Below are 55422 nucleotides of genomic sequence, written 5' to 3' on the forward strand. Positions count from 1 at the left end.
CGGCTGGGCCGGGGCGGGCGGGACCGGGTGGGGGACGGTGACGTCGCCCTGCGGCGTGGCCGGACGCTGGCCCGGGGCGGTGTTGTGCCCCTGGGCGGCGGCCCGCACCCGGGTCTCGTCCGCGGGGCGGGGCGGGGGCGGGGCGACGGAGCGGGCGAGGCCCTGGGCCACCGCCTCGTTGATGGTCGCCGCGAGGTCCTGGGCCTGGGGCAGGCCCTGGTCGGTGAGCATTTCGGCGAGGCCGCCCGCGTAGCCCTGGCCGACGGCGCGCACCTTCCAGGCGTCCTGCCTGCGGTACAGCTCCAGGGCGACGACGGCCGATTCGGCGGAGAGGTCCGTGAGGGTGTAGCTGGCGATCTCGGTGCCGTCGAGGCCGGTGACGGCGACGAACGGCGCGGCGACGGACCCGAAGCTGGCCGGGCCCGCGACGCCGACGGGGAGCGCGAGCAGGACGTTGACCTGGTGGGCGTCGTCCGGCAGCGCGTCGAGGTCGACGGCGAGGCGGTGGTCGGCGGCGGCCTGCCGGGACACTTCCAGCCCCGGCAGGGTGGGCGCTCCGGGGTGGGCCACCCAGGAGGTGCCGCGCACCTTGCGCCGGTCGTCGCTGAGCGTGGCGCCGGCGACGACCGGTTGGGCGGCCGACACCCGGACTTCCAGACGGGTGCCGGGAAGCGGATGGTTCTGCCCCCTGACCAGCTCGGCCGTCATCGCGTTCGTTCCCCCTTGTCGGCCCCCTCGCCGGGCCTTTCGTCACAGCGGACTGCCGTCCGGGGACGGCCGAGTCGTGCTCTACAGGTGCGGCAGGATCGCCGGCATCAGGTCCTGGAAGGTGCGGCCGTTGGCAGGGTTGCCGATGGCCGTCATCTGCCAGCCGGTGCCCGCGCGGTGGACCTTGGCCATGATCTGGGCGGTGTACTGGCCGCCGCCGTCCAGGGTGTAGCGGGCGAGCTCCTGGCCGTTGGTCTCGTCGACCAGGCGGCAGAAGGCGTTCTGCACCTCCTGGAAGGTCTGGCCCGTGAAGGAGTTCACCGTGAAGATGATCTGGTCGATGTGGACCGGGACGCGCTGGAGGTCGACGAGGATGGCCTCGTCGTCGCCGCCCTGGCCGACGCCGCCGACCAGATTGTCCCCGGTGTGCCGCACGGAGCCGTCGTCGCTGACGAGGTGGCGGAAGAACACCACGTCCACGGGCTGCTTGTCGGCGAACAGGACGGCCGACGCGTCCAGGTCGACCTCGCGCGTCCGGGTGCCGAACAGGCCGCGCCGCGGGGCCGCCTGCCAGCCGAGGCCCATGCGCACCGCGGTCAGGGCGCCCCCGTCGTTCTTCTGCAGGCTGATGGCCTGGCCCTTGGTCATGTTGACCGTCACGCGCTGTCCCCTTCTCGAACTCCCCAGGGCGGCCGCCGCCTTCCGGCGACCGCCCCATCACCCTATGCAGCGGTGTCCAGCGCGCCGCAGCTCGGTCCGGACATTGTGTCGGTGTTGCAACACACCGCGACGTCCGGACCGTTCTCCGCTACGCCAGGCCCGCCTCCTTCATCTGTCGCAGTTCCTTCTTCATCTCCGACACCTCGTCGCGCAGCCGCGCGGCGATCTCGAACTGGAGGTCCGCGGCGGCGGCGCGCATCCGCTCGGTCATCTCCTCGATCTGCGCGGCCAGCTCGGTGGCGGGCTTGTCCGTGGGCGTCTGCTTGTCCTTGGCGGACTTCTTCGCCGCCTTGGCGGGAGCCCCGGCGGCCACCTTGCCGAGGGAGGGCACGGGGGCCTTGGCGCTCTTGCCGTCCTTCGCCTTGCGGTAGTTCGTACCGAGGAGCTGCTCGGTGTCGACCTCCTCGCGCGCGATCGACGACACGATGTCGTTGATCTTCTTGCGGAGGGGCTGCGGGTCGATGCCCCGCTCCTTGTTGTACGCGATCTGCTTCTCCCGGCGGCGGTTGGTCTCGTCGATGGCCTTCTCCATCGCCGGGGTGATCTTGTCGGCGTACATGTGGACCTGACCGGAGACGTTGCGCGCGGCGCGGCCGATGGTCTGGATCAGTGAGGTGCCCGAGCGCAGGAAGCCTTCCTTGTCGGCGTCGAGGATCGCCACCAGGGAGACCTCGGGCAGGTCGAGGCCCTCCCGCAGGAGGTTGATGCCGACCAGGACATCGAACTCGCCGGCCCGCAGCTCGCGCAGGAGCTCGACGCGGCGCAGGGTGTCGACGTCGCTGTGCAGATAGCGGACCTGGATGCCCAGTTCCAGGAAGTAGTCGGTGAGGTCCTCGGCCATCTTCTTGGTGAGCGTGGTGACGAGGACGCGCTCGTCCTTCTCGGTGCGCTTGCGGATCTCGTGCACCAGGTCGTCGATCTGGCCCTCGGTGGACTTGACGACGACCTCCGGGTCGACGAGTCCGGTGGGGCGGATGATCTGCTCCACGTGCCCGTCCGAGCGGGACAGCTCGTACGCGCCCGGGGTCGCCGACAGATAGACGGTCTGCCCGATGCGCTTCTGGAACTCCTCCCACTTCAGGGGGCGGTTGTCCAGTGCGGAGGGGAGCCGGAAGCCATGGTCGACGAGGGTGCGCTTGCGGGAGGCGTCGCCCTCGTACATGGCGCCGATCTGCGGGACGGTGACGTGCGACTCGTCGAGGACGAGCAGGAAGTCGTCCGGGAAGTAGTCGAGCAGGGTGTGCGGCGGGGTGCCGGGGCCGCGGTCGTCGAAGTGCATCGAGTAGTTCTCGACGCCGGAGCAGGAACCGATCTGGCGGAGCATCTCCAGGTCGTACGTGGTGCGCATGCGCAGGCGCTGGGCCTCCAGCATCTTGCCCTGCTTCTCCAGCTCGGCGAGGCGCTCGGCGAGCTCCTTCTCGATGCCGTTGATCGCCTTCTCCATGCGCTCGGGGCCCGCCACGTAGTGGGTCGCCGGGAAGACGTACAGGTGGTCGTCGTCGCTGATGACCTCGCCGGTGAGCGGGTGGAGCGTGGAGAGCGCCTCGATCTCGTCGCCGAACATCTCGATGCGCACGGCCAGTTCCTCGTAGACCGGGAAGATCTCGATGGTGTCGCCGCGGACGCGGAAGGTGCCCCGGGTGAAGGCGAGGTCGTTGCGCGTGTACTGGATGTCGACGAAGCGGCGCAGGAGCTGGTCGCGGTCGATCTCCTCGCCGACCTTGAGCGGCACCATGCGGTCCACGTACTCCTGCGGGGTGCCGAGGCCGTAGATGCAGGAGACGGAGGCGACCACGATGACGTCGCGGCGGGTGAGCAGCGAGTTGGTCGCGGAGTGGCGCAGGCGCTCCACCTCCTCGTTGATCGAGGAGTCCTTCTCGATGTACGTGTCCGACTGCGGGACGTACGCCTCGGGCTGGTAGTAGTCGTAGTACGAGACGAAGTACTCCACCGCGTTGTTCGGCAGGAGCTCTCGGAACTCGTTCGCCAGCTGGGCGGCCAGGGTTTTGTTCGGCGCCATGACGAGTGTCGGGCGCTGGAGCTTCTCGATCATCCACGCGGTGGTGGCCGACTTGCCGGTGCCGGTCGCGCCGAGCAGGACCACGTCCTTCTCACCTGCGCGGATGCGCTTCTCCAGCTCGGCGATGGCGGCCGGCTGGTCGCCACTGGGCTGAAACGGGCTGACGACCTCGAAAGGTGCCACCGTGCGTTCGATCTTCGATACGGGCCGCATGGGATCCACCGTACGACTCCGCACTGACAACGCCGCTCCGCGACCGCGCTCTCACCACTTCTGCGGGGCGCGCGCACCTGGCCTGCGGCGGCTCCTGCGGCCCGGCCTCGCCGGTGCCCTGCGGCCGACGTGCCCGTACTGGCGGTCGCCGGAGCGCGGCACGGGGTACGAGGGGGTGCGCGGCCGCGCGGCGGCCTTCAGGTCGGCCTTGCCGAGCAGCATCAGCGGATCGACCATCACGATCACGCCCGAGAGCAGCAGGAAGGCCAGCGGGCCGATCATGAGGGGCGCGAGCAGCTCGGCCGACGAGCCCCCGGCCGACGGGCTCGGGGTGCTGTGCAGGTGGACGCTGACGGCGGCCATGCCGGTGTAGTGCATGCCGCTGACGGCGAGGCCCATGACCAGGCTGGCGCCGAGGCTCCACAGGAAGCCCCTGACCTGCCCGGCCGCCCACAGCGCGGCGATGGCGGCGACGACGGCGATCACGACGGAGGCGGCGACGGTGAGGGTGTTGTACTGGAGCCTGCCGCCCAGGCGCATACCGGCCATCCCCAGGTAGTGCATCGACGCGATGCCCAGGCCTGTGATGGTGCCGCCGGTGAACAGGGCCGTCCCGCTGGCGCCCCGGTAGCCGACGATGAAGATCCCGACACCCACCATCACGATGGCGACGGCGAGGCTCGCGAAGGTCGTCAGGCGGTCGTAGGTGATGGGGGTCTCCTGGACGGTGAAGCCCATCATGGCGATGAAGTGCATGGTCCAGATGCCGGAGCCGATCGCGGCGGAGCCGAGGGCGAGCCAGCCCGGCCGCCAGGAGTGTGCGACGAGCAGCGACCTCGTGGTGCAGCGCAGGCCGAGCGCCCCGCCGAGACAGGCCATGAGGTACGCGACCACGGGTGTGACGAGCCCGTAGCTGAAGCCGTCGACCGTGCCCTCCATGAGCGCTAGCCCTTCCGCCTGTCGTACCCGAATGTCCCGGAACACCCCGTCCGCCCCCGGTCGACCGCCGGGTGACGGAGCGTCGGCTGAGGCGAGGGTAGGGCTCATCCAGGAACGTACGAACGATTTTCCGGCAAAGAAACACGGCTTCCGCGCGCGGGGTCCCCACATGGGTGGCTGGTGTTCAGCCTGTGGCCATCCTGCACCTGTCTGTAGTTGGCGGTGCACTGTCACGCTCACGGCGTCCCCCCGAGCTCCGACGCGAGGAGAAGCCGTGCCCGCACGCGCAGCCGCCGCCACGACCGCCGCCCTCCTGGGGGCGGGTGCTCTGGTGCTCCCCTCCACCGCCGCCGCCCAGACGCCCGCCCAGGAGAGCCGCGCCCACGCGGCCGCCGCGCACCACAGACCGCTGGTCGTCGCCCACCGCGGTGCCTCCGCCTACGCCCCCGAGAACACCCTCGCCGCCATCGACAAGGCCGACCGGCTCGGCTTCCGCTGGGTCGAGAACGACGTCCAGCGCACCAAGGACGGCGTGCTCGTCATCGTGCACGACGACAACCTGAAGCGGACGACGAACGTCGAGGAGGTCTTCCCCGACCGCGCTCCCTGGAAGGTCAAGGACTTCACCGCCAAGGAGATCGCGAAGCTCGACGCGGGCAGCTGGTTCGGCGCCAAGTACAAGGGCGCGCGCGTGCCGACGCTCACGCAGTACATGAACCGGGTCGCGCGCAACGGCCAGCGGCTCGTCCTGGAGATCAAGAAGCCGGAGCTGTACCCCGGCATCGAGCGCGACACCCTGCGCGTGCTGCGCGAGACGGGCTGGCTGGAGCGCCACCGCGTGAAGCACGACCTGGTCGTGCAGAGCTTCAGCGCGGACAGCGTGCGGCAGGTGCGCAGGCTGCGGCCGGACATCAAGACCGGCTTCCTGGGGACGCCCGCCGTCGCCGAGCTGCCGAAGTACGCGCAGTTCGCCGACCAGATCAACTCCACGCACACGTCCGTCTCCAAGGGCTACGTCGCCGCGATCCAGGACCTCAAGGGCCCGCACGGCAAGCCGCTGGAGATCTTCACCTGGACCGTCGACGAGGCCGCGGCGGCGCGGCGGGTCGCGGACTTCGGGGTGAACGGCATCATCACCAACAAGCCCGACGTGGTGCGCGCGGCGCTGCGCGACTGACGGGCGGGCCGAAGCCGGGGCCGGGGCCGCCTGACCGGACCCCGGCCCGGCCGCGTTGTCAGTGCCCGGCCGTACGGTGGTGTCCATGAACGCCACGGGGCACACCCAGCAGGAGCAGCAGCGGGCCGGGCGGCCGGGCCCGGTCTGGGCCGTCGTCGCCAGCGACATCGGCCCGCTGCTGCTGGCCGCGACCGGGACCGGCCTGGTCAACGTCGTCTTCCACGCCACCGACGACGTGCGGGACAAGGCCGTCGAGCGCCTCGACCGGCTCGGCGCCGAGCCGGTCGAGGCGCCCGCCTCCCCGCTGCTCGCGGAGCCCATACGCCAGCTGACGGCCTACTTCGCCGGTCGGCGGCGCGACTTCGAGCTGCCGCTCGACTGGTCGCTGATCTCCGGCTTCAACCGCCAGGTGCTGCGCGAGCTGGCGACGGGCGTCCCGTACGGGGCGGTCGTGGGCTATGGAGACCTCGCCCGCCGCGTCGGCCAGCCCGGAGCGGCCCAGGCCGTGGGCGTGGCGATGGGCTCCAATCCGCTGCCGGTCGTGGTGCCCTGCCACCGCGTGGTCGAGAGCGACGGCGGCATCGGCGGCTTCGGCGGGGGCCTGGAGACCAAGCGGAAGCTGCTGGCCCTGGAGGGGGTCCTGCCCGAGCCGCTGTTCTGAGCCCGCGGGGCGCGCGGCTTCCCTGCCCGCGGGCCTCCCCTGCGTGTGGTCTCCCGTGCTCGCGGCCCTTTCCTGCGGGCCTCGTCGCGGGACGAGCCGTGTCGGTGTGTCCGTGCCTGCTGGCACACTGCGCGCGTGACCGCATCCTCCATATCCCCGTGTCCTCCGCCCCTCCGGAGATGTGTGCCGCACCCGGCACAGCCGCCGCGCGCAGGCGTCCCGTGGGCGTCGGCTCGTACGGGCGTCCCGTCGGCGTGGGCCCGTACGGGCGTCCCGTCCGCCATGGCCTCGGTGGGCGGGCGATGACCGCGACCGAGCGGGCGGCCGTTGGGCCCGTGGACGTGGCGGACCTGCCCGCCCTGCGTCGCCGCGTCTCCGCGGTCCTCGTCATCAGCCAGATCCTCGGCGGGCTCGGCGTCGCCACCGGCATCGCGCTCGCGGCCGTGCTCGCGAAGGAGGTCAGCGGCACCGAGTCGCTGTCCGGGCTCGCGCCCACCGCGACCGTCGCGGGGACAGCCCTCCTGTCGGTACCGCTGGCCGCCCTGATGACGGCACGGGGCCGCCGCCCCGGTCTCGTACTCGCGTATCTGATCGGTGCGTTGGGTGCGGCGGTCGTCGTCGTGGCCGCGGCCGTCGAGAGCTTTCCGCTGCTCCTCGTGGGCATGGCCGGGTTCGGGGCCGCCTCCGCCGCCAACCTCCAGGCGCGGTTCGCGGCCGCCGACCTGGCCGAGCCGGGCGTCAGGGCCCGGGCCATCTCGAACGTCGTGTGGGCCACGACGATCGGCGCGGTGCTCGGCCCGAACATCGCGGCGCCCGCGGGCCGCAGCGTCTCCCCGCTCGGCATCCCCGAGGCGTCGGGGGCGTTCGTGTGGGCGGCCGGGGTGTTCCTGATCTCGGCGGTCGTCGTGGCGGTGCTGCTGCGCCCCGACCCGCTCCTGACCGCCCGCGCCCTGGAGCCCGAGGCGGACGCCTCGGCGGCGAGCGGGTCGCTGCGGGCCGGGATCGCCGCGGTGGCCGCGTCGGGGATGGCCAAGCTGGCCCTGGTGACGGTCACGATCGCGCACACCGCGATGGTCTCGATCATGTCGATGACCCCGGTCGACCTCGGTCACCACGGGGCGAGCATCGACCTGATCGGCCTGGTGATCAGCGGGCACATCGCGGGCATGTACGCGTTCTCACCGGTGATGGGGCGGCTCGCGGATCGGCTCGGACGGCTCAGCGTCATCGGCCTGTGCGTGGGGCTGCTCGCCGTCTCCGCGCTGCTCGCGGGCACCGCGGGCGGCAACCACGCGCAGACGGCGGTGGGCCTCTTCGTCCTCGGCCTCGGCTGGTCGGCGGGCCTGGTGTCCGGCTCCGCGCTGCTCACCGAGTCCGTGCCGCCGGCCGCGCGCGCCGCCGCGCAGGGCCTGTCGGACCTGACGATGAACGCGGCGGCGGGCGTCGGCGGCGCGATCGCGGGGCTCGTGGTCGCGCGGGCGAGCTACGGCTGGCTCAACCTCGCGGCGGCGCTCCTGCTCCTGCCGCTGGCGGCCCTCGCCCTGTTCACGAGGGGGTCACGGGCCGCCGAGCCCACGGCATGAGGCCGACCGCCCGGCGGCGCCTCGCCGACCCACCGGACAGGCCCTGGTCGCCCGGCTAGTCGCTCAGCGTGATGTGGTACGCCTTGCGCAGCGTCTCGTGGACCGTCCACGTCGTGCGGTCGCCCTCGCGCAGGACGGCCGCGTCGCCGGGGCCGACCTCGATGACGTCGCCGCCCTCCACCTCGATGGTGGCGCGCCCACTGACGACCACGAACAGCTCGTTGGCCTCGGTGTCGGTCACCACGCCCGGCGTGATCTGCCAGATGCCGCGCAGCTGCTTGCCGTCGGCGGACTCCCACAGGACCTTGCCGGTGACGACCGGGCTGCCGGAGACGATCTGCTCCGGATCCAACGGCTCCACTTCGAGGTCGACATCCGGGATGTGCACGGCAAATGAGGCAACACTCTGATCATTCGTGGTCATGGCCGGTCACCCTAATGGGTTTGCCGCGGCACGCCGCCCGCCAGGGATGAACCCAGGAGCGCAGGCGACCCGACTGGCAGGAGGCAGACCCGTGTTGGTGGTGTCCGACGAGGTACAGACGGCTCTCGCGCGGCGGCGGCCGGTCGTGGCCCTGGAGTCCACGATCATCGCGCACGGGCTGCCGCGCCCGCGCAATCTGCGCGTGGCGCTCGAACTGGAGGAGGCCGTACGCGAGGAGGGCGCCGTCCCGGCGACGATCGCCGTTCTGGACGGCCGCCCCCACGTCGGCCTGGACAAGGAGCAGCTGGAGCGGGTCGCCGGGGAGGACGGCATCCGGAAGCTGGGCCACCGCGATCTGCCCCTGGCTGTCGCCACGGGCGCCAGTGGGGCCACCACGGTGTCGGCGACCGCGCTGCTCGCCGCCCGAGCGGGCCTGCGGGTGTTCGCCACGGGCGGGCTCGGCGGGGTGCACCGGGAGTGGACGGCGACGCAGGACGAGTCCGCCGACCTCGGCCTGCTCGCGCGCACGCGGATCACGGTGGTGTGCGCGGGGGTGAAGTCGATCCTGGACGTGGCGGCCACGCTGCAGCGCCTGGAGACGCTGGGCGTCGCGGTCGCCGGGTACCGGACGGAGCGCTTCCCCGGCTTCTACCTCGCCGACTCCGGGCACTCCGTGGACTGGACGCTGCGTACGCCGGACGAGGTGGCGGCGGTGATGCGGGCGCAGGACTCCCTCGCCGGACCGGAGTCGGCGCTCGTCGTGGCGAATCCCGTGCCCCAGGAGCAGCAGCTCGATCCCGCACTCCACGCGCGCGTACTCGACGAGGCGCTACGGGAGTGCGCCGCGCGGGGGGTGACGGGGCAGGCGGTGACGCCGTTCCTCCTCGACCACCTGGTACGCCACACCGAAGGGGCGTCCCTGGAGGCGAATCTCGCGGCGGTACGGGGCAACGTACGCCTGGCGGCACGGATCGCGGCCGCGTGGGCGGCGGGATGACGGGCGGGGGCCGCCCTCCGGGCTTGCTGGTCGTCGGTGACGTCGTCACGGACATCGTCGCCCGGCACCGCACCCCCTTGGTGCCCGGCACCGACACGGAGGCCTCGATCCGCACGGTGCCGGGCGGGGCGGGCGCCAACGTCGCCTGCTGGGCGGCCTGCTGGGGGCATCGGGACGTGCGCTTCCTGGGGCGCGTGGGCGCCGACGCGGCGGCCTGGCACAAGGAGAACCTGGTCCGGGCGGCCGTGCTCCCGCACCTCGTCGTCGACCCCGAAGCCCCCACCGGCACCGTGATCAGCCTGGTTGACACGGGCAGCGGCACGGCGGAGCGGACCTTCCTCACGGACAGCGGCGCGGCGCTGCGCCTCGCCCCCGCCGACTGGACGCCGTCGCTGCTCGACGGCGTGGGCTGGCTGCACCTGTCCGGCTACTTGTTCTTCGCCGAGTCCAGCCGGGCGGCCGCGCGGGCGGCCCTCGGCGCGGCACGGGCACGAGGCGCGACGGTGAGCGTGGACCCGGCGTCGGCGGGCTTCCTCGCGCGACACGGCCCGGACCGCTTCCTGGACTGGTGCGACGGGGCGGACGTACTGCTGCCGAGCCGGGACGAGGCGGAGTTGCTCACGGGCCTGCCGCGGGCGGCGGACGCGGCACGGTCGCTGAGCCGTCGCTTCCCCACGGTGGTGGTCAAGTTGGGCGGCGAGGGCGCCCTGGCCGCGCGGGAGGGCGAGGTGCGGGTGCGCATGCCCGCGGAACGGGTGGACGCACGGGACTCCACGGGCGCGGGCGACGCGTTCACCGGCGCGTTCGTCGCCTCGCGGCTCGCGGGCGCGAAGCTGTGCGACGCGGTGGCCGAGGGCTGCGGCGCGGGGGCGCGGGCGGTGTCGCGGGTGGGGGCGCGCCCCGCGCTGACGGTTCCGCGGGACGGCGGCGGGCAGACGTAGCGACGACGGTTCCACGGCACCGCGGCGGGCAGGCGCGACGGCGTCCCGGACCGGAATCCTCCGATCCCCCAGGCTCAAACGCGCTGGGGACCGGACTGGCAGACTTGTCCCTCAAGTCCAGCGCGAGGAGCCGCACATGTCGATGGGGAGCAACTTGCGGAAGGTGAGCAGCCTCCGCAAGGTCGGGAACCTGAGGAGCGTTCGCGGCCTGCAGAAGGTGGCGCGCCTGACCCGGCGCAGCCCGCGCGTCGATCTGAGCCACCCCGCCCGCTCCCCCCTGGGCTCCTCGGTGGTGAAGTGCGTGACCTATCGCAAGGGGGTGCGGCAGACCACGGCGTGCGACGGCGACCTCGTCGAGGCCGTGGCCCAGGTCCGCAAGGACGACGACGGCTTCGTCTGGCTCGGCCTGCACGAGCCCACGGAGCCGGAGTTCGCCGGCATCGCCGAGCTGTTCGGCCTGCATCCGCTGGCGGTCGAGGACGCGGTCCACGCCCACCAGCGGCCGAAGGTCGAGCGCTATGACCAGATGCTGTTCGCCGTGTTCAAGACCGTCTGCTACGTCGAGCACGCCGAGCTGACCGCGACCAGCGAGGTGGTGGACACCGGCGAGATCATGGTCTTCGTCGGCCGCGAGTTCGTGATCACCGTGCGGCACGGCAGGCACGGCTCCCTCGGCCCGCTGCGCGAGCAGCTCGAGTCGACGCCCGAGCAGCTCGCGCAGGGCCCGGCCGCGGTGCTGCACGCGATCGCGGACCAGGTCGTCGACGACTACCTCGACGTGGCGGAGGCGGTCCAGGCCGACATCGACGAGGTCGAGTCCGAGGTGTTCTCCCCCACCGGGGCGCGCACGGCCGACCCCGGCCGCATCTACCAGCTCAAGCGTGAGCTGCTGGAGCTGAAGCGCGCGGTGGTGCCCCTGGCCAGGCCGCTCCAGGTGCTCGCCACCCAGCCGATACGCGTCATCGCCCCGGAGATACAGGCGTACTTCCGCGACGTGGACGACCACCTCAAGCGGGTCGTCGAGCAGATAGCCGCCTTCGACGAACTGCTGAACTCGATCCTCCAGGCCCACCTCGCCCAGGTGACGGTCGCGCAGAACGACGCCACCCGGAAGATCACGGCCTGGGCCGCCATCGTGGCCGTCCCGACGATGGTGTGCGGCATCTACGGCATGAACTTCGACCACATGCCCGAGCTGCACTGGCGGTTCGGCTACGCACTCGTCATGGGGGTGATCGCCACGGGATGCGTCGTGCTGTACCGCGGCTTCCGGCGCAACGGCTGGCTGTGACCGCGAGCCGCAGCGGCACCGGGAGGCGTCAGCCCTTGGCGTAGACGCTCTCGCACCAGGCCGCGAGCTGCTCCTCCGTCAGGTGCTTGGCGAGGTCGGCCTCGCTGATCATCCCGACGAGGCGCTTGTCCTCGATCACGGGCAGCCTGCGGATCTGGTGGCCCTGCATCTCCTCCAGGACGGCGTCGACACCGGCGTCCGAGGCGATCCAGCGCGGGGTGCCCTGGGCGAGTTCGCCCGCGGTGACCTTGGCCGGGTCGTGCCCCATGGCCACGCAGCGGACGACGATGTCGCGGTCGGTGAGGATGCCGCACAGCCGCTCGTTCTTGTCGCTGATGGGCAGGGCGCCCACGTCCAGCTGGCGCATCAGCTGCGCCGCGCGGTCCAGGGTCTCGTGGGCGGGGATCCACTGGGCCCCGCGGTGCATGATGTCTCCGGCGGTGGTCATGACGTACCTCCCGATGCCGGACGGCCGGCGCGGCGCGGGGGCACCGCTAGTCCCGACGACCTCATTCAGTCCCGACGACCTCATTGTCACCGCCCCACCGGACGCATGCACCCGCACCTGGTCAGCAGTCGGCGGGGGACGGCCGCACCACGGCAGGTCAGCGCTGCCACAGGCCTGCGCGCGGGCAGGCCGGCACCGCGCGGCTCAGCCGTGCCACGCCGGATGCCGCGGGTCGTCGGCCCGTACGACCACGTCGGCGGCGGCCGTGGGGTCCCGCTCGGCCTCGTAGCGCTCGAAGGCCGGGAGCGTCCACTGGTCCTCGGGCGGCGTGCGCCTGCGCAGGGCCCCGGGAGACAGCCGTACGTGCACCGTCAGATCGAAGGGGAACCAATGACCGAGCAGCAGGGGGCCGTGCAGCAACAGCAGGCCTCCCGGTGGGAGCTGGGCGTAGGAGCTGCGGGTTGCGCGGTCGGCCGCCGGGTCCCACAGGTCGGGCAGGATCCGTCCGGTGCCGCCGGGGTCCAGCGGTCCGAAGACCTCACGCCAGAGGGCGCCCGTGTCGAACCAGCCGCTGTAGTAGGCCTCGACGTCCTCGTGGCCGTACTCGAACCGCAGCGAGGCGGGCCGCAGGAACCCCTGGGTGCCGACGACGAGCGCGGACCGCCCGCGCACGCGCAGCGCCTCGCCGACCCGTTCCGCGAGGTCGCCGGGCCGGGCCGCGGGCGCGCCGTCGAAGGCGACGCGCGGCCAGTCGCCGCCGTCCGCGGGCGGCAGCTCCAGGAGCCGGTCGGCGAGGGTGTCGGTGAGCCGTTCCCAGGTGATCGCTTCGAGTCGCACGGGGCCATGATGCCCACACGCCCAAGGGGCGGCGCGGGTGGGCAGGGGTGCGCGGGCCGCGTGCGGTGCGCCGCCGGGCGGGAAGATACCTCCCATGGCACTGCCCCGCTCCGCAACTCCCGCCGCCGGTACCGGCCTTGTCGCCTTCCAGCCCCTCAAGCGCAAGCGCTGCGCGGAGTGCGGGGCGGGGCCGTTGGCGCTGCTCACCCTGGAGGAGGGCGGGCCGCGCTGTCTGGACTGCGCGGACCTCGGGCACCTCGTGTACCTCCCGCGCGGCGACACGGCGCTCACCAGGCGGTCGCGGGAAGGCAGCGCGCTGTCGGCGGTGGTGGTCCGCTTCAACCGGCGCAAGAGCCGGTACGAGCGCCAAGGCGTCCTGGTCGAGGAGGCGGCGCTCGCGCGGGCCGAGGAGCGGTGCCTGGCGGACGCGGAGGCACGGGCGCGGCGGCGCGCGCGGGACGCCGTGCGCCGTGCGGCCGGGGACGAGCGCTTCGCGGCGGCGTTCGCCGAGGAGATCCTGCGCCTCTTCCCCCGGTGCCCGCCGGAGCGGGCCCGGCGGATCGCCGCGCACGCCTCGGTGCGCGGCAGCGGCCGGGTGGGGCGCAGCGCGGCCGGGCAGGCCCTCACCCCGCGCGCGGTGACGGCTGCGGTGATCGCGGCGGTGCGCCACACGGAGACGGAGTACGACGCCCTGCTGATGCGCGGGATCCCCCGGGGCGAGGCCAGGCGCCGCATCGCCCGGGGCGTGGAGGAGACCCTGCGCGCCTGGGGGCGGCGGCCGAGCTGACCAGCGCCCTCGGCAGAGTGACCAGCATCCTCGGCAGCGTGGCCAGCACCCTCGGCAGGGTGGGAAAGGGGCAGCGCACGCCGGTGGCGAGACGGTGGCGCATGGAGCTGCGGGAACGGCGTATGGCCGGGGGCGCGTCGTGGCATTTGACTTGTCGTAGACACACCACACCGTGCAGGATCTTGCGCGGCGCGCCGACCGCCCCCAGGCCCGGTCCCCCGTAGGAAGCCCTCGCGGGAGCCGATCGTCCAGAGGCCGGACCCACTCAGGGAGTTGCCATGATCGAGGGACCCTACTTCGTGCTCACCGTCCTCGGTGCGATCTCCTGCGGCCTGGTCGCGGGGGTGTTCATCGGCTTCTCCACGTTCGTGATGAAGGGCCTCGCGGCGCTGCCCCCGGCCCAGGGCATCGCCGCGATGAACGCGATCAACGTCACGGCGGTCACTCCGGCGTTCATGGCGGTCTTCATGGGGGCGACGGGCGTGTGCGCGGTGCTCGCCGTGGTCACGTTCGTGCTGTGGCCGGACGAGGGCACGGTGGAGCTGCTGCTCGGCTGCGCGCTGTATCTGGTGGGCTGCTTCGGCGTCACCGTGGCGGCGAACGTGCCGCGCAACGACGCGCTGGCGAAGGTCGACGCGGGGTCGGAGCGCGGGGCCGCGTACTGGCGGACGTACGTGGCGGAGTGGACGATGTGGAACCACGTCCGCACCGTGGCGGCCACCGGCGCCTCGGTGGCCTTCGTCCTCGGCCTGACCTGACCGGCCCGGTCCGGACTGCTCGCCCCGGACCGCCCGACGAGCCCGACCCGACCCGACCGCCCCAGACCGCCCGACCGGCCTGACCGGCCTAGACCGCCGGACAAGCGCGACGAACCCACCCGCCCGACCCAGACCACGCCGCCCCCGGCCCCCGGCATGCCCGCCCCGCCCCCGCGACGTACCGTGACTCGAAGGACGCGTATCGCGGGCGGGGAGACGTAGGGAGACGGCCATGGCCGACCCCAAAGGGTTCCTCAGGGTGGCGCGCGAGGAGTGGCCGCGGCGGGCGGTCGGCGACCGGGTCAAGGACTGGGACGAGGTGTACGAGCCGGATGCGCTGCTTCCGCTCGTGGTGGCGCAGGCGGACCGCTGCATGGACTGCGGAGTTCCGTTCTGCCACGAGGCGTGCCCGCTGGGGAACCTCGTCCCGGAGTGGAACGAGCTCGTCTCGCGCGCCGACTGGTACGCGGCGGCCGAGCGGCTGCACGCCACGAACAACTTCCCCGAGTTCACCGGGCGGCTGTGCCCCGCCCCGTGCGAGGCGGGCTGCGTGCTCGCGATCAACCAGCCCGCGGTGACGATCAAGAACGTCGAGGCCGCCATCGCCGACCGCGTCTGGGCGGACGGCCTCGCGCCGCCGCGGCCGCCGGAGCGGCTGACCGGCAAGAGCGTCGGCGTCGTCGGCTCGGGCCCCGCGGGTCTCGCGGCGGCGCAGCAGCTGACGCGCGCGGGGCACACGGTGGTGGTGTACGAGCGCGAGGACCGCGCGGGCGGGCTCCTGCGGTACGGGATCCCCGCGTTCAAGATGGAGAAGCGGCATCTGGAGCGGCGGCTCGCGCAACTGACCGCCGAGGGCACCCAGTTCCGTACGTCGACGCACGTCGGGCGGGACGTGGGCGCGGCGGCGCTGCGCGCCCGGCACGACGCGGTGGTCCTCGCCGTGGGGGCCACGGCGTGGCGGGAGCTGCCGGTGCCGGGGCGTGAGCTCGCCGGGGTCCGGCAGGCGATGGAGTACCTGCCGCTCGCCAACCGCGTGTGCGAGGGGGACCTGGACGCCTCGCCCCTGTCGGCGGCCGGGAAGCACGTGGTGATCGTGGGCGGCGGCGACACCGGCGCGGACTGTCTGGGCACGGCGGTGCGCGAGGGCGCGGCGTCGGTCACGCAGGTGGACATCCGCCCGCTGCCGGACGCCGAGCGGGACGGGACGGCCGAGCCGTGGCCGACGTACCCGCACGTGTACCGGGTGTCGCCCGCCCACGAGGAGGCCGGGGAGCTGGGGTTCGGGCAGCGCCCCGACGCGGACGCGCGGCTCTTCGCGGCGGCCGCGCTGCGGTTCGCCGGGGACGCGGCGGGGCGGGTGCGGGCGGTGCGGCTGTCCGGCGTCGACGAGGACCGGCGGCCGGTGCCCGGCGCGGAGCGGGTGCTGCGCGCCGATCTGGTGCTGCTCGCGCTCGGGTTCCGGGGGCCGGAGGTGGTGGGCGGCGCGGTCGAGGAGCTGGGCGTGTCCGTGGCGCCGAGCGGGGCCGTGGCCCGTGACGACGCGTACGCGACGGACGTTCCGGGGGTGTTCGTCGCCGGGGACGCGGGCCGTGGTCAGTCCCTGGTGGTGTGGGCGATCGCGGAGGGCAGGGCCGCGGCGGCGGCCGTGGACCGCTGGCTGATGGGCAGCACGCTGCTGCCGTCACCGGTGGGCGCCCACGCCCGCCCGCTCACGGCGTGACACCGCCCCGCCGGAGGAGCAGCCGCGCCCCGAAGAAGCGCGACCCGAGGTGCAGCCACGCCCCGAAGAGCAGCGCGCCTGAAGCCCAGCCCCAAAAGGCCGGACCCGCCTCACCCCTTCCGCGCCACCCCGCCGAAGATGGGCACCGGCCCCTCCCCCGCCACCGGAACCCGCTCCCCCAGCTCCGGATGCCACGCGTCGACCACGGTCACGCCCGGCGGCGTGAGGTCGAGGCCGTCGAAGAACCGCAGGACGTCCACGCGGTCGCGCAGGGCGAGATCGATGGCGCGGGACTCGTACAGGTCGCCCGCGGCCCGTGCCCGGTCGGGGGTGAACTCGCCGGTGCCGTGCGACAGCATCAGCCAGCTGCCCGGCGGCAGCGCGGACACCAGCCGGTCCACCAGGTCGTACGGGCCGTGCGCGTCCGGGACGAAGTGCAGCAGGGCGATCAGGGAGAGGGCGACGGGCCGGGAGAAGTCGAGGGTCTCGCAGGCCTGTTCGAGGATCGCGGCCGGTTCCCGCACGTCCGCCTGGATGTACTCGGTGGCGCCCTGCGGCGTCGAGCGCAGCAGGGCCTCCGCGTGGGCGAGCACGATGGGGTCGTTGTCGCAGTACACCACGCGCGCGTCGGGCGCGGCGCCCTGCGCGATCTGGTGCAGGTTGGGCTCGGTCGGGATGCCGGAGCCGATGTCGAGGAACTGGCGGACCCCGGACGCCGCGAGCCACCGCGTGGCGCGCTGCATGAACGCCCGGTTGGCCCGTGCGATGCCCGGGATCCGCGGGTCCATGGCGACGAGCTGGCGGCCCATCTCCTCGTCGACCGGGTAGTTGTCCTTGCCGCCGAGCCACCAGTCGTACATCCGCGCCGGATGCGGCTTGCTGGTGTCTATGTACGGCGACGCGGACTCCCCCGCGGCTCCCCGACTGCCTGCCCCGGTCCCGGTCAACTGCGGCTCCCTCGCCAGTTCGGCAACGTACGAATCACGCCAGTTCCGAGCGCGCGGCGACCGCGGTCGCTACGCGCGTCACGACAGCAGGAAGTCGGCCTCCCCGGCCTTCGCTCCCTGGATGAACGCCCTGATCTCGCCATCGGTGTAGATGAGCGCGGGGCCGTCCGGGTCGGAGGACTGGCGCACGGCGACGCGCCCGTCGTCCAGCTTCATGGCTTCCAGGCAGTTGCCGCCGTTGCCACCGCTCCAGGGCTTGTGCCAGCCCTCGCTGCCGAGTTCGCGGGCGGGCATGCCGTTGTAGATCCGGGAGGATCCGGGGGGCCGGGAATCGGCGCGGGAGTCGGGCCGTGACGAGGGGCCCGTGCCCGCTCGATGTCGATCTCGGTCCATTCACAGCTCCTTGCGGACATCCCGGAGGATCTCCTTCGTGCGTTGTGCGGTCGCGGCCTGGGCCGCCATGCGGTCCATGACCTCCAGATGCGTCGCCACCTCGGCGCGCGCGTCCAGATAGACGGCGCCGGTGAGGTACTCGCTGTAGACCATGTCCGGCAGCTCCGCCATGGCGAAGCGGAAGAGCACGAACGGTCCGAACGTGCCCGGGTGCGGGCCCGCCGCGAACGGCGCGACCTGCAACGTCACACGAGGCATTTCAGTGGCCTCAAGCAACCGGTCGATCTGCGCACGCATCACCTCGGGCCCGCCGACGGGACGGCGCAGCGCCGTCTCGTCCATCACGACCCACAGGCGCGGCGCGTCCTCACGGCTCAGCAGCGTCTGCCGCTCCATGCGCAGGGCGACATAGCGCTCGATGTCCTCCGGCCGGGTCTGGCCGATGGCTCCGGAGAGCAGGACACCACGCGCGTAGTCCTCGGTCTGGAGGAGACCGGGCATGAAGTGCGGTTCGTACGACCTGATGAGGCTCGCGGCGCCCTCCAGGCTGACGTACATGCTGAACCAGCCGGGCAGGATGTCGTGGAAACGCTGCCACCAACCCGGCTTGTTCGCCTCCTCGGCGATGGTGATGAACGCTTCGGCCTCTTCGTCCGAGATGCCGTAGGCCTTCAGGAGCAGCTGCAGATACGGGATCTTCAGCGCGACCTCGGCGGTCTCCATGCGGCGCACCGTGGCCGGGGCCACGCGCAGGATCCGCGCGGCCTCGTCACGCTTGAGCCCCGCGCGTTCACGCAGGTCCTGCAGGCGACGACCGAGAACGACCTGTCCGACGGTCGGCGCCGACCGCGGTTCGCTCACGTCTTACCTCCACCCACTACGCGTCACTCTCTGCATCGGATCTTGCCACTTCGCGTCACTCTCCGTAGTCACGCGTTGCACCAACCCACGCCGCACGGTGAGGCGTTGCGAGAAGTGTGCCATGCGACGTCTCAAAGGAACACGCCACTGTGCACATTTCAGAGTGGCCCTTGCCAAGGTGTTCGCGCCGGGGCGATAGTGGAGAGCGTGACTCCGCCCGCATCGTTAGGAACTGAAGCCACCGATCCCCGACTTGGCGTGTGCGCCGAGGACCGGGCGGCGGCCGCCGAGCCCTGCGTCACCTTCACCCTGGCCGCGCTGCCGAGTTCGGTAGGCCGTGCCAGGCGGTTGACGCGTGACCGGCTCAGTTCCCTCGCGGTCGGCGACGACGCCTGCGACACCGCGGCGCTCGTCGTATCGGAGCTGGTCACCAACGCCATCGTGCACACCGCTAGCCGGACCGTCGTCTGCGAGATCCGCACGGAAGCCGACACCGTGCGGATCGCCATCCGCGACGAGGGCTGTGGTTCGGGGGTTCCACGCCCGACCGGCCTGCGCGGGCCTGACGAGGAGCACGGGAGGGGGTTGCTTCTCGTGAGCGCCGTGAGCAACGCATGGGGTGTCCAGGACTCCGGAGCCGGCCTTTCGGTGTGGGCGGAGCTACCGATCACCGGTTGCCCGCCCGACGGGGGCGCGTTCGGCGCGTTCGCGGACGACGTCGACGTCCGGGACCGCGCGGGACCGGGCTTCGCCGCCGTCCCGTTCGGCGGCACAGGGCTGGATTTGGACAACTTCGACGACTAGGGCGACGTCGTCACGGACGGCCACGGCAGGGGCCTGACCGGCGACGCCCGCCACCGAATGGACCAGAGCGCCACCGGAGGCCTTTAGGCCGACGTGACGGGGATGCGAGTGCGACAGCGATGCGGTCGGGGGATATGTGAGCGCGGGGACATCACGACTGTTCGGCCTTGACACCTTGGTACGGCTCTCGCGCGAGCGGGAGCGGGCGGTCGGACGGCGAGCCGTGAGTGAGCAGCCAGTGGCACGGCTCGCCGTCCCCGCCGGAATGGGGCAGCCCCTCGGCTGCGACGCGGTCGCGATGCCCGCGGAGTTCGGTCCGCGGCTCCTCGACCGGCTGCCCCGGGTGGGATGCGTGTACGAGGACGGACCGCGCTGGTGGTGGATCGTGCCCGCCGACTCCGACGTGGCCCTGGAGTGGCCGCCGTCGGCGTTCTACTCGCCGGGCGCGCTGGTCCCCGACACGGTGCGGGAGCCGGTACTCGTCCACCACCCGGAAGGCCCGGTCCCCTATACGCCGCCCATTCCGCTGTACTTGGCCCTGTGCCGGATGTCCGGGGCCGTCCCCGCGTGGGCCGGAGCGGTCCGCGCCTGAGCGGCCGGCCCCGGCCCTGCTTCCGGTCAGGCGGCGGCGTGCTCTCCTTGGCCGCGCCGCACGATCACCAGGAAGGCGTCGGTCGCCAGGTCCATCACGACCTCCGCGCACTGGCCTTCGCTGCGCCGGGCCCGCGCGAACTCCTCCGCGGGCCACGATCCGCGCGGTCCGCCCGCGGGAAAGCGCTCCAGCACCACTCGTCCGTTCATCATGTCCTTGATCCCCCGTGTGCTCGACGCAGAGCGACGACTCTGCACTGAGAACAACGCGCGGAGCACCCCCGAGGACTCGCAACGTGACCGATCTGACACCGAGTTGGGGCACTCCGGCCACCGCTGTCGACGGCTCAGTACACGTATTCGTCGTACTCGTCGTGGTACCGCACCTGCGCGCTGCCCGCGGGGGCGCCGAGCTCCGACGCGCGGCCCTCGGGCCGCTCCCACTCCTCCTGGCGGCCGAGCGCGGTGAGGTCGAGCAGGCTCGTCGTGGAGCCGAGGCCGTCGAGTCCGCGGTCGAACGTCGCGTACGTGTGGAAGACGCGGTCGCCGTCCCGCAGGAAGCAGCTGATGCCGGGGCGGTCCAGGAGGCGTCCTGCCGGGTCGGCGTACGTCGCGGTGAAGTCGCGGTTGAACTCCGGGCCGCACGTGGAGTACCAGGGCACCACCCAGCCCATGCGGGCCTTGAACGGCAGGATGCGGGTGAAGGGGGCGCGGGAGGCCGCGACGAACGTCGTGTCCCGGGCCCGCAGATGGGCGAGGTGCCCGATCTGGTCGAGGAAGGCCGAGCAGCTGCGGCAGCCCGCGTCCCACTCGGGGGCGAACATGAAGTGGTAGACGATGAGCTGGGCGCGTCCGGCGAACAGGTCGAGCAGCGTCGCCTTGCCGTCGGCGCCGTCGAACACGTACTCCTTGTCGATCTCGACCATCGGGAGCTCGCGCCGCTCGGCGTTCAGCGCGTCACGGGCGCGCGTGGCGGCCTTCTCCTTGGCGAGCAGCTCCTCGCGCGCGGCCTGCCACTCCGCGCGCGTGACGATGTGCGGAAGTCCCATGGCGCATTCCCTCCGGTCGCGATCCACGGTTCTCGGGCGTTCTCAGGAGGGTGGACCGGGGTCCTCACCGGAACTCATCGGTCGTGGACGGGATTTCTGGAGATTTCTCGGCGGTCAGCACACGACCGGCAGTGCGAGCAGGCCACGGGCCCGCATCGAGGGGCGCCACCGCAGTTCCTCATCGGGTACGGCGAGCGCGAGGCCGGGGAAGCGCTCGATGAGCGCGGCGAGCGCCGTCGTCGTCTCCATGCGGGCCAGCGGGGCGCCCAGGCAGTAGTGGATGCCGTGGCCGAGCGCGAGGTGACCGCTCGCGTCGCGCGTGACGTCGAGCCGCTCGGGGTCGGCGAACCGGTCGGGGTCGCGGCCCGCGGAGCCGGGCGAGAGCAGCACGGTCTCCCCCTTGGGCACGCGGACGCCGCCGATCGTGACGTCCTCCACGGGGAAGCGGCGGATGGCGAGCAGCACCGGGCCCTCGTGGCGCATGAACTCCTCGACGGCGCCGGGCAGCAGGGCCGGGTCGGCGCGCACCGCGGCGAGCTGCTCGGGCCTGCGCAGCAGGCCGAGGACGGCGGTGCCGATGAGCTGCACCACGTTCTCGTACCCGGCGAACAGGATCAGGAAGGCGAGCGACATCAGCTCGTCCTCGCTGAGCCGCCCGCCACCGTCCCCGTCCTTGTCCCCGTCCACGCCCGCGTCCTCGTCGCGTACCGCGATCAGGTCGGACAGCAGGTCGTCGCCGGGCCGTTCGCGCTTCTCGGCGATGAGCGCGGTGAAGTAGCCGAGCAGCCCGGCGACCGCCTCCTTGGCGAGGTGGGGGCGGGCCGGGTCGGGGGCGACGAGCGCGTCGGTCCAGGCCCGGAAGTCGGGCCTGCGGGTGGCGGGGACGCCGAGCAGCTCGCAGATGACGGTGACGGGCAGCGGTGCGGCGTACTCGGCCACGAGGTCGCCGCCGCCCGCCTCCTCGATGGGGTCGAGGAGGGCGTCGGCGGCGCGCCGCACCGGCTCGCGCAGGCGTTCCGTGCGGCCGGGTGTGAACGCCTTGACGACCAGGCGCCGGACGCGGGTGTGGTCCGGCGGGTCCATGTTCAGGAGGTTGGCGTCCAGGGCGGGCGGCAGCGCGAAGCCGCGGTAGTTGCCGGGCAGGGCGTGCGACTTGTCCAGGGACAGGCGCGGGTCCGCGAGCGCCTCGCGGACGTCGGCGTAGCGGGTGACGAGCCAGGCGGCGTTGCCGTCGGTGCCGGTGACGCGGCGCACGGGCGCGCTCTCGCGCAGGAGGGCGTACGTGGCGTACGGGTCGTGGATGAGGCCGTCGAGCGCTTCGGGAGTCGCGGGTGTCGCCATGGGTCTCACCCTAAGGAGTGCCGGCCCGCGGGTGCTCGGCGGGCCGTCACGTACAGGGGCGCGCGGGGCGGTGCGGCACGCCCCCACAGGGGCGCGTCCGTCAGGCGTCGTACTCCTGGATCCGCTTGCCGTGCCCCCGTTCGACCAGGGCGGGCAGCCGTGCGGTCAACTCCCGTGTCACCGCGGGGACGTCGACGGTCAGCAGCTCCCGGTCGCGCATCAGGATCCGCCCGTCGGCGATCGTCGTGCGGACGTCGCCGCTGCGGGCGCTGTGCACCAGGGTCGCGGCGAGGTCGTGCACGGGCTGGGTGTGCGGCCCGGTGAGGTCGACGAGGACGACGTCGGCCCGGCGGCCCGGGGCGAGGCTGCCGATCCGCTCGCCGAGGCCGACGGCCCGGGCGCTCTGCAGCGTGGCGTGGTGCAGCGCTTGACGGGAGGTCAGCCAGCGCGGGTCGCCGGTGGCGGACTTCTGGACGAGGGCGGTGAGCGCCATGGACTCCCACACGTCCAGGGAGTTGTTGGACGCCGCGCCGTCCGTGGCGAGGCCCACCGGGATGCCGAGGTCCGCGAGCAGCCGTACGGGCGTGGGGTCCCAGGCGAACTTCAGATAGCCGCGCGGGGCGCTGGCGACGGCGACGCGGCCGGTGGCGGCGCGCAGGACGGCGGTGTCGCGGTCCAGGATGCCGGTGCCGTGGGCGATGAGGACGTCGACGTCGAGCAGCCCCGCGCGGTGCAGGACCCCGACGGGCGTGAGGCCGTGCCGGGCGATGCTGTGCTCGGTCTGGGCGCGGCTCTCGGCGGCGTGCAGATGCACCAGGAGACCGTGGTCCCGCGCGAGTTCCGCGGTCGCGGCGAGGTCGGCGTCGTCGACGGTGTACGGGGCGTGCGGGGCCAGGCAGGTGGTGATGCGGCCGTCGGCGTCGCCCGCGCGGCGCAGCGCGAAGTCGAGGGACGCCTCCCGTCCCGCGGGCCCCTGCGAGGAGAAGTAGGCCTGGCCGAGCAGGGCGCGCAGGCCCGTCTCCGCGACGACGTCGGCGACGGTGTCCATGGCGAAGTAGTGGTCGGCGAAGGTGGTGACGCCGCCGCGGATCAGCTCGGCGCAGGCGAGCCGCGCGCCCAGCTCCACGTCGCGCTCTTCGAGGTTGGACTCGATGGGCCACACGTAGTCGTTGAACCACTCCTCCACCGGCAGGTCCTCGGCGATGCCGCGCAGGGCCACCATCGGGGCGTGCGTGTGGCAGTTGATCAGGCCGGGCAGGGCGGCCTGGCCGCGCGCGTCGATCCGTTCGGCGGCGGCGAGGTCCGCGGCCGCGGCGGCCGTGGTGACGTCGGTGATCACCCCGTCGCGGACGACGATCGCGGCGTCCTCGGCGAAGCCGATCCGCTCCGCCGGGTCGTGGACGAGGGCGGTGCAGCCCGTGATGACGAGGTCGGCGGGGCCGGGTGCGGCGGGCGCGGTCATGCGTTCACGGTACGTTCGCCCACGCATCCGCGCGGGGACTCTGCCGACTCGGGCATTCCGGGAGCACGCTGGCGTGAACGGCCCGCCTGGCGTGAACCGATCGCCGCCCGAACCCCAGAGGGAGCCCGTCATGCTCCTCGCCACCTGGAACCTGGAGAACCTCTACCGCCCTGGCGGCCCGTTCGGCCCCAAGGACAAGGCGGCGTACGAGGCGAAGCTGGCCTCGCTCGCGGCCACGATCCGCGCGCTCGACCCGAGCCTGCTCGGGGTGCAGGAGGTCGGCGACCCCGGGGCCCTCGACGACCTGGCCGGGCTGCTCGACGGCACCTGGCACACGGCCGTGTCACGGCACGCGGACGACCGGGGCATCCGGGTGGGGTTCCTGAGCCGTCTGGAGCCGGAGGTGCTCGCGGACGTGGAGGCGTTCCCGCCGAAGCTGCGGGCCGTGCAGCGGGACGACGCGGGCGCGCTTGCCGCCACGACGGGCCGGGGCCTGTTCGCGGTGCGGGTGGCGAGCCGCGCGCTCGTCGTCGACGCGGCGGTCTGCCATCTGAAGTCGAAGCTCCTGAGCTACCCGGGCGGCCGGTTCCAGCCACGGGACGAGGGCGAGCGGGCGCGCGTCGGCGCGTACGCGCTGTATCGGCGCACGGCGGAGGCGGCGACGCTGCGGGGTCTCGCGGACGAACTCATCGGCGGGGACGGGCGGCAGCGGGACGTGGTAGTCCTCGGCGACCTCAACGACGAGGTGCAGGCTGCCACCACCCAGATCCTGCTCGGCCCGCCCGGCTCCGAGCTGGGCACGCCGGGCCACGCCACACCGGACAGGGGCGACGCGGCCCGGCTGTGGAACGTGGCGCCGCTGATCCCGCCCGAGCGCCGCTTCTCGCGCGTCAACTCCGGCCGCCGCGAACTGATCGACCACGTGCTCCTGAGCCACCGACTGCTGCGCCGCGTCACCACCGGCGGCGCCGCGGGCACGGGCCTGCCGGACGCGTCCGGCGCCCTCGAACTGCCGTCGGTGGGGGCGGACCCCGGCGTCCGCAAGGGCGTGGCGGGCTCGGACCACGCTCCGGTGTGGGTGCGCTTCCAGCCGTGAACACGACGCCGTGAACACGACGCCGTGAATGACGACGGTGAGCTAGCCGCGCGGCAGCACCGTCGAGAGCACCTGCGGCAGCGGGTACCAGTCCGCCGACACGACGCTGGCGTGCCGCCCCGCGAGCAGCGCGACCCGGTCGCGGGCCTGGGCCTCGGTCGGCCGGGTGCCGTCGATGGCGGGCGCCACCTTGTGAGCGTCGGTCATGACGACCAGATAGCCCCGGTCGGCGTACCACTTGGTGTCGACCGATCCGCCCGCGTACACCGAGGAGTCGCCGTCGAAGAGCACGAACCAGGGCCGGATCGAGGCGTCCGCGTACCGTGTGCGCGGGTCCCCGGACGCGGCGCCGAGCACGGCGGGGAAGGCTGCGGCGTCGCCGAGCCTGCCCGCGGCGGCCAGGTCGCGCAGGTGCGTGGCGTACTCGCGGTCGGTCCACAGGGTGTCGGCCGGGTTGTTCTGCTCGACGGTGCCGGGGATCAGCTCGACGACGAACTTGCCCGCGAGCGCGGCCCTGCCGGGCCAGCCCTTCGCGCGCACGGCCTCATCGAGCGTGGCCCCGCCGGTGGCCAGGTCACCCGGCCGGTACAGGGCGTCCCCGAGCTTGGCCTTGAGGAGGGCGTCGAGGTCGGCGGGCCCGCGTCCGCCCCGCGCCTGGAAGCCGTCCTTCAGCTCGACCTTGAGGAGCACGGGCCGGTGCCCGGGGTGCGCGTCGTGCCAGGCCTTCAGGTCGGCGAGGCAGCCGTCGAGGCGCTGGTCGCGCGCCTTGGTGCGCAGCTCCTGCGGGCGCTGCGCGTTCTCGCAGTTGTTGTCGTTGCCGATCGGGTTGGAGTGCGAGACGCGCCAGCCGGCGCCGAAGACGTTGGTCCACACGTCGAGTTCGAGCATGGCGGCGCCGGAGTCGAGCGCGTCGGCGAAGTAGGGGTACTTCGCCTTCTCGTACGCGTTGTGGACGCCGACGCCGGTGGTGGCGCCGTACGAGGCGTCGCTCCCGGTGGCCGTGGGCTCCGCGGCCGCCGCCGTCCCCGCGAGCGAGGCCGCGACGACGACGCCCCCCGCCACCATCCCGCGTATCGCCTTCCGCACCGCCACCACGCGCACCGCCGTCCCCTTCCACCGCACCGGTCAAGTCCGGGGAAACGTACGGGATTCATGTGACGTCGCGGAAGACGGCGACTTACGGCCACACCTCGTGGCGCTGCCGCTGCGCGGGCCGCGGTCCCCCTACTGTTGTCGACCGTCGAAGATCGGACCTGGGGACCACGTCCGGTCGTGCCCCGCCACGAAAGGCACCCTCACATGGCGCTCACCCTCACGCTCACCGGCCCCCGCCTGGCCGTCGCCGCGGCGGCCGCGGTCCTCGCGATCGGCGCGCCGACGGCGTACGCGGCCCTCGACAGCGACACCTCGCGGGCGCCTGCCGCGTCGACGGCGGCGCGCGGCAAGCCCTTCGTCGAGACCCGTCTGTTCTTCGGCACCGAGCGGCCCGACGGCGGCCCGGCCGTGACGGACAAGCAGTTCATGAAGTTCATCGACACCGAGGTGACGCCCGGCTTCCCCGACGGTCTGACCATCCAGCAGGGCCGCGGCCAGTGGAAGGACAGCAACGGCAGGATCGAGCGCGAGCGCAGCTACGAGCTGATCCTGCTGTACCCGACGGCCGACGCGAAGAAGAGCGACAAGCTGATCGAGGAGATCCGCTCGGACTACGAGAAGAAGTTCGCCCAGGACTCGGTGGGCCGCCTCGACGACCGGGCGCGGGTGGACTTCTGAGCGAGCCGCCGCTGCCACCGCGGTACGGGTGACGGAGCACGGGCGGCGAAGGTGCCGGGGGTCTCCTCCGGCACCTTCGCCGTGCCCGGCGGCGCCTACCCGAGGTGCACGTCCCCCACGGTGTGGGCCTGGATGACGTTCCCGCGCTGCACGCCGCCGCTGATGGTGTTGTGCACGACCCCGCCCCGGCCGCCGTCGCCGCCGTGGCCCAGCTCGTCGAGGAGCAGGCGCAGCTCCGCCGCCGCCTGGGGGTCCGCCCGCAGGGCCCGCCGCATCCGGTTGCGCCACTCGGCGCGCGCGTCGGCCTCGGCCTCGGTGTCGCCCGCGGCCCGCGCGGCGAGCAACTCGTCCCGCAGCTCGTCGAGTTCGCCGCCGACCTGGTCCTCGCCCGCCCCGCGCCGCCGCCCGAGGAAGGCCACGACCCTGCCGCGCGCCGCGGCCCAGCCGTCCCCCACCATCGCCTGCACGAGCGCGGTGGCCCCGGCCCCGGCGAGGGCGGCCAGCTCTGCGTCCATCGGGTCTCCTTCGTGACGGTCCGGAGGTGCGTCCCTTCGCTTCGGGGTCAACGGTAGCCGGGGGCGCGGGAGTTGGCGGGGTCCAGGCCGCCCTCCTTCAGTAGGAAAGTTTCCTAACAATTCCCTGCCACGATATTGACGCGCACATGCTCACCTCGTCACCATTCCTGGCACGGCCCCTCCCGCACCCCCCATCGCCAGGAGACGGACATGCCGCAGACACCCCTTGCCGGAAACCGGAACGACAACAACCGCAACGCCAAGCGCCGTACCGGACGGGCCCGTTGGCTCGTGCCCGCGGCCGCCACCACCGCCCTCGCCGCCACCGGCGGCCTGCTGCTCTGGTCGCCCGCGGGGGCCGCCGAGAACGACGGCATCGGGCGGGCCGCGTTCTCCGCCGTCGCCGTCGGCGACATCGCCGAGCAGTGCACCAAGAGCGACAGCAAGTGCGCGCACCCCAAGACCGCCGCGCTCGTGCAGCAGCTGAACCCGGACTTCGTGATGACCATGGGCGACAACCAGTACGACGACGCCCGTCTGAAGGACTTCCAGAAGTACTACGCGACCACCTGGGGCGCCTTCAAGAACAAGACGAAGCCGGTGCCCGGCAACCACGAGACGTACGACCCGGCGGGCGCCCTCAAGGGCTACAAGTCCTACTTCGGATCCGTCGCCTACCCCGACGGCAAGAGCTACTACAGCTTCGACAAGGACAACTGGCACTTCATCGCCCTGGACTCCAACAGCTTCGACGACCGGGCGCAGATCGACTGGCTCAAGCGCGACCTCGCCGCCAACGGCAAGAAGTGCGTGGCCGCGTACTTCCACCACCCGCTGTTCTCCTCCGGCGAGCACGGCAACAACCCGGTCAGCAAACCCGTCTGGAAGCTGCTCCAGGGCGCGAAGACGGAGCTGGTCCTCGGCGGCCACGACCACCACTACGAGCGGTTCGCGCCGCAGAACGCGAACGGCGACGCCGACGCGTCGAACGGGATCGTCGAGGTCATCGCCGGCACCGGCGGCGCCAACCCGTACAAGATCGAGGAGGTGCAGCCGCACAGCCAGAAGCGGATCACCAACACCTACGGCGTGGTGAAGTTCGACTTCGCCGACGACGGGTTCTCGTGGAAGCTCATCGGGACCGACGGGTCCACGAAGGACAGCAGCCCCGCGTACTCCTGCCGCTGACACCGGACCTGGTGCCCCGCCCATGTATCTGGCAACCACCGACGCGGTCGCCACGGCCACCGACGGCCGCCGCTCCCGCGGCCGCGTCACCGGGCCCGTCCTCGCGCTCGGCGCGGTCAGCCTCGTCACCGACATCTCCTCGGAGATGGTCGCCGCCGTGCTGCCCCTGTACTTCGTCCTGGGGCTCGGGCTCTCACCGCTCCAGTTCGGCTTCCTCGACGGGCTCTACAACGGCGTCACCGCCGTGGTCCGCCTCGCCGGCGGGTACGTCGCCGACCGGCGCGAGCGGCACAAGCTCGTCGCCGGCTCCGGCTACCTCCTGTCGGCCCTGTCCCGGCTCGGCCTGCTGCTCGCGGGCGGGGCCACCGCCGGGATCGGGGCCGCCATCGCGGCGGACCGGCTCGGCAAGGGCGTGCGGACCGCGCCGCGCGACGCGCTGATCTCCCTGCACAGCCCGCCCGACCGGCTCGGCCGCGCCTTCGGCGTGCACCGGGCGATGGACACCACCGGCGCGCTGCTCGGCCCGCTCGCGGCGTTCGCGCTGCTGTGGGTCACGGCGGACGCCTACGACGCCGTGTTCATGGTCAGCTTCTGCTTCGGGCTCTTCGGAGTGCTGCTGCTCGTCGCGTTCGTCCCGGGCCGGGAGGCGCCGCCGCCCGACCGCCGCCGGGCGCGCGGGCCTTCGGCGCCGCGCCTCGCCCTCGCCCTGCTGCGCCACGCGGCGTTCCGGCGGGTCTGCGGCGCCGCCGCGCTGCTCGGGGCCGCCACGGTCGGCGACGCCTTCCTCTACCTGCTGCTCCAGCGGCGCCTCGACTTCGCCGAGAGCTACTTCCCGCTGCTTCCGCTCGGCACCGCCGCCGTCTATCTGCTGCTCGCCGTGCCCGCGGGGCGGCTCGCCGACCGGTTCGGGCGCCGCGGACCGTTCCTCGCGGGCCACGCCGCGCTGCTCGCCGCGTACGCCCTGCTGCTCCTGCCGACCGGCGGACATCTGCTGCTGGTGGGCGTGCTGCTCGCCCTCGGCGTGTTCTACGCCGCCACCGACGGCGTCCTGATGGCGCTGGTGGCCCCCTTCGTGCCGCCGGACCAGCGGGCCAGCGGTATGGCCGTGGTGCAGACCGGCCAGGCGCTCAGCCGGCTCGTCGCCGCCGCGGGCTTCGGCGCCGCGTGGACGCTGTGGGGCATCGGCACCGCGCTGACCTGCGCGGCCCTCGCGCTCACGGCCGCGATCGGGGGCGCGGCGGCACTGCTGCCCCGCGCCGAAGAGCCGCACGGCACGCTCCGACGGAGGACGACCTGACCATGACCCGCCCGCACCTGACGACCAGGTCCACACCCCTGCCCAAGCCGATGGCCACCCGGCCTCGCGTCCTCGCCGTCGCCGTGGCCGCCGCGATCCTCGCCACCGTTGCCGTCACCTACACCGTGCGGGCGGCGCACGAGGCGCCGCCCACCGTCACCACCTCCGAGTTCGCCCTGGACCGGGGCCAGTTGTACTTCCGCTCGACGCAGGCGGGAGCGGGCCGCGTCGCCCGGCTCCCGCTCGCGGGCCGGGGCCCGCGCACCACCGGCGGGCCCACCTGCGAGCGCTTCCACGCCGCCGGGGGCACCGGCCTGTGCCTCCTGCGCCGCCCGGGCATCCCGCCCAAGGCGTACGCCGTCGTGCTCGACGGCAGGCTGCGCGAGAAGCGGCGCATCGCGCTGCCGGGCATCCCGAACCGGGCGCGGGTCTCGGCGTCCGGGCGGATGCTGTCGTGGACCATGTTCACCACCGGCGACTCGTACTCCGGCGGAGGCGGCTCCTTCTCCACGCGCACCTCGATCCTGGACACCCGCACCGGCTATTTGATCAAGAACATGGAGGAGATCCCGCTCACCATCGACGGCCGCCGCCACCACTCCCCCGACGTCAACTACTGGGGCGTCACCTTCGCCCGCGACGACAACCGCTTCTACGCCACCGTCTCGACGAAGGGGAAGACGTACCTCGTCCGCGGCGACCTGCGGAAGTGGACGGCGACGGCGCTGCGCGAGAACGTCGAGTGCCCGTCGCTGTCCCCCGACAACACCCGCCTGGCCTTCAAGAAACGGGTGCGCGAGGGCACCTCGGACCCGTGGCGCCTGTACGTCCTCGACCTGCGCACCCTGCGCGAGCGCCCGCTCGCCGAGCGCCGCTCCGTCGACGACCAGGCGGCCTGGCTCGACGACGGCACCCTGGCCTACGCCCTGCCGGGCCGCGAGGGGCGGAAACAGGACATCTGGACCGTGCCCGCCGACGGCTCCGGACGGCCCGCGCTGCGGATACCGGACGGCAGTTCCCCCGCGGCGGTGCGCTGACGCCGCGTACACGACAGAACGAACAGGTCACGGGCCCGGGGAAATTGAGGTGCGCCCACCCCGGCGCGCCCCGCACGATGCCCCCATGACCACGCACCGCACCGTCGTCCCGTCCCTCTTCCCGCCGCCCGGATACGCCCACGCCGCAGTCGTCGAAGCCGGTACGCGGCTCGCCTTCATGGCGGGCTCCGTACCCCTGGACGCCGAGGGCGCGCTGGTCGGTGCGGGCGACGTCGCGGCGCAGACCCGGCAGGTCGTCGCCAACCTCGACGAGGCCCTGCGCGCCATCGGCAGCGACCTGTCCCAGGTCGTGGCCAGCACCGTGTACGTCGTCGGGCACGAGCCCGGCGCGCTGACCGAGGCCTGGGAGGTCGTCCGCGCCTCGGGCCTGCTCACCACCGAACCGCACACGTCCACGCTGCTCGGCGTGACCGTCCTCGGCTATCCGGGCCAGCTCGTGGAGATCACCGCCACCGCCGTGGTGCCGGGGACGAGCGGCGCGTGAGCATCACCCTGCGGGCCGCCACCGCCGGGGACGGCGCCGCCGTGGCGGAGGTCTATCTGCGCTCGTACGACGCCGCCCTGCCGACCGTGCGCAGGGCCCACACCGACGACGAGGTGCGGGACTTCATCCGGGACGTGGTGGTGCCGCGCGGCACCACGTGGGTGGCGGAGGCGGCGGGCTCGGTCGTCGGCCTGATGGTCCTGGACGGCGAGCGGCTCAGCCAGCTCTACCTCGCGCCCGCCTGGCGCGGCCACGGCATCGGCGACCGCTTCGTCGCCCTCGCCAAGGAGCGCAGCCCGCACGGCCTGACCCTGTGGACGTTCCAGGTCAACGCGCCCGCCCGGCGGTTCTACGAGCGCCACGGCTTCACCGCCGCCCAGTGGACGGACGGTGACAACGAGGAGGGCGAGCCGGACGTGCGCTACGACTGGCGGCCCTGAACGCCCGCTGCCGCCCCGCGCCGTCAGATACGGGCGTTCCGCGCGAGTTCGAGGGCGTACCGCGGCCACCAGTCCCCGGCCTCGGGCCCGCCCCTGCAGGTGCCGTCGGACTCGCCGGGGCGCTTCACCCACAGGTAGGCGTCGACGGCGGGGTCGCCGGTGCGGGTGGTGGGGGCCGTGCCGAGGGCCCGTCCGGGCGGGTTGCACCACGGCTCGACGCCCGCGTACGGCCCGTTGCCGTTGCGGCTGCTGTCGATGACGAAGTGCGGGCCGCCGCCGAGCGCCCGCGCGAGCCGGTGCCCGTACGCCGCGCTCACCGCGTCGGTGTGGAAGTTGGACACGTTCAGGGCGAAGCCGTCGGCGCGGTCGACGCCCGCCTGCCGCAGCGGCGCCACGAGCCGCCCCACCTGCGGGATCCAGGTGGCGTTGCCCGCGTCGACGTACACCTTGGTGCCCGGCTGCCGCTTGAGCCGGTCCACGGCGTGGGCGAGCAGCTCGTACCGCTCGTCGGTGTCGGCGCCCGCGCAGCCCGCCACCGCCTGGGCGACGGCGTCCGGTTCGAGGACCACGTACGCGCCGCGCGTGCCGAGCCCGGCCGCGAAGCCGTCGATCCACGCCCGGTAGTGGTCGGCGTCGCGCGCGCCGCCCGCCGAGTAGGCGCCGCAGTCGCGGTCCGGGATGAAGTACGTGACGAGCACGGCGGTGCGCCCCGCCGCGGCCGCCCGCTCCACCAGCGAGCGCACCACCGGCTCGGGCCCGTCCTTGCTCAGCCACTCGGCCTGCGGGCGCACCGAGATCCGGGCCAGCGCCCAGGCGTCGGTGAGCCGCCCCTGCCGCATCCACGCGGCGGCCTGACGCGCGGCACTGGTGTCCGGGTTCACCCAGAAGGAGACGTCGGCACGCGGTGCCTCGACGTCGGAGGCCGGGGCGGCGGCCAGCGAGGCGAGGGCGAGCACGCCGACGACGGCGCGGCGGAGGCCACGCGAACGGGGCCGAGCTGTCTGCGGCAAAGGAGCACTCCGATTTCCAGCCCGTCCGGCGCTTGCGGACGAGGCCGAAGGCCGATGAACGGGGGTCCAGGGGGGCAGAGCCCCCCCTGGTTTCGGGAAGGGGCGGGTTCGGGGACAGACCCCCCGTCACGTCACCGCCGCCCCCAACGCCACGAACCCGCAGATCAGCACCGCCAGGATCGCGAGCAGCGGCCACACGAACCGCAGGTACCGGTCGTAGCCCACCTTCGCCAGGGCCACCCCGCCGATGGTCACGGCGGTGGTCGGCACCCACAGGTTCATCCACCCGCTGGCCGCCGCCCAGGCGGTGACGACGACCGACCGCGACACCCCGGCGAAGTCCGCGAGCGGCGCGAGGATCGGCATGGCGAGCGTGGCGTGCCCGGACGTGGACGGGATCAGGAACGCCAGCGGCAGGTTCACCAGGAACACGATCACCGCGAACACCCCGGACGACGTGCCCTTGACCACGCCCTCGATCGAGTGCAGGACCGTGTCCGTGACCTGCGAGTTGTTCATGATCACGGTGACGCCCCGGGCAAGCACGATCACCAGGGCGGGCGAGATGAAGTCGGCCGCGCCCTGGATGACGGTCGCGCTGAGCCGCTGCTCCCCCATCCGCGCGACCAGGCCCACGAGCACCGCGGCGCACAGGAACAGGGCGGCCAGCTGCGGGAAGGACCAGCCGAGTTCGAAGCCGTACGGCTCGGCGTCCGCGTCCCCGGTGAGCGCGCTCGACCACGGCACCACCGAGAAGATCATGAAGGCGAAGACCAGGGCGACGACCACCAGGATCGCCTGGTGCAGCCGGGTCAGCCGGGGCACCTCGGTGTCCGTCCGCCCCGCGCCCGCGGCCTGCTCGCGATCGCCCGGCAGGAAGCCGCTGAGCGAGCGCTCGGGGTCCTTCCGCACGCGCCGCGCGTACCAGATGACGTACGCGACCGTCACCGCCGTGAGCACCAGCCACATCGCGAACCGCAGCACGATGCCGTCGCCGAGGGAGATGTCCGCCGCCGACGAGGCCACGCCCGTCGCGAAGGGGTTGACCGTCGAGCACAGCACGCCGACGCCCGCGCCCAGGATGATCGCGCCGACGGCGGTCATGCGGTCGTAGCCGAGGGCCAGCATCAGCGGCACGATCAGGCCGTAGAAGCCGAGCGTCTCCTCGGCGAAGCCCTCGACGGTGCCGAGGACGGAGAACACCACCATGACGCCCGCGATGAGCAGCGCGCCGCGCTCGCGCAGCCGGTGGGCGAGCCGGCCGATGCCCCGGTCCAGGGCGCCGGTGGCGAAGACGACGGTGATGAACGCGCCGATGGCGAGCACGAAGAGGAACACGCCCGCGCTGCCGTACAGGTCCCCGGTGAGGTCCGGGCCGACCTGGCCCGACTCGGTGTCCTGGATGCCGTACAGGCCGTTGACCGGCGCGAGGAACAGATCGTTGAGGCGGTCGGCGAAGGACTGCTCGCCGGCGACGCGGTGGTAGCTGCCCTGGACGGGGGCGCCCTTGTCGTTGCGGTCGTACGCGCCGGAGGGGATGAGGAAGGCGAGCAGCCACACCGCCACGGTGACGACGACGAGGACGGTGAGCGCGCTGGGGAAAGTGAACTTCCGCTTCCCGGCGGGCTCTTCGGGAGCGGGCGCGGGGACGGGCGGAGTCGGCGGCGGGGGCGTGCTCATGCGGTGCCTCCCGCCCGACCACCGGCGCGGAAGCCGTCCGCGTACTCGCGTACGAAGGCGCCCATGGCCACGACGGTGTTGCGCAGCTCGGAGAAGAGGACGCGCTCGTTCGGGGCGTGCAGATTGCACATGCTGTCCTGCGCGCCGAAGAGGAGCACCTCCGCGCCGGGCGCCGCCTCGGCGAGGCCGTTGACCAGCGGGATCGAACCGCCCGTCGCCACGTACGAGGCGTCCGCGCCCCAGGCCTCCTTGAGGGCGGCGAGCGCGGCGCGGTAGGCGGGGCCGCCGGTCGTGGCCTCGTAGCCCGGGCCCGTGTCGCCGGGCGTGACGGTCAGCGGGACGCCGAAGGGCCGCAGGGACCGCAGGTGCTCCACGAGCCTCGTCTGCGCGTCGCGCGGGTCCTGGCGCGGATGGAAGCGCAGGTTCAGCTTCGCCCGCGCGTGCGGGACGACCGCCGACGCGGCGTGCTCGACGCCGGGCGCGTCCAGGCCGATCACGGTGATCGCGGGCCCGCTCCACAGCCGCTCGCCGAGGCCGCCGCTGCCGATGAGCGGCACGCCGTCGCGCACGCCCGCGAGGTCGCGGAACTCCTCCTCGGTGTACGAGGTGCCGGTCCACTCCTCGCGGCGCAGGCCCGCCACGGCCACGTCGCCGTGCACGTCGTGGAGGGTGGCGAGGGCCTTGAGCAGGACGAGCAGCGCGTCGGGCGCGGCGCCGCCGAACTCGCCGCTGTGGCGCGGCTCGTCGAGCGTGCGCACCTCGACGACGACCTCGGCGGCGCCGCGGAGCCCGGTGGTGAGGGTGGGGGTGCCGGGGCGGAGGTTGCCGAGGTCGGCGATGACCATGGCGTCGCAGGCGAAGCGGCCGGGGTCGGTGGGCGGATAACCGTCGAAGGCGCTGCCGTACTCCTCCTGGCCCTCGACGACGATCTTCACGCCGACGGGCGGGCGGCCCCCGTAGGCGCGCAGCATCCCCAGGTGCGCGATGACGTTGGACTTGTCGTCGGCGATGCCCCGGGCCCGCAGGCCCCCGTCGACGGGCGTCGGCTCGAAGGGCGGCGACCGCCACAGCTTCTCGTCGCCGGGCGGCTGCACGTCGTAGTGGCCGTACAGCAGGACGGTCGGGGCCGCGGGGTCGGGCGGGGGGATCTCGCCGTAGACGACCGGGGCGGTGTCCGGCAGGTCGATGCGCTCGACCGTGGGCACACCGGCGTCCAGGAGCAGCGCGGCGACCAGGTCGTGGGCCTCCTCCACCGGCCCGCTCGGGAACCCGGGGAAGGCGATCGAGGGGATCGACGACAGCCGTACGAGGTCGGCGCGCAAGCCGTCCATCAGGCCGTCGACCGTGGTTGCGAGCTCTTCGGGCGTCATGGGCAGCACCTCGGGATCAGCCGTCATGAGTGATTTGCCGTAATAGGCCCGAATTATCGGGTGCGGTGGCTCGCGGATTCCGGACGGCTCGCCGTGCGCCCGGGCCGCCCGCACCGATGCCGCATTAAGGTCGACCCATGGCTTCGGAGACTTCGGGAGGCGACGCGACGGCCGGCACCGTGCGCGTCGACAGCTGGATCTGGTCGGTGCGCCTGGTCAAGAGCCGCTCGATGGGCGCGGCCGCCTGCAAGGGCGGCCACGTGCGGGTCAATGGCGAGCGCGTGAAGCCCGCGTACGGCGTGAAGCCCGGCGACGAGGTCCGCCTCCGCCAGGCCGGCGGCCGCGAGCGGATCGTGATCGTCAAGCGCGCGATCCGCAAGCGGGTGGGCGCGCCCGTGGCGGTCGAGTGCTACGTGGACAACAGCCCGCCCCCGCCGCCCCGCGAGGCCGTGGCCCCGGCCGGCATCCGCGACCGCGGCACGGGCCGCCCCACCAAGCGCGACCGCCGCGAACTGGAACGCCTCCGCGGCACCCCGGGCCACCCCCCGGCCCCCTGAGCCCCGGCCGCGGCTACAGCCGGAACCAGCCGTGGCCGCCGTACCAGTGCCCGCCCGCGCGCAGATGGTCGCCGACGGCCCGCTCCACGCGGGTGCGGCGCGGCAGTTGGGCCACCGGCAGGTCCCGGTCGCCGAAGACGAAGCCGATCGGCACGGTGTCGTCGGGCTCCTCGTCGCCGTACGTCGTGGCGAGCCGGAAGCGGTCCTGGAAGCGCACGATGTTCGCGTCGACGGGCAGATACCGCTTCAACTGCGGGTCGAGCAGCCATGAGTGGCACACCGCGACCACGTGGCGCTCCTCGGGGAAGTGGCGCGGGAAGAACTCCCGGGCGAGCGCCACCGAGCGGTCGCACGCCTCGGGCGACAGCGGACCGTGGAAGTCCGGTATGTGCACGCTCAGACACAGGTCCTGGGGGCCGAGGCGGAGACCGGCCCGCGCGACGGCCTCGGCCATGCGCTCGCCGAGCCGCGCCCGCTGGAACTGCAGCCGCCCCAGCTGGTAGAGCTCGCCGCGGAAGTGCAGCGCGTTCCAGGAGGGCACCGGCACGCCGCGGCCCCCGTGCCCCCTGCGGTGGACGGCCAGGTGCCGCCCGAGGTCGGCGAGGGTGCGGCGGGCGACGCCCTCGGGTATGCCGTGGCGGCGGTGGTAGGCGCGCACGTACGGCAGCGCGGCGAGGAACACGTACACGTAGAAGCAGCTGCCGAACTCGCCCAGCTCCTCCGGCAGGACCGGCATGCGGGGCTGCGCCCCGGGCTCGCCCAGATCGCGCACCAGCGCGTCGACGCACCGCTCCAGGAGCCACCGGGTGTCGTCGTGCCCGAGCACGTGCGCGCGCAGGGCCACGAGCTGGTTGACGTCCTCGTGGGGCACGGCCAGATCGAGGAGGACCTCGATCAGCTCGTCGGCTTCCGGCAGGACGGCGGCGACCCGCGGCTCCCCCGCGTCCGCCAGCTCCTTCAGCCACGCGGCGAGCCCCTCGTCACTCTCCGCCGCGGCCCGCAGCACGTCCAGCACAACCCCACCTGCCCCTCGGTCGCCCCTTCCGCTCCGCCCGCGCCGGGTGGACCCTGGAAGGAGGAGATGACGTCCGATGCGCACAGGCAGTGAACCGGTCACGGCACGCAGCCCCTTGCGCATGCGCTTCTGGTTCAGCGTATGGGGCCTGATCTGGGCGACCGCGGGCACGGTGGCCTTCGCGCTGGCCGGGCGCCCCGGCTGGGCCGCGGCGTGCGGCGTGCTGTGGGTGGTGATCACCGTGGACATGGCGCTCGTGCTGCGCCACATCCGGCAGGGGCCGCACTTCCAGCCGGGCCGCGACGTGCCGCCGTACGAGCCGCCGAAGGCCTGAGCACACCGGGGCGATCACGCGCGGCCGTTGGTGCCGTCCGTGCCGCCGGGGCCATCAGGACCGTCAGGGCGGTCGAACCGCGCCGCCGCCAGGTACTCCGGCTGCGGGTCGAGCGCCGCCGCGAGCCGGAAGTGGCGGCGCGCCTGGTCGGGCCGCAGGGCGCGCTCGTAGGTGCGGGCGAGCGCGAAGTGCGCGAACGCGTTGTCCGGCTCGCGCTCCAGGACGATGCTGAACTCCAGCTCGGCGGCGCGCAGTTGGGCGGAGGCGAAGAAGGCGCGGGCGCGCAGCAGCCGCGCCGCCGTGTTCTCCGGATGGGCGGCGATGACCGTGTCGAGGAGCTTCACGGCACCCCGAGGATCCCGTGCGGCGAGGAGCTGCTCCGCCGCGCGGAAGTCGATGACGTGACTCTCCGGGCTGCTGTCGGGCACGCCGGACTCCTTCCCTCGCCTCCCCGGGTTAACGCCCCGGGCACGTGCGCATATTCCACTACGGTTCCGCGCGGCGGGCGCGCGGGCGGCCCTGTGCGGCGGGCGCGAGGGCAGATGTACGCGGCGAGCGCGCGGGTGCTCCTACGCCGCGAGCGCGCGGGCGGTTCTACGCCGTGAGCGCGAGGGCGAGTCCCGCCACCACCAGGCCCGCGCCCGCCCCCACGAACGTCCAGTCGAGGCCGCGCCGTTCGCGCCCGAGCAGCACCACCTCGCGGGGGTCGTCGGCGTCGTACGCGATCGGCACCAGGTCGCCCGCCCGCAGCGGCCTGCGGCGGCTCTCCGGCACCGGCGAGACGACCTCCATGACCTGCCCGTCCGCCGTCTCGAACTGCAGCGTCGGCCGGTCCGCGCCCTGCCGCACCGCTTTGACGAGCGCTTCCGTCAGCTCCCCCGCCTCGGTGACGCGCCGGGTCCGCGCCAGGCCGTACGCGCCCGCGAGCAGCGCCACGAGCCCGCCCACCGCCGTGAACGCCGCCCATACGACCACGGTGCCGCCCCTCCTGTGCCTCGCTGGAATCACCACCCCGGACACGTCGATCACCTGCGGATCCGTTGGTGGCCGGTCGCGCGGTTCCGCGCGCCCCTGCGGGGCGCGCCTACGTCCGCGCCCGTTCCTGAAGGTCCTGCCACACGGCCGCCACGCGTGCGGCGAGGCCGTCGAGCGGTCCGTCGTTGTCGATGACGATGTCGGCGATCTCCAGGCGCTTGTCGCGCGTGGCCTGGGCCGCCATCCGGGCGCGGGCGTCGTCCTCGGTCATGCCGCGCAGCCGCACCAGGCGGTCCAGCTGGGTCGCGGGGCTCGCGTCGACGACGATCACCAGGTCGTAGAGCGGGGCGAGGCCGTTCTCGGTGAGCAGCGGCACGTCGTGCACGACCACCGCGTCCGGGGCCGCGGCGCGCTCCAACTCCGCGGAGCGCGCGCCCACCCGGGGGTGCACGATGCCGTTGAGCACGGCCAGCTTCGCGGCGTCGGAGAAGACGATCGCGCCGAGCTTCGGCCGGTCCAGGGAGCCGTCCGGGGCGAGGACGTCCTCGCCGAAGGCCTCGACGACCTCGGCGAGCCCCGCCGTGCCGGGCGCCACCACCTCGCGCGCGATGCGGTCGGCATCGATGAGGACGGCCCCGGACGCGACGAGCAGCCGCGACACCTCGCTCTTGCCGGCGCCGATACCGCCGGTCAAACCCACCTTCAGCATGACCGGCAGCTTAGGCCCTGGCGTCAGCCGTCGCCTTCCCGCTCCGCGAGGAAGCGCTCGAACTCGCGGCCGATCTCGTCCGCCGACGGGATCTCCACGGGCTCGGCGAGCATGTTGCCCCGCGACTCCGCGCCCGCCGCCGCGTCGTACTGGTGCTCAAGTCCCTGCACGAGGGCGACCAGTTCCTCGTCGCCCTCCTGGATCTGCCGGTCGATCTCGGTCTGGGTGCGGTGGGCCTCCGTGCGCAGCGCGTGCGCGGCCGAGGGCAGCACCAGACCGGTGGCGGCGGTGATCGCCTCCAGGACGGTCAGGGCCGCGTCTGGGTACGAGGACCGGGCCACGTAGTGCGGCACGTGCGCGGCGACGCCGAGCACGTCGTGGCCCGCCTGCGACAGGCGGTACTCGACCAGCGACTCCGCGCTGCCGGGCACCTGCGCCTCGTCGAAGGGGCTGGCGTGGCCCGGCACCAGGTCGGTGCGGTTGCCGTGCGGGGTCAGACCGACGGGGCGGGTGTGCGGGACGCCCATCGGGATGCCGTGGAAGTTGACCGAGAGCCGGACGCCGAGCCGCTCCACGATCTCCTTGACGGCGGCGGCGAAGCGCTCCCACTCGATGTCCGGCTCGGGTCCGGAGAGCAGCAGGAAGGGCGCCCCGGTGGCGTCCTGGAGCAGGCGCACGTCGAGGGTGGGCTCCTCGTAGTCGCTCCACTTGTCGCGGCGGAAGGTCAGCAGCGGGCGCCGTGCGCGGTAGTCGACGAGCCGGTCGTGGTCGAAGCGGGCCACGACCTGTCCGGGCAGGCTGTCCACGAGCCGCTCGACGATCTGGTCGCCGGTCTCGCCCGCGTCGATGTAGCCGTCGAAGTGGTAGAGCATGACAAGACCGGCCGACTCCTGGGCAAGCGCCATGTCGACGACCGCGAGCCCCTTGGGCTCCCACGCGTACAAACCCTGCGGATCAAGCACAGTGACCGCTCCTCCTCGTGTTCATAGTGCAGAACGCGCCCTGGAAGGCGGGCATTCCCGCCGTCGGCGATCGCGTCGGCGCGGAAGCGGTTAGGGTCCCGGGTACGCCGCAGCGAAGGGGGCACCCGTGGCCAAGGTCAGCATCAGTCTCGACGCGGAACTGGTGGTGGAGGTGATGGTTCTGGCCGGGGTGGGTTCGCCGCAGGACGCCGTCGAGGCGGTCGTACGCGACTACATCGCGCGGGGCCACCGCACGGAGGCGCGCACCGAGCGCACGGACCAGAGCCTGCGCGACGCGGAGCCGAGGGCGCGGGAGGAGCAGGGCTGACCCGCCCCTGCCGGAGGAACGCGACCGACGCCCTCCTGATGTTCGTATCCGTGAACTAGGCCCGGGCGAGGCCGAGTTCACGGCTTCCCCCTGCCCACCTGCGGCGGCTCACCCGCCCTTGACGCAAGCCTTGACGCGCACATGCCCCACCTCTACCGTCTCGGAGCAGTTCAGCGTTCAGCATCCCGCCCAGTATTCACGTACACGAACACGCTTCGTCCTTGCTTCGCCCGTCCACGGGAAGGGACCCCCCATGCGCACGCGCTCCCTGCTCGCCTCCGCACTCGCCGCCGTCACCGCCACGGGCGGGCTCGCCCTCACCGCGTACGCGCGGCCTGGGGCGCCCGCCGAGACCATCGAGGTCTCCACGGCCGCCGAGCTCAAGGCGGCGCTCACCGCCGCGTCCCCCGGCGACACGATCCACCTCGCCGACGGCAGGTACTCCGGGAACTTCAAGACCACGACCGCCGCGAGCTCCGGCGCCCGCATCACCCTGACCGGCTCCCCGAAGGCGGTCCTGACGGCGGGCGGCGGCTACGGCCTGCACCTCAACGCGGCCTCGTACTGGACGGTCAAGGGCGTCACCGTCACCGGCGGCCAGAAGGGCATCATGATCGACTCGGCGCGGGGCGTCGTGGTGGACGGCGTGACGGTCCACGGCCTGGACATGGAGGGTGTGCACTTCCGCAAGTCGAGCCCCGACGGCGTCATCAAGAACTCCCGCATCTACGACACCGGCAACGACGGCCGGGGCATGGGCGAGGGCGTGTACGTGGGCTCCGCGAACACCCTCTCCGACAAGAGCGACCACGTGCAGGTGCTGGACAACGTCATCGGCCCGGACGTCGGCGGCGAGGCCGTCGACCTCAAGGAGGGCACGCGGAACGGCCGCGTCGCGGGCAACACGTTCGACGGCAGGGGCCTGACGGGCAACAACTACGACGACTCGTGGATCGACGTGAAGGGCAACGGCTACGTCATCGAGGGCAACACCGGCAAGAACACCACGAACAACGGCTTCGAGACCCACACTCAGCAGCCCGGCTGGGGCTGCGGCACGGTCTTCCGCGCCAACAAGTCCGACCTGACCGGCGCGACGGGCGACAAGCAACTGGCGATCAACGTGACGAACCAGAGCGGGTCCTGTCGGACGACGGTCCACGCGAGCAACACGGTGAGCGGCGGCAAGGGCCTGACGAACGTCCCGGTCACGCCATAGCAGTGCCCCGAAAGGGGCGCGGGGAACTGCGCGACCAGCCAAGGCGAATCGGCAGACAAAGAAGAACGGAAACGCCTGTGGGCCCGCACTCCGGAGAGTGCGGGCCCACAGGGCGTTCAGCTACCGCTCAGTGAACGGCGTGCGGTCAGCTCTGACCGCCGGCAAGCTTCTCGCGAAGCGCGGCGAGCGCCTCGTCCGAAGCCAGCGCGCCGGAGTTGTCCGCACCCTCGGAGGAGTACGAACCGCCGCCGCCACCGGAAGCGGCCGGAGCCGCAGCCGCGGCGTCGCCGCCCTCGGCCGCCGCCTGGGCGTCGGCCTCGCGGGACTTGATGACCTGCGCCTGGTGCTGCTCGAAGCGCTGCTGGGCCTCGGCGTACTGGGTCTCCCACGCCTCGCGCTGGGCGTCGAAGCCCTCCAGCCAGTCGTTGGTCTCCGGGTCGAAGCCCTCGGGGTAGATGTAGTTGCCCTGGTCGTCGTAGGACGCGGCCATGCCGTACAGGGTCGGGTCGAACTCGACCGACGCCGGGTCGGCACCGAAGGACTCGTTGGCCTGCTTCAGGGACAGCGAGATCCGGCGACGCTCGAGGTCGATGTCGATGACCTTGACGAAGATCTCGTCGTTGACCTGGACGACCTGCTCCGGGATCTCCACGTGGCGCTCGGCCAGCTCGGAGATGTGGACCAGACCCTCGATGCCCTCGTCCACGCGGACGAACGCACCGAACGGAACCAGCTTCGTGACCTTGCCGGGCACGACCTGGCCGATCTGGTGGGTGCGGGCGAACTGCTGCCACGGGTCTTCCTGGGTCGCCTTCAGCGACAGGGAGACGCGCTCGCGGTCCATGTCGACGTCCAGGACCTCGACCGTGACCTCCTGGCCGACCTCGACGACCTCGGACGGGTGGTCGATGTGCTTCCAGGACAGCTCGGAGACGTGGACGAGACCGTCGACGCCACCCAGGTCCACGAAGGCACCGAAGTTGACGATGGAGGAGACGACGCCGGAGCGGACCTGACCCTTCTGCAGGGTGGTGAGGAACGTCTGGCGGACCTCGGACTGGGTCTGCTCGAGCCAGGCACGGCGGGACAGGACCACGTTGTTGCGGTTCTTGTCCAGCTCGATGATCTTCGCCTCGAGCTCCTTGCCCACGTAGGGCTGGAGGTCGCGAACACGGCGCATCTCGACCAGGGAGGCCGGGAGGAAGCCGCGGAGGCCGATGTCGAGGATGAGACCACCCTTGACGACCTCGATGACGGTACCGGTGACGATCCCGTCCTCTTCCTTGATCTTCTCGATGGTGCCCCAGGCACGCTCGTACTGGGCGCGCTTCTTCGAGAGGATCAGGCGACCTTCCTTGTCCTCCTTCTGGAGAACAAGGGCCTCGATCTCGTCACCGACGGCGACGACCTCGTTGGGGTCGACGTCGTGCTTGATGGAGAGCTCGCGGCTCGGGATGACGCCTTCGGTCTTGTAACCGATGTCGAGCAGGACCTCGTCCCGGTCGACCTTCACGATGACGCCGTCGACGATGTCGCCGTCGTTGAAGTACTTGATCGTCTCGTCGATCGCGGCGAGGAAGGCTTCCTCGTTACCGATGTCGTTGACCGCAACCTGCGGGGTGGTGGCGGTGGTCTCGGTGCTGCTCGTCATGTGGGAAAGGGCTCCGGTACGGACATTGAAGTCGTAGGTACTGCATACGCCGGAGCCCGTTTCGCTCTGCCGAAGCCGGACAGCTTAGGAGACACGTTTCCGAAGGTCCCGAAGGAACGGAAAGCGCCTCGACAACCGAGGGGACATACAACAGATGCGAGCGCAGCCTGCTATGTCTGAGGAACGCAAGCTCGCAGCGCAACTTGTAGCATACGGGGGCCGCCCGACAGGGTCAATGCGCGAAGGCGCACACCCGGGGCGGATCGCCGCATTCCCGGCACAAATCAAGTTGCAAGAGGCCACACGGGCCGCAGTGCGCTCTGCCGCGTCGCCTTCCGGAGGACGGCGCCCCGCAGCGTACCGACGAGGGAGCAGATCATCCAAGAGCCCGACGCATCCGAGCCCGAGGCCACCCGGCGTGACGCCGACATCACCGAGAGTGTGCGCGCCAATCGGGGCTGGTGGGACCGGAACGCCGACGAGTACCAGATCGAGCACGGCACGTTCCTCGGCGACGACCGCTTCGTCTGGGGCCCCGAGGGCCTCGACGAGGTCGAGGCGGAGCTGCTCGGTCCGGTGGAGGACCTGAAGGGCAAGGACGTCCTGGAGATCGGCGCGGGCGCGGCCCAGTGCTCGCGCTGGCTGGCCGCCCAGGGCGCCCGGCCCGTGGCGCTCGACCTCTCGCACCGCCAGCTCCAGCACGCGCTGCGGATCGACGGCGGCCGGGTGCCGCTGGTGGAGGCGGACGCGGGGGTGCTGCCCTTCGCGGACGGCTCCTTCGACCTCGCCTGCTCCGCGTACGGGGCGCTGCCGTTCGTCGCGGAGCCGGTGCGGGTGCTGCGGGAGGTGCGGCGGGTGCTGCGGCCCGGCGGCCGCTTCGTGTTCTCCGTGACGCATCCGATCCGCTGGGCGTTCCCGGACGAGCCGGGCCCCGAGGGCCTGTCGGTGGCCGCCTCGTACTTCGACCGGACGCCGTACGTGGAGCAGGACGACAGCGGCCGCGCGGTCTACGTCGAGCACCACAGGACGCTCGGCGACCGGGTGCGGGACGTCGTCGCGGGCGGCCTGCGCCTGGTGGACCTGGTGGAGCCGGAGTGGCCGGCGTGGAACACCCAGGAGTGGGGCGGCTGGTCCCCGCTGCGCGGGAACCTGATCCCGGGAACCGCGATCTTCGTGTGCGAGCGGGACTAGCGGGACCACCGTTCCGCGGGGGCGCGGCGGCCGGCCGCCGCGCCCGTACGACACTGGGGGCGTGATCCGTGACGCCGCCCTGAACCTGCCCGTGCGCGAGGCGCTGCCCGCGCTGCGCGACGCCCTCGCCGGGCCGGGAGCCGCCGTGCTGTGCGCGCCGCCCGGCACGGGCAAGACCACCCTGGTGCCACTGGCCCTCGCGGGCCTCACGGAGGGTGACGGGCCGGTACGTCGTGTGGTCGTCGCCGAGCCCCGGCGCATCGCGGCCCGCGCCGCCGCCCGGCGGATGGCGTGGCTGCTCGGCGAGAAGGTCGGCGGGACCGTCGGCTACACGGTGCGCGGCGAGCGCGTGGTGGGCCCGCACACGCGCGTGGAGGTCGTCACGACCGGCGTTCTGCTCCAGCGGCTCCAGCGCGACCAGGAACTGGCGGGCGTCGACGTCGTGATCCTCGACGAGTGCCACGAACGGCACCTGGACGCGGACACCGTGGCGGCCTTCCTGATCGACGTGCGCGAGGCGCTGCGCCCGGAGCTGAAGCTGGTGGCGGCGTCCGCGACGACGGACGCGGAGGGCTGGGCGCGGGTCCTCGGGGGCGCGCCGGTGGTGGCCGCGGCGGGCGTCGCGCACCCCGTGGAGGTGGTGTGGGCGCCGCCGAAGGACCCGGTGCGGCCGCCGCACGGCATGCGCGTGGACCCCGCGCTGCTCACCCACGTCGCCGCGGTGGTGCGGCGGGCGCTGCGCGAGCGCGAGGGCGACGTGCTGTGCTTCCTGCCGGGGGTCGGCGAGATCGGCCGCGTGGCCGGGCAGCTGGCGGGCCTCGCGGACGTGGAGGTCCTCCAGGTGCACGGGCGCGCCCCGGCCGAGGTGCAGGACGCGGTGCTCGCCGGGGGCGAGCGGCGGCGCGTGGTGCTCGCGACGTCGGTGGCCGAGTCGTCCCTGACGGTGCCGGGGGTGCGGGTCGTGGTCGACTCGGGCCTGGCCCGCGAGCCCCGCGTGGACCACGCGCGCGGCCTCAGCTCCCTGACGACGGTACGGGCCTCGCAGGCGGCGGGCCGGCAGCGCGCGGGGCGGGCCGGGCGCGAGGCGCCGGGCACGGTGTACCGCTGCTGGGCGGAGGCGGCGGACGCGCGGCTTCCGCGCTTCCCCGCCCCCGAGATCAAGGTCGCCGACCTGACGGCGTTCGCCCTCCAGACGGCGTGCTGGGGCGACCCCGGCGCGACCGGCCTCGCGCTGCTCGACCCGCCGCCCGGTGGCGCGATGGCGGCCGCGCGCGAGGTCCTGACGGCCGTCGGGGCGGTGGACGCGGAGACGGGCCGCGCCACGGAGCGCGGCCTGGGCCTGTCCCGGGTGGGTGTGCATCCCCGGCTCGCGCGCGCCCTCCTGGACGCCGCGCCCCGGGTCGGCGCCCGCCGGGCCGCGGAGGCCGTGGCGCTGCTGAGCGAGGAGCCGCCGCGCGCGTACGGGGACGACCTCGCCGCGGCCCTGCGGGGCGCCCGGCGCGGGGATGACGGGTACGCCGCCCGGTGGCGCGCGGAGGTGTCCCGGCTGACGGCCGCCGCGGGCTCCGCGGCTTCCCGGCCGCCCGCCGGTGACGCGGCGGCGAAGGCGCCCGGCGACGACGCCGTCGTCGGGCTCGTGGCCGCCCTCGCCTTCCCCGAGCGCGTCGCCCGGCGCGCGGCGGACGGAACGTATCTGATGGCGGGCGGCACCCGCGCCGAGGCGGGCCCGGGGTCCGGGCTCGGCGGGGCGCCCTGGGTGGCCGTGGCGGTGGCCGACCGGCCCGTCGGCGCCGGGCACGCGCGCGTACGGCTCGGCGCGGTCGTCGACGAGGACGCCGCGCGGGCCGCCGCCGCCTCCCTGTACGCGGAGGGCGACGAGGTCGCCTGGGCGGAGGGGGACGTGGTCGCCCGGCACGTGGAGCGGCTCGGCGCGGTGGAGCTCACCGTGCGGCCGCTGCGCGACCCGGACCCCCGGCTCGTACGGGAGGCGCTGCTCGACGGGTTGCGGCGGGAGGGCGTGGCGCTGCTGCGCTGGAGCAGGGACGCCGCCGCGCTGCGGGACCGGCTGCGGTTCCTGCGCCTCCACCTGGGCGAGCCGTGGCCCGACGTGTCCGACGCGGCGCTGCTCGCCGCGCCCGACGCGTGGCTCGAACCGGAGCTCGGCCGGGCCCGGCGGCGCGCGGACCTGGCCCGGATCGAGGCCGGGCAGGCGCTGACGCGGCTGCTTCCGTGGGCGGGCGGCGAGGCGGTCCGCCTGGACGAGCTCGCGCCGGAGCGCGTGCAGGTGCCGAGCGGCTCGCGGATCCGGGTGGACTACGCGGATCCGGAGCGGCCGGTCCTCGCGGTGAAGGTGCAGGAGATGTTCGGGCTCGACGACACGCCCCGGGTGGCCGGGGTGCCGCTCCTCGTGCACCTGCTCTCGCCCGCGGGGCGCCCGGCCGCGGTCACCGCGGACCTGGCCTCGTTCTGGCGCGACGGCTACCGCTCGGTGCGGGCGGAGCTGCGCGGCCGCTATCCGAAGCACCCGTGGCCTGAGGACCCGGCGCGGGCCACGCCCACACGGCACACCAAGGCCCGCCAGGAGCGTGCCGAACGGGCCTGACGGCCGGGCGCGCGGCGGCCGCGCTCAGGCGTTCACCGGCTGCGGCCGGGGCTCGGGCTCCCCCGTCGGCTCCGGGTCGCCGGGGCTGCGGCCGCGCGCCTCCAGCCACAGGGCGAGGGCGAGCAGCAGCACGCCGAGGCCGAGGAACCCCCACGGCAGGTACGAGGTCATGAGCAGGACGAGGACGCGCTGGGACTTGACCAGGTCCACGGTGTGGCGGATGTAGTCCTCGCGCATCTTCACGTGCCCGGAGAACGCGGTGACCTTGTCGCGGTCGCCGAGCAGGGTGCCGCCGCGCAGCTCCTCCTTGTGGATCTCCTCGCCGTACACGGGCGCGCCGGTGGTCGGCTCGATCCAGAACTTGCGGACCGTGGTGTACCAGCGCGTGGTGCCCGTCTTGGCGATGGACTCGGGCGTGATGCCCTTGACCGGCAGCGTCTTGGGCATGGGGACCTTGGTCCAGGGGATGGTCTGCTCGAAGTAGTAGACCTCCACGCCCCGGAAGGTGCGGGTGCCCCGGTAGTGGATGGGCTTGGTGACACGGGCCTGCGCGTCGAAGTACTCATAGTCCCGCTTCTCCGTCAGGAAGGGCCACTTGAACTCGATGCCCTCGCGCCGCACCGGGTCGCCGTCGACCATCTCGCCGGTGGCGTGGACGGGTTCCTGGCTGTGGGCGTCGAAGATGTAACGCTCGGGGATCTTGGAGACCATCTTGCCGTCGGGCCCTTGGACGTACGACAGCGTGTCCCAGACCACGACGTCGCGGGAGGAGTCCCCGTCGTTCCTCTCGATCTTCTCGGAGGCCTCCACGTTGCCCTTGAGGGTCTGCACGATGGTGACCTTGGGGACCTTCTTGGCCTTCATCGTGCCGTAGTCGATGAGGGTCGCAGGCTTCGCCTCCAGGACCATCGTCTCGTACCGGCCGGGCGGAATCTTGACCAGGCGCGGGAAGGCGTACCAGCGGAGCAGCGGGGCCGTGGTCGCGAAGAACACGGCGAGGGCGAGCAGGACCAGACCGGCCTTGCGGCGCATCGCGGCCCTCCCTAGGGGTGCTCGGGGACGGTGGTGAGCAGCGGCTCGGGCGAGGTCCCGCCGGACGGGGCGCCGACGGCCGTGACGGTGAGGACCAGGGCGAGGGCGGCGGCCAGGCCGACGGCGGCGGCGATGAGGGCGCGCATGCGGGCCTCCCGGGCGGGCTCGGGGCCGGACGCGACGAACCGCCCGTCCGTAACTGACTGTTCGTCAGAGCGGGGGCACCGTAGCAACGCGCGGGCGAGATGAGAACAGGTCGCGCGGACACGGGGCGGCGGGCACCCCGCCGTGAACGCGGGCCGCCCCCGCGCCGTGCCGGGCGCGGGGGCGGACTCGGTGAGGTGCCGGGGGCGGTCCTGTCAGGCGCTCGGCGACGCGGACGTGGACGGCGACGCGGAGCCGGACGGCGTGGACGACGGCGACCCGGAGGGCTCCTCGGGCTCCTCGGTGACGGGCGCCGTCACCTTCAGCTCGACCAGGAGCGTGCCGCCGCCCTCGGTGACGATGCGCAGCAGATAGGTGCCCGCCGCGCCGTCGGCGTACATCTTCGGCAGCAGCAGCTTGCCGTCGGCGTCCGTCTTCAGGCCCTTGAGGGTGCGGACCGGCTTGCCGTGGGCGCCCTTGAAGTAGGGGCCCTTGTCGTTCGCGACGGGGCCGTCCTTCGACTTGACCATCGTGGCGGTGGCGGCGACGCCGGCCGCGGGCTTGTCCTTGTACGTCGCCTCGACCTCGACCCGCTCGGCGAAGGCCTGCCCGGCCACGCAGGTCAGCGGCTTGTCGCTGGTGCGGGTGAGCGCGTCGGCCTGGCGCGCGGTGACCTTGCCCGGCACGTTGACCTGGTCGAGGTAGCGGCTCACCACCAGGGCGCGGACGGTGAACCCGCCCGTCGTCTCGCCCGCCTTGAGGACCGGCGAGACGGCCTTGCCCTCGGCGTTCGTGGTGACGGTGACGCTGCGGACGCCGCCCTCGAAGCGCGTGTCCGTCTTGCCGCTGATCGTGAACCGGATCTTCGCCTTGGGCACGCCGTGGCCCGAACGGTTCTCGGCACGCACCACCGCGCGCTTGTCGAAGGCGTCGCCCGCGGTCGCGGCGAGCTCCTTCGCGCCCGCGTTCTCCAGGCGGGCGACCTGGTCCTGCGGGGAGGGCTTGGGCGGCTTGGGCGGCTTCGGCTTGCCCGTATTGCCGCCGTCGCCCGGCTTCTCCGAGCCGCCGTTGCCGGGCTTGCCGGAGCCGCCCCGCGCCGGCGGGGTGTACTTGCCCTCGCGCTCCACCGGGGTCGTCGTGTCGGGCAGCGTGGACGGCGGCGTGGACGGGCCGGGCCGCTGCGGCCGGTCGTCGCTGCGGTCACCCGGCAGCTGGCCGGTGCCGTCGGGGATCTCGTGGGTGCCCTTGCGGTAGTACTCCAGCCACGACAGGACCGTGTTCAGGTACTCCGTGGACTGGTTGTAGCTGAGGATCGCGGCGTGCAGGTCGGCCTTGACGGCGAGGTCGCGGCTGTTCCCGCACAGGTAGTGCGCGGCGGCGAGCGCGGCGTCGTAGATGTTGTTCGGGTCCTTCTTGCCGTCGCCGTTGCCGTCCTTGCCCGAGGACGCCCAGGTCGAGGGGATGAACTGCATGGGGCCGACGGCACGGTCGTGCGTGGTGTCGCCGTCGAAGGCGCCGCCGTCGGTGTCCGTGATCTTCGCGAAGCCGTTGCCGTCGAGGACCGGACCGAGGATCGGCGTGAGGGTCGTGCCGTCGTCGTCCACGCGGCCGCCGCGGGCCTGGCCCGACTCGACCTTGCCGATCGCGGCGAGCAGCTGCCAGGGGAGGTTGCAGCCCGGCTTCGCCGTGCGCACGGCCGCCTCGGCCTTCTTGTACGCGTCCAGGACCGTGGCCGGCAGGCCCGCCTCCGCGTCGCCCTTGGCACCGCCGCCGGGCTTGCCGCTGGGCGGCACCGGGCTTTCGAGGGGCGGCAGGTCCGTGTAGTACGGAGAGTTGCCGGTCGCGGAGTCGCCGTCCGGCGGCGGCGCGGAGTCGGCGGCCCACTCGTCACGCGGCTGGTCCGTCGTCGCCACGCCCGGGGCCTGCGAGGCGGCCAGGGCCGCCACCGCCGCGGCGGCGACCGCGGTGGTCACCGTCGCCTTGCGCAGCCGCTTGCCGAATACCGGCGCCATGTCCGTGAATCCCTCCCCTTGACGACCTGCTCGTGCCGTCCCGTCGCCCGCGCGCGTGCCCTCAAGGGGACGGCTCAGGCGACACTACGACAACTCTCGGAGCCGAGACACCTGTTCGCGTCCGTTTTTGTCTGATTGGCCAGTCACGGGCCTGTAGCGGTTCTCCTACCGGCCCGCGACCGTTCACTTCCCCGTAGTGGGGACGGCCCCGGCGGCCGCCCCCACCCGCTGCCCAGCGTTCAGCTCGTCGGGAACGCCGGACGGACCAGGGTCTTCAAGCCCGTCCGGCGTTTGAGGACGAGGCCGCAGGCCGATGAACCGCGACCCGGGCCGGGAGGCTAGTGCGCGGCCGACTCCCAGTCGGGGCCCACGCCCACCGACACGTCCAGCGGCGCGCGCAGCGACGCCGCACCCGCCATCTCGCGGCGCACGAGCTCCTCGACGGCCTCCCGCTCCCCCGACGCGATCTCCAGGACGATTTCGTCGTGGACCTGGAGCAGCATCCGCGAAGTGAGCTTCGCCTGCGTCAGCGCGCGGTCCACGTGCAGCATCGCGACCTTGACGATGTCCGCCGCCGTGCCCTGGATCGGCGCGTTCAACGCCATCCGCTCCGCCATCTCGCGGCGCTGGCGGTTGTCGCTGTTGAGGTCCGGCAGATAGCGGCGACGGCCCAGCATCGTCTCCGTGTACCCCGTGGCACGCGCGTCGTCGACGACGCGGCGCAGATAGTCGCGCACCCCGCCGAACCGCTCGAAGTACGTGTCCATCAGGGCGCGGGCCTCCGCCGCCTCGATGTTCAGCTGCTGGGACAGGCCGAACGCCGACAGGCCGTACGCCAGGCCGTACGACATCGCCTTGATCTTGCGGCGCATCTCCGCGTCCACGTCCGCGCCCGCCACGCCGAACACCTGCGAGGCGACCGTGGTGTGCAGGTCCTCGCCGGACGCGAACGCCTCGATGAGGCCCTCGTCCTCCGACAGGTGCGCCATCACACGCAGCTCGATCTGGCTGTAGTCCGCCGTCATCAGGGACTCGAAGCCCTCGCCCACGACGAAGCCGCGGCGGATCGCCCGGCCCTCGTCCGTGCGCACCGGGATGTTCTGCAGATTCGGATCCGTCGACGACAGGCGGCCGGTGGCGGCCACCGTCTGGTTGTACGTGGTGTGGATGCGGCCGTCCGCGGCGATCGTCTTGACCAGGCCCTCGACGGTGACGCGCAGCTTCGCCTGCTCGCGGTGGCGGAGCATCACGACCGGCAGCTCGTTGTCCGTCTGGGCGGCGAGCCAGGCGAGCGCGTCGGCGTCCGTGGTGTACCCGGTCTTCGTCTTCTTCGTCTTGGGCAGGCCCAGCTCGCCGAAGAGGACCTCCTGGAGCTGCTTGGGCGAGCCCAGGTTGAACTCCCGGCCCGCCGCCGCGTGCGCCTCCTTCACCGCCTGCTGCACGGCGCCCGCGAACTGCTGCTCCATCGACTCCAGATGCGCGCGGTCCGCCGCGATGCCGTGCCGCTCCAGACGGGCGAGCAGCGCGGACGTCGGCAGCTCCACATCGGTGAGCAGCCCGGCCGCGCCGACCTCCGGCAGCTTCTCGCCGAACGCCGCGCCCAGGTCCAGGATCGTGCGGGCCTGCACCATCAGGGCCTCGGCACCGGCCTGCTCGTCGTCCTCCGTACCGAAGGCCAGCTGACCGTCGGGCTCGGCGGCGGGCGCCAGCTCACGGCCCAGGTACTCCAGGGACAGCGCGTCCAGATCGAAGGAGCGGCGGCCCGGCTTCACCAGATACGCGGCGAGCGCGGTGTCCATGGTGACGCCCTCGACGCTCCAGCCGTGCTCGGCGAAGACGCGCATCGCGCCCTTCGCGTTGTTCAGCACCTTCGGCTTCTTGGCGTCGGCGAGCCAGGACGCGAACGCCTTCTCGTCGGCCTCGTCCAGCTGCGCCGGGTCGAACCAGGCGGCCTCCCCGCCCGCCGCGGCGAGCGCCACCTCCGTCACCGAACCCGTGCCGAGCGACCAGGAGTCGACCGTCGCCAGACCGAGGACCGCCGTGCCGTGCTCGGCCAGCCACGGCGCGACCTCGCCCGTGCCGAGGACCGCCCCGTCAAGCTCCACGCCCTCGGCGACGGGGGCCGGCTCGGCCTCCTCCGCGCCCGGGTCCACCGCGAGCAGGCGCTCCCGCAGCGACGGATTGCGGATCTCCAGGGTGTCCAGGACCAGCGCGACCGCCTTGCGGTCGTACGGAGCGCGCTCCAGCTCGGCGACCGACTTCGACAGCTCGACGTCCCGCACCATCTCCGTGAGACGGCGGTTCAGCTTCACGGCCTCCAGGTGGTCGCGGAAATTCTGCCCGGCCTTGCCCTTGACCTCCTCGGCGCGCTCCACTAGCTCCGCGAAGGAACCGAACTGATTGATCCACTTCGCGGCCGTCTTCTCACCGACGCCCGGGATCCCCGGGAGGTTGTCCGAGGGGTCGCCGCGCAGCGCCGCGAAGTCCGGGTACTGGCTCGGGGTGAGGCCGTACTTCTCCTGGACCTTCTCCGGAGTGAAGCGCGTCAGCTCCGAGACGCCCTTCGTCGGATACAGCACCGTCACGTGGTCGGTGATCAGCTGGAAGGAGTCCCGGTCGCCCGTGACGATGAGGACCTCGAAGCCCGCCGCCTCGGCCTGCGTGGCGAGCGTCGCGATGACGTCGTCCGCCTCGAAGCCGTCCACCGCGAACCGCACCGCGCTCATCGCGTCGAGCAGCTCGCCGATCAGCTCGACCTGGCCCTTGAACTCGTCCGGGGTCTTCGAACGGTTCGCCTTGTACTCCGCGAACTCCTGCGAGCGCCACGTCTTGCGCGACACGTCGAACGCGACCGCGAAGTGCGTGGGCGCCTCGTCACGCAGGGTGTTCGCCAGCATCGACGCGAAGCCGTAGATCGCGTTCGTCGGCTGGCCCGTCGCCGTCGTGAAGTTCTCCGCGGGCAGCGCGAAGAACGCCCGGTAGGCCAGGGAGTGCCCGTCCATCAGGAGCAGGCGCGGCCGATCGCCGGCGGTCGTCTTCTCGGTCTTCTTCGATGCTTTCTCTGCCACGCCCCCGATCCTGCCACGCCCCACTGACACTCGGCCCCGCCCAGGCCGCCGGGCACCCCGGTGTCGGGCGCGCCCGGACCCGGCGGCGGGCGCCCACGGACCGCGCCGCGCCCACCGCGCAGCACGTACCGGAGGCGGCCGAGAACACCTCCCCAGGTCGCCCCCGGTCACCGGCGGTGCCGGTGACGCGTGGGAGGATCAGAGGTACACCGCACGCACATGCGCTCGAAGAGGAGCAGGCCATGGCGACCAAGCCGCCCAAAGGTGACCCGGTCCAGGACGCCCCGCAGGTCACGGAAGCGCAGCACGCCGCCGCCGGACTGCCAGCCATCGGCCACACGCTGCGCATCGCACAGCAGCAGATGGGCGTGCGGCGCACCGCGCTGACCCTCCTGCGCGTCAACCAGAAGGACGGCTTCGACTGCCCCGGCTGCGCCTGGCCCGAGCCGGACCACCGCCACAAGGCCGAGTTCTGCGAGAACGGCGCGAAGGCGGTCGCCGAGGAAGCCACCCTGCGCCGCGTCACCCCCGAGTTCTTCGCCGCGCACCCCGTGTCCGACCTCGCCACCCGCAGCGGGTACTGGCTGGGCCAGCAGGGCCGCCTCACCCACCCCATGTACCTGGCGGACGGCGCCGACCACTACGAAGCCGTGTCCTGGGAGCGCGCCTTCGACATCGTCGCCGAGGAACTCACCGCGCTCGCCTCCCCCGACGAGGCCGTCTTCTACACCTCCGGCCGCACCAGCAACGAAGCGGCGTTCCTCTACCAGCTGTTCGCCCGCGAACTCGGCACGAACAACCTCCCCGACTGCTCGAACATGTGCCACGAGTCGTCCGGTTCGGCCCTCACCGAAACCCTCGGCGTCGGCAAGGGCAGCGTCCTCCTCGAAGACCTCTACAAGGCCGACCTGATCATCGTCGCCGGGCAGAACCCGGGCACCAACCACCCGCGCATGCTCTCCGCCCTGGAGAAGGCCAAGCGCGACGGCGCGAAGATCATCACGGTGAACCCGCTGCCCGAGGCGGGCCTGGAGCGCTTCAAGAACCCCCAGACCCCCCAGGGCATGCTCAAGGGCACCGCCCTCACCGACCTGTTCCTGCAGATCCGCCTCGGCGGCGACCAGGCCCTCTTCCGCCTCCTCAACAAGCTCGTCCTGGAGACCGAAGGCGCCGTCGACGAGGACTTCGTCCGCGAACACACCCACGGCTACGAGGGCTTCGCCGCCGCCGCGCGCGCCGCCGACTGGGACGAGACCCTCACCGCCACCGGCCTGGAGCGCGCCGACATCGAGCGCGCCCTGCGCATGGTCCTCGCCTCCGAGCGGACCGTCGTGTGCTGGGCGATGGGCCTGACCCAGCACAAGCACGCCGTGCCCACCATCCGCGAAGTCGTCAACTTCCTCCTCCTGCGCGGCAACATCGGCCGCCCCGGCGCCGGCGTCTGCCCCGTCCGCGGCCACTCCAACGTCCAGGGCGACCGCACGATGGGCATCTTCGAACGCCCCGCGCCCGCCTTCCTCGACGCCCTGGAGAAGGAGTTCGGCTTCGCCCCGCCGCGCCACCACGGCCTCGACGTCGTCCGCGCCATCCGCGCCCTGCGCGACGGCGAGGCGAAGGTCTTCTTCGCCATGGGCGGCAACTTCGTCTCCGCCTCCCCCGACACCGACGTCACCGAAGCGGCCATGCGCCGCGCCCGCCTCACCGTGCACGTCTCCACGAAGCTGAACCGCTCGCACGCCGTGACCGGCGCACGCGCCCTCATCCTGCCGACGCTCGGCCGCACCGAACGCGACCTCCAGGGCAGCGGTGAGCAGTTCGTGACCGTCGAGGACTCCATGGGCATGGTCCACGCCTCCCACGGCCGCCTGAAGCCCGCGAGCAAGGACCTCCTGTCGGAGCCCGCCATCGTGTGCCGCCTGGCACGCCGCGTCCTCGGCACCGCGTCGGCAACGCCCTGGGAAGAGTTCGAGAAGGACTACGCCACCATCCGCGACCGCATCGCACGCGTGATCCCCGGCTTCGAGGACTTCAACGCGCGCG

At 73.1% G+C, this 55422-nt stretch carries 54 protein-coding genes (1 of these 54 only partly in view); 25 read left to right on the forward strand and 29 right to left on the reverse strand.

Annotated features, from left to right (window positions below):
* The 4 genes from IG74_RS0128350 to IG74_RS0128365 form a co-directional block, all read right to left on the reverse strand.
* Window positions 1–708 (reverse strand): TerD family protein (locus IG74_RS0128350; protein WP_030683130.1); only part of this gene is annotated, 708 nt, incomplete at its 3' end.
* Between the two features lie 81 nt (window positions 709–789).
* Entirely contained in the window at window positions 790–1368 is a 579-nt protein-coding gene (locus IG74_RS0128355) for a TerD family protein (protein WP_030683131.1), read from the reverse strand.
* A 148-nt stretch (window positions 1369–1516) separates the two neighbouring features.
* Entirely contained in the window at window positions 1517–3661 is a 2145-nt protein-coding gene (gene uvrB / locus IG74_RS0128360) for an excinuclease ABC subunit UvrB (protein WP_030683134.1), read from the reverse strand.
* 51 nt (window positions 3662–3712) lie between these two features.
* Entirely contained in the window at window positions 3713–4600 is an 888-nt protein-coding gene (locus IG74_RS0128365; RefSeq protein ID WP_030683136.1) for an MHYT domain-containing protein, read from the reverse strand.
* A 274-nt stretch (window positions 4601–4874) separates the two neighbouring features.
* Here IG74_RS0128365 and IG74_RS0128370 point away from each other — a divergent pair, with 274 nt between their 5' ends.
* From IG74_RS0128370 to IG74_RS0128380, 3 genes are all read left to right on the forward strand, one after another.
* The gene (locus IG74_RS0128370; RefSeq protein WP_030683138.1) at window positions 4875–5777 is read left to right on the forward strand and encodes a glycerophosphodiester phosphodiesterase; all 903 of its coding nucleotides are present in this window, start codon (window positions 4875–4877) and stop codon (window positions 5775–5777) included.
* A gap of 85 nt (window positions 5778–5862) precedes the next feature.
* Window positions 5863–6438: a methylated-DNA--[protein]-cysteine S-methyltransferase gene (locus IG74_RS0128375; RefSeq protein WP_030683140.1), complete on the forward strand. Its 576-nt coding sequence runs from the start codon at window positions 5863–5865 to the stop codon at window positions 6436–6438.
* A gap of 302 nt (window positions 6439–6740) precedes the next feature.
* Window positions 6741–8021 (forward strand): MFS transporter, encoded by a 1281-nt coding sequence (locus IG74_RS0128380; RefSeq protein ID WP_030683143.1) that lies wholly within the window; start codon window positions 6741–6743, stop codon window positions 8019–8021.
* Between the two features lie 55 nt (window positions 8022–8076).
* Here IG74_RS0128380 and IG74_RS0128385 read toward each other — a convergent pair whose 3' ends face one another.
* Window positions 8077–8445, reverse strand: coding sequence for a cupin domain-containing protein (locus tag IG74_RS0128385; RefSeq protein WP_030683145.1), 369 nt, complete (start codon window positions 8443–8445; stop codon window positions 8077–8079).
* A 46-nt stretch (window positions 8446–8491) separates the two neighbouring features.
* On the opposite strand from IG74_RS0128385, the gene IG74_RS0128390 reads away from it, so the two are divergent.
* The 3 genes from IG74_RS0128390 (at window position 8492) to corA (ending at window position 11674) form a co-directional block, all read left to right on the forward strand.
* A complete protein-coding gene (locus tag IG74_RS0128390; protein WP_078869102.1) occupies window positions 8492–9442 on the forward strand; it encodes a pseudouridine-5'-phosphate glycosidase in 951 nt (316 codons plus the stop codon).
* Window positions 9439–10383, forward strand: coding sequence for a carbohydrate kinase family protein (locus IG74_RS0128395; RefSeq protein ID WP_037826173.1), 945 nt, complete (start codon window positions 9439–9441; stop codon window positions 10381–10383). The genes IG74_RS0128390 and IG74_RS0128395 overlap by 4 nt, the downstream gene beginning before the upstream one ends.
* Window positions 10384–10519: 136 nt before the next feature.
* Window positions 10520–11674: a magnesium/cobalt transporter CorA gene (gene corA, locus IG74_RS0128400; RefSeq protein ID WP_030683151.1), complete on the forward strand. Its 1155-nt coding sequence runs from the start codon at window positions 10520–10522 to the stop codon at window positions 11672–11674.
* A gap of 28 nt (window positions 11675–11702) precedes the next feature.
* On the opposite strand, the gene IG74_RS0128405 is transcribed toward corA, so the two are convergent.
* The gene (locus tag IG74_RS0128405) at window positions 11703–12122 is read right to left on the reverse strand and encodes a CBS domain-containing protein (protein WP_030683152.1); all 420 of its coding nucleotides are present in this window, start codon (window positions 12120–12122) and stop codon (window positions 11703–11705) included.
* Window positions 12123–12326: 204 nt separating this feature from the next.
* Window positions 12327–12959 (reverse strand): uridine kinase, encoded by a 633-nt coding sequence (locus IG74_RS0128410; protein ID WP_030683153.1) that lies wholly within the window; start codon window positions 12957–12959, stop codon window positions 12327–12329.
* Window positions 12960–13053: 94 nt separating this feature from the next.
* Here IG74_RS0128410 and IG74_RS0128415 point away from each other — a divergent pair, with 94 nt between their 5' ends.
* The 3 genes from IG74_RS0128415 (at window position 13054) to IG74_RS0128425 (ending at window position 16224) form a co-directional block, all read left to right on the forward strand.
* Complete coding sequence (locus IG74_RS0128415) at window positions 13054–13746, forward strand: DUF2293 domain-containing protein (protein ID WP_037826167.1); 693 nt, start codon at window positions 13054–13056, stop codon at window positions 13744–13746.
* 278 nt (window positions 13747–14024) lie between these two features.
* Window positions 14025–14504: a DUF1772 domain-containing protein gene (locus tag IG74_RS0128420; protein WP_030683156.1), complete on the forward strand. Its 480-nt coding sequence runs from the start codon at window positions 14025–14027 to the stop codon at window positions 14502–14504.
* A gap of 232 nt (window positions 14505–14736) precedes the next feature.
* A complete protein-coding gene (locus IG74_RS0128425) occupies window positions 14737–16224 on the forward strand; it encodes a glutamate synthase subunit beta (RefSeq protein WP_030683158.1) in 1488 nt (495 codons plus the stop codon).
* 110 nt (window positions 16225–16334) lie between these two features.
* Here the strand turns inward: IG74_RS0128425 and IG74_RS0128430 are convergent, their stop codons facing one another.
* The 3 genes from IG74_RS0128430 to IG74_RS0128440 form a co-directional block, all read right to left on the reverse strand.
* On the reverse strand, window positions 16335–17171 hold the full coding sequence (locus IG74_RS0128430; RefSeq protein ID WP_051855565.1) for an SAM-dependent methyltransferase: 837 nt from the start codon (window positions 17169–17171) through the stop codon (window positions 16335–16337).
* 78 nt (window positions 17172–17249) lie between these two features.
* Window positions 17250–17465, reverse strand: a complete 216-nt coding sequence (locus IG74_RS0128435; protein ID WP_051855567.1) for a DUF397 domain-containing protein — start codon at window positions 17463–17465, stop codon at window positions 17250–17252.
* A gap of 99 nt (window positions 17466–17564) precedes the next feature.
* Window positions 17565–18425: a helix-turn-helix domain-containing protein gene (locus IG74_RS0128440; RefSeq protein WP_030683164.1), complete on the reverse strand. Its 861-nt coding sequence runs from the start codon at window positions 18423–18425 to the stop codon at window positions 17565–17567.
* 198 nt (window positions 18426–18623) lie between these two features.
* Between IG74_RS0128440 and IG74_RS0128445 the strand changes: the two genes are divergently transcribed.
* Window positions 18624–19229 (forward strand): ATP-binding protein, encoded by a 606-nt coding sequence (locus IG74_RS0128445; RefSeq protein ID WP_078869104.1) that lies wholly within the window; start codon window positions 18624–18626, stop codon window positions 19227–19229.
* A 136-nt stretch (window positions 19230–19365) separates the two neighbouring features.
* A complete protein-coding gene (locus IG74_RS0128450) occupies window positions 19366–19821 on the forward strand; it encodes a hypothetical protein (protein WP_030683166.1) in 456 nt (151 codons plus the stop codon).
* A gap of 26 nt (window positions 19822–19847) precedes the next feature.
* Here the strand turns inward: IG74_RS0128450 and IG74_RS0128455 are convergent, their stop codons facing one another.
* The 4 genes from IG74_RS0128455 to IG74_RS0128470 form a co-directional block, all read right to left on the reverse strand.
* Window positions 19848–20030: a hypothetical protein gene (locus tag IG74_RS0128455; protein ID WP_030683167.1), complete on the reverse strand. Its 183-nt coding sequence runs from the start codon at window positions 20028–20030 to the stop codon at window positions 19848–19850.
* Window positions 20031–20167: 137 nt separating this feature from the next.
* Window positions 20168–20869, reverse strand: coding sequence for a DUF899 domain-containing protein (locus IG74_RS0128460; RefSeq protein WP_030683168.1), 702 nt, complete (start codon window positions 20867–20869; stop codon window positions 20168–20170).
* A gap of 114 nt (window positions 20870–20983) precedes the next feature.
* Window positions 20984–22210, reverse strand: coding sequence for a cytochrome P450 family protein (locus IG74_RS0128465; RefSeq protein WP_030683169.1), 1227 nt, complete (start codon window positions 22208–22210; stop codon window positions 20984–20986).
* Window positions 22211–22310: 100 nt separating this feature from the next.
* The gene (locus tag IG74_RS0128470) at window positions 22311–23672 is read right to left on the reverse strand and encodes an amidohydrolase (RefSeq protein ID WP_030683170.1); all 1362 of its coding nucleotides are present in this window, start codon (window positions 23670–23672) and stop codon (window positions 22311–22313) included.
* Window positions 23673–23802: 130 nt separating this feature from the next.
* On the opposite strand from IG74_RS0128470, the gene IG74_RS0128475 reads away from it, so the two are divergent.
* Entirely contained in the window at window positions 23803–24768 is a 966-nt protein-coding gene (locus IG74_RS0128475) for an endonuclease/exonuclease/phosphatase family protein (protein WP_030683173.1), read from the forward strand.
* Between the two features lie 42 nt (window positions 24769–24810).
* Here the strand turns inward: IG74_RS0128475 and IG74_RS0128480 are convergent, their stop codons facing one another.
* The gene (locus IG74_RS0128480; RefSeq protein ID WP_030683174.1) at window positions 24811–25833 is read right to left on the reverse strand and encodes a phosphatidylinositol-specific phospholipase C domain-containing protein; all 1023 of its coding nucleotides are present in this window, start codon (window positions 25831–25833) and stop codon (window positions 24811–24813) included.
* 234 nt (window positions 25834–26067) lie between these two features.
* Between IG74_RS0128480 and IG74_RS0128485 the strand changes: the two genes are divergently transcribed.
* Window positions 26068–26541 carry a DUF3574 domain-containing protein gene (locus IG74_RS0128485; protein ID WP_030683175.1) on the forward strand — a complete coding sequence of 158 codons (474 nt, stop codon included), beginning with the start codon at window positions 26068–26070 and terminating at the stop codon, window positions 26539–26541.
* 95 nt (window positions 26542–26636) lie between these two features.
* Here IG74_RS0128485 and IG74_RS0128490 read toward each other — a convergent pair whose 3' ends face one another.
* On the reverse strand, window positions 26637–27056 hold the full coding sequence (locus tag IG74_RS0128490; protein ID WP_030683176.1) for a hypothetical protein: 420 nt from the start codon (window positions 27054–27056) through the stop codon (window positions 26637–26639).
* A 210-nt stretch (window positions 27057–27266) separates the two neighbouring features.
* On the opposite strand from IG74_RS0128490, the gene IG74_RS0128495 reads away from it, so the two are divergent.
* The 5 genes from IG74_RS0128495 (at window position 27267) to IG74_RS0128515 (ending at window position 31523) form a co-directional block, all read left to right on the forward strand.
* Window positions 27267–28244 (forward strand): metallophosphoesterase family protein, encoded by a 978-nt coding sequence (locus IG74_RS0128495; RefSeq protein ID WP_030683177.1) that lies wholly within the window; start codon window positions 27267–27269, stop codon window positions 28242–28244.
* A gap of 22 nt (window positions 28245–28266) precedes the next feature.
* The gene (locus tag IG74_RS0128500; RefSeq protein ID WP_051855573.1) at window positions 28267–29541 is read left to right on the forward strand and encodes an MFS transporter; all 1275 of its coding nucleotides are present in this window, start codon (window positions 28267–28269) and stop codon (window positions 29539–29541) included.
* A 2-nt stretch (window positions 29542–29543) separates the two neighbouring features.
* Window positions 29544–30578, forward strand: a complete 1035-nt coding sequence (locus tag IG74_RS0128505; protein ID WP_051855576.1) for a TolB family protein — start codon at window positions 29544–29546, stop codon at window positions 30576–30578.
* An 85-nt stretch (window positions 30579–30663) separates the two neighbouring features.
* Window positions 30664–31083: a RidA family protein gene (locus IG74_RS0128510; RefSeq protein WP_030683180.1), complete on the forward strand. Its 420-nt coding sequence runs from the start codon at window positions 30664–30666 to the stop codon at window positions 31081–31083.
* Window positions 31080–31523 carry a GNAT family N-acetyltransferase gene (locus tag IG74_RS0128515; protein WP_030683182.1) on the forward strand — a complete coding sequence of 148 codons (444 nt, stop codon included), beginning with the start codon at window positions 31080–31082 and terminating at the stop codon, window positions 31521–31523. Before IG74_RS0128510 ends, IG74_RS0128515 begins: the two co-directional genes overlap by 4 nt.
* Window positions 31524–31546: 23 nt before the next feature.
* Here the strand turns inward: IG74_RS0128515 and IG74_RS0128520 are convergent, their stop codons facing one another.
* From IG74_RS0128520 to IG74_RS0128530, 3 genes are all read right to left on the reverse strand, one after another.
* Window positions 31547–32533, reverse strand: a complete 987-nt coding sequence (locus IG74_RS0128520) for a glycoside hydrolase family 6 protein (RefSeq protein ID WP_078869105.1) — start codon at window positions 32531–32533, stop codon at window positions 31547–31549.
* Window positions 32534–32659: 126 nt separating this feature from the next.
* Window positions 32660–34213, reverse strand: coding sequence for a YfcC family protein (locus IG74_RS0128525; protein ID WP_030683185.1), 1554 nt, complete (start codon window positions 34211–34213; stop codon window positions 32660–32662).
* Complete coding sequence (locus IG74_RS0128530; protein WP_030683187.1) at window positions 34210–35583, reverse strand: M20/M25/M40 family metallo-hydrolase; 1374 nt, start codon at window positions 35581–35583, stop codon at window positions 34210–34212. The genes IG74_RS0128525 and IG74_RS0128530 overlap by 4 nt, the downstream gene beginning before the upstream one ends.
* 137 nt (window positions 35584–35720) lie before the next feature.
* Here IG74_RS0128530 and IG74_RS0128535 point away from each other — a divergent pair, with 137 nt between their 5' ends.
* Window positions 35721–36140: an RNA-binding S4 domain-containing protein gene (locus IG74_RS0128535; RefSeq protein WP_030683189.1), complete on the forward strand. Its 420-nt coding sequence runs from the start codon at window positions 35721–35723 to the stop codon at window positions 36138–36140.
* Between the two features lie 13 nt (window positions 36141–36153).
* Here the strand turns inward: IG74_RS0128535 and IG74_RS0128540 are convergent, their stop codons facing one another.
* The gene (locus IG74_RS0128540; protein ID WP_158857816.1) at window positions 36154–37155 is read right to left on the reverse strand and encodes an acyltransferase domain-containing protein; all 1002 of its coding nucleotides are present in this window, start codon (window positions 37153–37155) and stop codon (window positions 36154–36156) included.
* A gap of 76 nt (window positions 37156–37231) precedes the next feature.
* On the opposite strand from IG74_RS0128540, the gene IG74_RS0128545 reads away from it, so the two are divergent.
* Window positions 37232–37489, forward strand: coding sequence for a DUF6343 family protein (locus IG74_RS0128545; protein ID WP_030683194.1), 258 nt, complete (start codon window positions 37232–37234; stop codon window positions 37487–37489).
* Between the two features lie 14 nt (window positions 37490–37503).
* On the opposite strand, the gene IG74_RS0128550 is transcribed toward IG74_RS0128545, so the two are convergent.
* The 4 genes from IG74_RS0128550 to IG74_RS0128565 all read right to left on the reverse strand — a co-directional run bounded on the left by IG74_RS0128550 (window position 37504) and on the right by IG74_RS0128565 (window position 40135).
* Window positions 37504–37917 carry a tetratricopeptide repeat protein gene (locus tag IG74_RS0128550; RefSeq protein ID WP_030683196.1) on the reverse strand — a complete coding sequence of 138 codons (414 nt, stop codon included), beginning with the start codon at window positions 37915–37917 and terminating at the stop codon, window positions 37504–37506.
* 166 nt (window positions 37918–38083) lie between these two features.
* The gene (locus tag IG74_RS0128555; protein WP_030683198.1) at window positions 38084–38464 is read right to left on the reverse strand and encodes a DUF3592 domain-containing protein; all 381 of its coding nucleotides are present in this window, start codon (window positions 38462–38464) and stop codon (window positions 38084–38086) included.
* Window positions 38465–38573: 109 nt separating this feature from the next.
* Complete coding sequence (gene coaE, locus IG74_RS0128560) at window positions 38574–39173, reverse strand: dephospho-CoA kinase (RefSeq protein ID WP_030683200.1); 600 nt, start codon at window positions 39171–39173, stop codon at window positions 38574–38576.
* Window positions 39174–39196: 23 nt separating this feature from the next.
* Window positions 39197–40135 carry a PAC2 family protein gene (locus tag IG74_RS0128565; RefSeq protein ID WP_030683202.1) on the reverse strand — a complete coding sequence of 313 codons (939 nt, stop codon included), beginning with the start codon at window positions 40133–40135 and terminating at the stop codon, window positions 39197–39199.
* A gap of 127 nt (window positions 40136–40262) precedes the next feature.
* On the opposite strand from IG74_RS0128565, the gene IG74_RS0128570 reads away from it, so the two are divergent.
* Both IG74_RS0128570 and IG74_RS0128575 read left to right on the forward strand, forming a co-directional pair.
* On the forward strand, window positions 40263–40463 hold the full coding sequence (locus IG74_RS0128570; RefSeq protein ID WP_030683204.1) for a hypothetical protein: 201 nt from the start codon (window positions 40263–40265) through the stop codon (window positions 40461–40463).
* Window positions 40464–40716: 253 nt separating this feature from the next.
* Complete coding sequence (locus IG74_RS0128575) at window positions 40717–41682, forward strand: right-handed parallel beta-helix repeat-containing protein (RefSeq protein WP_030683205.1); 966 nt, start codon at window positions 40717–40719, stop codon at window positions 41680–41682.
* A gap of 145 nt (window positions 41683–41827) precedes the next feature.
* Here the strand turns inward: IG74_RS0128575 and rpsA are convergent, their stop codons facing one another.
* Complete coding sequence (gene rpsA / locus IG74_RS0128580) at window positions 41828–43333, reverse strand: 30S ribosomal protein S1 (protein WP_030683207.1); 1506 nt, start codon at window positions 43331–43333, stop codon at window positions 41828–41830.
* A 375-nt stretch (window positions 43334–43708) separates the two neighbouring features.
* Here rpsA and IG74_RS0128585 point away from each other — a divergent pair, with 375 nt between their 5' ends.
* Window positions 43709–44524 carry a class I SAM-dependent methyltransferase gene (locus tag IG74_RS0128585; protein ID WP_420709952.1) on the forward strand — a complete coding sequence of 272 codons (816 nt, stop codon included), beginning with the start codon at window positions 43709–43711 and terminating at the stop codon, window positions 44522–44524.
* Between the two features lie 61 nt (window positions 44525–44585).
* Window positions 44586–47126 carry an ATP-dependent helicase HrpB gene (hrpB, locus tag IG74_RS0128590; RefSeq protein WP_030683211.1) on the forward strand — a complete coding sequence of 847 codons (2541 nt, stop codon included), beginning with the start codon at window positions 44586–44588 and terminating at the stop codon, window positions 47124–47126.
* Between the two features lie 24 nt (window positions 47127–47150).
* Here the strand turns inward: hrpB and IG74_RS0128595 are convergent, their stop codons facing one another.
* The 4 genes from IG74_RS0128595 to polA form a co-directional block, all read right to left on the reverse strand.
* Window positions 47151–48158 carry a DUF3068 domain-containing protein gene (locus IG74_RS0128595; protein WP_030683214.1) on the reverse strand — a complete coding sequence of 336 codons (1008 nt, stop codon included), beginning with the start codon at window positions 48156–48158 and terminating at the stop codon, window positions 47151–47153.
* An 11-nt stretch (window positions 48159–48169) separates the two neighbouring features.
* Window positions 48170–48304 carry an SPW_0924 family protein gene (locus IG74_RS51225; RefSeq protein WP_107059042.1) on the reverse strand — a complete coding sequence of 45 codons (135 nt, stop codon included), beginning with the start codon at window positions 48302–48304 and terminating at the stop codon, window positions 48170–48172.
* Window positions 48305–48517: 213 nt separating this feature from the next.
* Window positions 48518–50314 carry a lytic transglycosylase domain-containing protein gene (locus tag IG74_RS0128605; protein WP_030683216.1) on the reverse strand — a complete coding sequence of 599 codons (1797 nt, stop codon included), beginning with the start codon at window positions 50312–50314 and terminating at the stop codon, window positions 48518–48520.
* Window positions 50315–50652: 338 nt separating this feature from the next.
* Window positions 50653–53382 (reverse strand): DNA polymerase I, encoded by a 2730-nt coding sequence (gene polA, locus IG74_RS0128610; protein WP_030683220.1) that lies wholly within the window; start codon window positions 53380–53382, stop codon window positions 50653–50655.
* Window positions 53383–53624: 242 nt separating this feature from the next.
* On the opposite strand from polA, the gene IG74_RS0128615 reads away from it, so the two are divergent.
* On the forward strand, window positions 53625–55422 hold the 5' portion of the coding sequence (locus IG74_RS0128615; RefSeq protein WP_030683222.1) for an FdhF/YdeP family oxidoreductase. It continues 482 nt past the right edge of the window; the window shows 1798 of its 2280 coding nt (coding positions 1–1798); it begins with the start codon at window positions 53625–53627; its stop codon lies beyond the right edge, outside the window.

This window comes from Streptomyces sp. NRRL B-1347 (assembly GCF_000720325.1).
GTDB lineage: Bacteria > Actinomycetota > Actinomycetes > Streptomycetales > Streptomycetaceae > Streptomyces.

What these genes read in the sequence shown, in the direction of transcription:
- IG74_RS0128575 (WP_030683205.1), top strand. Translation starts at nt 40,717, where the DNA reads ATGCGCACGCGCTCCCTGCTCGCCTCCGCACTCGCCGCCGTCACCGCC.
- IG74_RS0128395 (WP_037826173.1), top strand. Translation starts at nt 9,439, where the DNA reads ATGACGGGCGGGGGCCGCCCTCCGGGCTTGCTGGTCGTCGGTGACGTC.
- IG74_RS0128380 (WP_030683143.1), top strand. Translation starts at nt 6,741, where the DNA reads ATGACCGCGACCGAGCGGGCGGCCGTTGGGCCCGTGGACGTGGCGGAC.
- rpsA (WP_030683207.1), bottom strand. Translation starts at nt 43,333, where the DNA reads ATGACGAGCAGCACCGAGACCACCGCCACCACCCCGCAGGTTGCGGTC.
- IG74_RS0128470 (WP_030683170.1), bottom strand. Translation starts at nt 23,672, where the DNA reads ATGACCGCGCCCGCCGCACCCGGCCCCGCCGACCTCGTCATCACGGGC.
- IG74_RS0128530 (WP_030683187.1), bottom strand. Translation starts at nt 35,583, where the DNA reads ATGACGCCCGAAGAGCTCGCAACCACGGTCGACGGCCTGATGGACGGC.
- IG74_RS0128460 (WP_030683168.1), bottom strand. Translation starts at nt 20,869, where the DNA reads ATGGGACTTCCGCACATCGTCACGCGCGCGGAGTGGCAGGCCGCGCGC.
- IG74_RS0128525 (WP_030683185.1), bottom strand. Translation starts at nt 34,213, where the DNA reads ATGAGCACGCCCCCGCCGCCGACTCCGCCCGTCCCCGCGCCCGCTCCC.
- IG74_RS0128415 (WP_037826167.1), top strand. Translation starts at nt 13,054, where the DNA reads ATGGCACTGCCCCGCTCCGCAACTCCCGCCGCCGGTACCGGCCTTGTC.
- IG74_RS0128365 (WP_030683136.1), bottom strand. Translation starts at nt 4,600, where the DNA reads ATGGAGGGCACGGTCGACGGCTTCAGCTACGGGCTCGTCACACCCGTG.
- IG74_RS0128510 (WP_030683180.1), top strand. Translation starts at nt 30,664, where the DNA reads ATGACCACGCACCGCACCGTCGTCCCGTCCCTCTTCCCGCCGCCCGGA.
- IG74_RS51225 (WP_107059042.1), bottom strand. Translation starts at nt 48,304, where the DNA reads ATGCGCGCCCTCATCGCCGCCGCCGTCGGCCTGGCCGCCGCCCTCGCC.
- IG74_RS0128480 (WP_030683174.1), bottom strand. Translation starts at nt 25,833, where the DNA reads ATGGTGGCGGGGGGCGTCGTCGTCGCGGCCTCGCTCGCGGGGACGGCG.
- IG74_RS0128455 (WP_030683167.1), bottom strand. Translation starts at nt 20,030, where the DNA reads ATGAACGGACGAGTGGTGCTGGAGCGCTTTCCCGCGGGCGGACCGCGC.
- IG74_RS0128435 (WP_051855567.1), bottom strand. Translation starts at nt 17,465, where the DNA reads ATGCCCGCCCGCGAACTCGGCAGCGAGGGCTGGCACAAGCCCTGGAGC.
- IG74_RS0128475 (WP_030683173.1), top strand. Translation starts at nt 23,803, where the DNA reads ATGCTCCTCGCCACCTGGAACCTGGAGAACCTCTACCGCCCTGGCGGC.
- IG74_RS0128405 (WP_030683152.1), bottom strand. Translation starts at nt 12,122, where the DNA reads ATGACCACCGCCGGAGACATCATGCACCGCGGGGCCCAGTGGATCCCC.
- IG74_RS0128535 (WP_030683189.1), top strand. Translation starts at nt 35,721, where the DNA reads ATGGCTTCGGAGACTTCGGGAGGCGACGCGACGGCCGGCACCGTGCGC.
- IG74_RS0128545 (WP_030683194.1), top strand. Translation starts at nt 37,232, where the DNA reads ATGCGCACAGGCAGTGAACCGGTCACGGCACGCAGCCCCTTGCGCATG.
- coaE (WP_030683200.1), bottom strand. Translation starts at nt 39,173, where the DNA reads ATGCTGAAGGTGGGTTTGACCGGCGGTATCGGCGCCGGCAAGAGCGAG.
- IG74_RS0128385 (WP_030683145.1), bottom strand. Translation starts at nt 8,445, where the DNA reads ATGACCACGAATGATCAGAGTGTTGCCTCATTTGCCGTGCACATCCCG.
- IG74_RS0128490 (WP_030683176.1), bottom strand. Translation starts at nt 27,056, where the DNA reads ATGGACGCAGAGCTGGCCGCCCTCGCCGGGGCCGGGGCCACCGCGCTC.
- IG74_RS0128500 (WP_051855573.1), top strand. Translation starts at nt 28,267, where the DNA reads ATGTATCTGGCAACCACCGACGCGGTCGCCACGGCCACCGACGGCCGC.
- IG74_RS0128485 (WP_030683175.1), top strand. Translation starts at nt 26,068, where the DNA reads ATGGCGCTCACCCTCACGCTCACCGGCCCCCGCCTGGCCGTCGCCGCG.
- IG74_RS0128495 (WP_030683177.1), top strand. Translation starts at nt 27,267, where the DNA reads ATGCCGCAGACACCCCTTGCCGGAAACCGGAACGACAACAACCGCAAC.
- IG74_RS0128505 (WP_051855576.1), top strand. Translation starts at nt 29,544, where the DNA reads ATGACCCGCCCGCACCTGACGACCAGGTCCACACCCCTGCCCAAGCCG.
- IG74_RS0128375 (WP_030683140.1), top strand. Translation starts at nt 5,863, where the DNA reads ATGAACGCCACGGGGCACACCCAGCAGGAGCAGCAGCGGGCCGGGCGG.
- IG74_RS0128390 (WP_078869102.1), top strand. Translation starts at nt 8,492, where the DNA reads ATGAACCCAGGAGCGCAGGCGACCCGACTGGCAGGAGGCAGACCCGTG.
- IG74_RS0128595 (WP_030683214.1), bottom strand. Translation starts at nt 48,158, where the DNA reads ATGCGCCGCAAGGCCGGTCTGGTCCTGCTCGCCCTCGCCGTGTTCTTC.
- IG74_RS0128605 (WP_030683216.1), bottom strand. Translation starts at nt 50,314, where the DNA reads ATGGCGCCGGTATTCGGCAAGCGGCTGCGCAAGGCGACGGTGACCACC.
- IG74_RS0128465 (WP_030683169.1), bottom strand. Translation starts at nt 22,210, where the DNA reads ATGGCGACACCCGCGACTCCCGAAGCGCTCGACGGCCTCATCCACGAC.
- IG74_RS0128420 (WP_030683156.1), top strand. Translation starts at nt 14,025, where the DNA reads ATGATCGAGGGACCCTACTTCGTGCTCACCGTCCTCGGTGCGATCTCC.
- corA (WP_030683151.1), top strand. Translation starts at nt 10,520, where the DNA reads ATGTCGATGGGGAGCAACTTGCGGAAGGTGAGCAGCCTCCGCAAGGTC.
- uvrB (WP_030683134.1), bottom strand. Translation starts at nt 3,661, where the DNA reads ATGCGGCCCGTATCGAAGATCGAACGCACGGTGGCACCTTTCGAGGTC.
- IG74_RS0128425 (WP_030683158.1), top strand. Translation starts at nt 14,737, where the DNA reads ATGGCCGACCCCAAAGGGTTCCTCAGGGTGGCGCGCGAGGAGTGGCCG.